Genomic DNA, 56,488 nt, shown 5'->3' with positions numbered 1-56,488 from the left:
GCGGCCTGAGCGTCGTTCGCTTTCGCAAAATCCGTCTCGCTAGCGAGACACTTCAGGCAGGATTTTGCGGTCCAAGATCAGGCTCGGTGGCGGCCGCAAGCTCGTCTCCACAGCATAATATGTTGATTTTTATGCATATTATGCACGAGGACGCATTTTACAGTTGCAAAAAATGCATTAAGGTATTTTTATTTCGCACTTGCACACAATTCGTAACCAACCCATATGGAGCGGGCCTTTCAGGCATCCTCTCCCAAACTTTCAAGGGCCGACCGGGCAACTGGTCGGCCCCTTTTTTGTCTGCGGCTCGCCGGTACGGACATCGCGCAAATTTTGTATGCAACACATACAATTTATGCTAGCCGCCAGCTCCGATCCGGACGAAATTCCGGCACACGGTTCCGGTACGCAGGGGGAGATGACAGATGGCCCAGATCATCGATGGCAAAGCCATGGCACGCGCGCTGACCGAGCGCACAGCGGACGAAGTCCGGCAGATCGTGGCGGAAACCGGTACGCCGCCCGGCCTTGCCGTGGTGCTGGTCGGTAACGATCCCGCCAGCGAGGTCTATGTCGGCCGCAAGATCGCCCAGTGCCGCAAGGCCGGGATCGTCTCGTTCGAACACCGCATGCCGGCAACGACGGCGGAAGGCGAACTCCACGCGCTGATCGACCAGCTCAACGCGGATCCGGCCGTGCATGGCATTCTCGTCCAGCTGCCGCTGCCCGCGGGCATCGATGCCGCGCGCGTGCTCGACCGGATCAGCCCGCTCAAGGATGTCGATGGCTTCCACCCCGTCAACGTCGGGCGCCTCTCGACCGGCACCGGCGGGCTGGTGCCTTGCACCCCGCTCGGCATCATGATGCTGCTCGACAGCGTGATCGACGATTACCGCGGCCTCAACGCCGTGGTGATCGGCAAGTCGAACATCGTCGGCAAGCCGGTATCGATGCTGCTGCTCGAACGCGAGGCGACCGTTACCGTCACCCACATCGAAACGCGCGACCTGCCCGACGTGGCGCGCAAGGCCGATATCATCGTCGCCGCCGCCGGCGCGCCGCAACTGGTGCGCGGCTATTGGGTCAAGCCCGGTGCGGTGGTGATCGACGTGGGCATCACCCGGGTCACCGATCATGACGGCTCCTCGAAGATCGTCGGCGATTGCGCCACGCACGAACTGGAACATGCGCGCGCGGTAACGCCGGTGCCCGGCGGCGTCGGCCCGATGACCATCGCTTGCCTGCTAGCCAACACCGTCCGCGCCGCGCGGATCGCCAGCGGATCGAGCAACGCCTGACACGAAGGAAAGCGCCCTGAAAAGGGTGGGAGAACGGATACGGTTTGCGACAAATCCCCTGTCGCAAGCCCCGGTTTTTGCGCTATGCCCGGATGGATTTTCCAAGGAGCCTTCACGGATGAAAAAGCACATCGTTCTCGCCCTCGCCGCGCTGGCCGCTTCGGGAACCGTGGTTTCCGCGATCGCCGCGACGCCAGCCGAAACGGTCGCCGCGCGCCAGGCGAACTTCAAGCAGCTGGGCCGCGCGATGAAGGCTATCGGGGAAGAGCTGAAGAAGCCCGCGCCCGACCTTGGCGTGATCCGCGCCAGCGCGCAGTCGCTGAACCAGGCGGCCGGCCACGTCGGCCACGGGTTCCCGCGCGGCTCCGGCCCGGAATCGGGCGTGAAGACCGAAGCGCTCGCCGCCATCTGGCAGCGCCCGGCCGATTTCCAGGGCGCTACGCGCAATCTCGTGACGAAGGCCGGCGATCTTCGGGCGGCGGCTACCAGCGGCGATCTTAACCGCATCCGTACCGCCTTCCCGGCGGTCGGCGGCGCGTGCAAGGGCTGCCACGACAACTTCCGCGAACGCCACTGATGGGCAAGGTCCGGCTCTGGGACGCGCCGGTTCGCCTGTTCCACTGGAGTGTCGTCGCGCTGTTCGGCGCGCTCTGGTGGACCGGTGAAAACGGCAAGATCGATCTGCACAAGACCATCGGCCTCGTCATGCTGGGGCTGGTGGTGTTTCGCGTGCTGTGGGGTTTCCTCGGCGGATCGACCGCTCGCTTCGGCAGCTTTGTGAAGGGGCCGGGCGCCGTCCTCGCCTATCTCAGGGCATCGCGCGAAGGCAAGGCGCCGACCATCGTCGGACACAATCCGCTGGGCGGCTGGAGCGTGCTGGTCCTGCTGGGCCTGCTGGCGCTGCAAGTGGGCCTGGGCCTGATCGCGCAGGATAGCGATGCGGTCGCTTCTGGCCCGCTCAACCATTTCGTTTCCTACGATACGGGCGATGCGGCAGGCGAAGCGCACGAGGTCGTGTTCAATATCCTGCTGCTGTTCGTGGCCCTTCACGTCGCCGCTGTCCTGTTCTACCTGTTCGTGAAGCGCGACAATCTGGTCCACCCGATGCTGTCCGGGCACAAGGCTTTCACGCAAGCCGTCGAACACCCCACGTTCGCTCCGGCGTGGCGTTTGATCTTCAGCGTGATACTCGCGGCCGCGTTCGCCGGCTGGGTCGCGCTGGGCGCGCCGTTCTCGCTCGAGCAGGCGAAGCAGGCGTGGCAAGCACCGCCGCCCTCGGCGGACGAATCCTACATGTAAGGCGAGAAGGGGCGGGTCGTTTCCCGCCCTTTTTTTGGCAATTGTCGCTTCGCTTGCAAAGGCAGCGCCCACCCCGCAGCGGCTAAGGCTGCCTGCGGCGACGCAAGTCTCGCTCCCCTCCCGCCTGCGGGAGGGGTTGGGGGTGGGATTTCCAGCGTCGCCGAATGTCCCTCAGCGCTATTGCTTGGCCGCATCCTCCGCATCGCCGATCCACAGTTCGTGGCTGTCGATACGGATGCGCGTGAGCATCCGCATTGCCTCGGTGCGTGCGGCGGCCTCGGCACGGAACGCGTCCTGCACCTGTCGCTCGCCGAACAGCACATCGGACAGATCGATCTCGCCCGCTGCCTGGCCACGCCGCAGCTTCACCAGCGCCGCCACCTGCGCATCCAGCGCTTCGCGCGCGCGTTGCCAGCTTTCGTACCGGAAGCGCACCTCGGCGATATCGCCGCTGGCCGTCTCCTGTACCGCCATGCGCGCGGCCAGCGCATCGGCGCGCGCCGCGTTCGCCTGCGCATCGGCCTGCTCGGCCAGCGCGGTGCGGTGTCCGCCGCCGATCGGCATGGAGAAGATCACGCCGGCGCCCTTTTCCATGCCGCCGCGTTCGGAGAACAGGCGCACGCCCACGCTGGGATCGGCCAACCGGTCCTGCCGGACGCGCTCGGCCATGGCTTCGCGCTTGTGCAGTTCCGCTTCCGCCGCCGCGATCTCGTGGCTGCGCACGAACATCCGCGCGCCGTAGCTTTCCAGGCTCTCGCCCGGCATGACCGGCCGTGGCACTTCGGGCGCCTCCACCGGCAAGGGCAACGAGGCGAAATGGGTTGCCAGCCGCACACGGGCGAGTTGCGCCCGCCCCGCCGACTGCGCGGCGGCGACTTTCGCCGTTCCCAGCGCGGCGGCGGCCTGATCGGCGTCCAGCTGCGCGGCATCGCGCAACGCCACGCGCCGCTGCACGGCCTTGAGCGTGGCTTCCAGATTGCTGACCGCCTGCCGGTCGACTTTGGCTTCCTCCGCCGCGCCCAGCCAGTCCCACCATTCCTGCGCCAGCACCAGCGCCGCCTGATGGCGCGCGTCCTCGGCCATGTTGTGCGCGGCCTCTATCCCCAGATCCCCGATCTGCCGGTCGAGCCGCCCCTTGCCGGGCAGGCGCACCGGCCGGGTCAATTGCGCGTCGAACTCGTTGTAGCGCCCTTCCCGGTCGACCGTGCGGCTCATGTAGCTGGTATAGAGATTGAACTCCTGCGTGCCCCGCCGCAATGCTCCGGCTTCGGCGCGCGCGGCATCGACCCGCGCGTCCGCCGCCTGTACGCTGGGATGCGCGTCGAGCGCGGCCCGCACGGCCTCGGTATCGGGCAGGCCCGGGTCCGCCGCCAGCGCCGGCAGGGCCGCCAGAAGCGCGGGAAGCGCCAGCAGCGCATGCTTACGCATGGGACGCCTCCCCTTCTTCCACGGCCCCGGGTCCGGGATCGACAACGCGATCTCCAGCCTCCCGTTCGGCCTGCGATTCCCCGAAGCGTTCATAGAGGATCGGCAGCAGCACCAGCGTGAGCAGCGTGGACGAGATCAGCCCGCCGATCACCACAATCGCCAGCGGCTTCTGGATTTCCGATCCCGGCCCCGTCGCGAACAGCAGCGGGACAAGGCCGAAGGCGGCGATCGTGGCGGTCATCAGCACCGGTCGCAGCCGCCGCTCCGCGCCGCGCCGCACCGCTTCGGCCAGGGGCATACCGCCTTCGCGCAACCGGCGGAAATAGCTCACCATGACGAGCCCGTTCAGCACAGCGATGCCCAGCAGCGCGATGAAGCCAACCGAGGCGGGCACGGAGAGATACTGCCCCGACATCGCCAGCGAGATCATCCCGCCGACCATCGCGAAGGGAATGTTGACGAGGATCAGCAGCGAGGCCCGCACTGAGCGCAGCGTGGCGTAAAGCACCACGAAGATCATCGCCAGCGAGATCGGCAGCACCAGCGCCAGGCGGGCCGAGGCGCGTTGCTGGTTCTCGAATTGCCCGCCCCAGACGATCCGGTATCCTGCCGGCAGCTTCACGTTGCGCGCGATGTCGGCCTTGGCCTCGTCCACGTAGCCCACAAGGTCGCGGCCGGAAACGAAGGCCTGGATCATCGCGAAGCGCGATCCGTTCTCGTGCTCCAGCTTGACCGGCCCTTCCACGCGCGAAACTTTCGCCACGTCGCTCGCGCGCACCAGCTGGCCCGACGGCGAACGGTAAAGCTGGTCGGCGAAGGACTGCACGCCCGCGTCCTGCGCGCCGCTATCGCCGCGCACCACGATCGGCACGCGCCGCACGCCTTCGGCCACCACGCCCGCGCGCACGCCTTCCACCTGCGCGCGCATCGCGTCCTGCAGGTCGTTGACCGGCATGCCGACGCGCCCGGCCGCCGCGCGGTCGATGTCGAACTGGAGGTAGTCCACCTTGTCGTTCGCCACGGTCACCGCCTCGCTCGTGCCGGGGATGGTCTGGAGGCGTTGCTGGATCTGCCCGGCCAGGCGCGAAAGCTCGGCGATGTCAGGCCCGAACAGCTTGATCGCCAGATCCCCGCGCGCGCCGGTCAGCATTTCGGAGATGCGCATCTCGATCGGCTGGGTGAACGTCGGCTGGATACCCGGCAGGTCTTCCATGACCTTGCGAATTTCCTCGACCAGCCAGTCCTTGTCGTTGACGCGCCATTCGCTGCGCGGCTTGAGCTTGAGAAAACTGTCGGTCTCGTTGAGGCCCATCGGATCGAGGCCCAGTTCGTCGGAACCGGTGCGGGCGATCACTTCGGTCACTTCCGGCACTTTCGCCCGGATGGCCCGTTGCACCTTCATGTCGTCGTCAAGGCTGTGCGGCAGCGAGATGCTCGGCACCTTGGTAAGCTGCACGATCACCGAGCCTTCATCCATCGTCGGCAGGAAAGTCTTTCCTGTCGCCGAATAGGCCACGCCCGTCAGCAGCAGCGAGACGCCCGCGATCGAGAACACCAGCCGCTTGCGCGCAAACGCGCCCTTGAGCAGCGCGGCATAGCGCGGCCCCAGCTGGCGCATCAGCCATGGTTCGTGATGGCCCAGCCGCACTTTCAGCACGTAATAGGCCAGCACCGGCACGAGCGTCAGCGACAGCACAAGCGCCGACAGCAGCGCCAGCACGATCGTGAGCGCCACGGGGGCGAACAGCTTGCCCTCCAGCCCTTCCAGCGTCAGCAGCGGCAGGAACACCAGCGCGATGATCGCCATGCCCGAAGCGACCGGAGTCGCCACTTCGGCCGAGGCCACCAGCACGTTGTAGAGCTTGCCCGATTTCGCATGTCTCTCGTCCGAAAGGCGCTCGACCACATTCTCCACCACCACCACCGCGCCGTCGATCAGCATCCCCACGGCGATGGCGAGGCCGCCCAGGCTCATCAGGTTGGCGGTGAGGCCGATCGCCCGCATGCAGATGAACGTGAGCAGCGCCGCCATCGGCAGCGCCAGCGCAACGATGACCGAGGCGCGCGCATCCCCCAGGAACAGCAGCAAAAGCACGATCACCAGCACGGTGGCTTCGAGCAACGCTTCCTCGACCGTGCCAACGGCGTGCCCGATCAGTTCGGACCGGTCATAGAATACCGAGACGGACATGCCCTTGGGCAGGCTGGGCGCAATCTCGGTCAGGCGTGCCTTGACCCCCTGCACCACTTTCGAAGCATCCGCGCCCTTCAGGCCTATGACGAGGCCTTCCACCGCTTCGCCCTTGCCGTCGCGCGTCACCGCGCCGTAACGGGTCAGGCTGCCGATCCGCACCGTGGCGAGATCGCCCACGCGCACGATGCCGGCGGGCGAGGAGCGCACGACCACGGAGGAAAGGTCGTCCAGCGTGCGGATCGCACCGGTGGAGCGCACGATCAGTGCTTCCTCGCCAGTGACCAGACGCCCCGCCCCATCGTTGCGGTTGCCGCCCTCGATCGCGGTAGTGAGGTCGGAAACGGTCAGCCCCGCCGCCGCCATCGCTGCCGGATTGGGCGAAACCTCGAACGTTTCGGCATGGCCGCCCAGCGAATTGACATCGGCCACGCCGGGCACCGTGCGCAGCGCGGGACGGATGATCCAGTCGAGTGCCCGCCGCTTTTCGGCAAGGCTTTGCGGCCCTTCCAGCGTGAACATGTACATGTCGGATAACGGGGTGGAAATCGGCGCGAGGCCGCCAGTCACCGTATTGGGCAGGTCGCCCATCGCCCCGTTCAGGCGCTCCGCCACCTGGTTCCGCGCCCAGTAGATATCGGTGCCGTCCTTGAAGTCGATCGTGATGTCCGCAATCGCGTACTTGGCGACCGAGCGCAGCACGTTCTGGTCGGGGATGCCCAGCATCTCCATCTCGATCGGCGCGATCACCCGGCTTTCCACTTCCTCGGGCGTCATGCCTGGCGCCTTCAGGATGATCTTGACCTGCGTGGAACTGATGTCCGGAAACGCATCGATCGGCAGGTTGACGAACGACCACGCCCCCGCGCCGGCCAGCACCAGCGCCAGCCCGATCATCACGAGGCGCAGCGACAGCGCTTTTTCGACCAGCCTCCGCAGCATCGCCTTACTGCCCCGCCAGCGACTTGAGTTCGGTCACGCCCGTCGTCGCCACCTGTTCCCCGACCCGGATTCCGCCGGACAGCACCGCCCGCCCGCCGGTTTCGATGGCGACGGCCACCTTGCGCCGCTCGAAGGCATTGCCCTTGCGCACGAAGACGTAATCCTGTCCGTCGATCCGGGTGACCGCGCTGACCGGCACCGCCACGCCGCTGGCGCCGGATGCGCCGCCAATCACCGCGGTGACGCCTTTGCCAGGCACCAGCCCGTCGGAGGCCGAAAGGCTGGCCTTCGCGGCAATCGAGCGCGTGACCGGATCGAGCGAGGCGCCGACCGAAAGTATCTTGCCGGTGACGGTGGCGCCGCCCTCCAGCGGCACCTGCACTGCCATGCCCGGCTGCACCTGCCCCGCCATCCGTTCGGGCAATTGCAGGTCCAGCCGCAGCGCCGAGGTGTTTTCGATCACGAAAGGCGCCGCGCCGCCGCCGACGGCTGCACCGGTTTCGACCGTCGCCGTCGCCACGCGTCCCGCAATGGGCGCGCGCAACGTGACCGTGCCATCGCGACCCGCGCCGGCCAGCGCCAGCAGGCGCCGGTTCTCGCGCACGCTTGCCTCGCTGCGCTGAAGCGCGGCGCTGGCCTCGTCGGCGCGGACGCCGGCAACGACGCCCTCGCGCGCGAGTTGCGAAAGCCGGTTGGCATTGGCCCGTGTCAGCGCCAGATCGGCTTCGGATCGCGCAAGTTCGGCGCCGAACTGCACCGGCTCCGCCGCGCGCACCACGGCCAGCGCCTGCCCCTTCGCAACCGCCTGTCCCTGGATCACCAGAACCTGCACCGCGGTTCCGGCGAAAGGCGTGGTCACCGCCACGCGCGCTTCGGGCGGCAGATTGACTTGCGCGGGCACCGAACCGATCGGCAGCGCGCCGGCGTCTTCCGCTGGCTTCACCTGGATGCCAAGGCGCTCGATCTGCGCCGCTGTCAGCGCCTGCGCGCCGGCTTTTTCCGTCGCGCTTTCCGTTGCTTCGGGAGCCGGCGCACGACTGGCACTCCACCAGAAAGCACCGCCGGCGAGAACGACGGCAGCCACGCCGCCTGCAAGAATCCGCTTATCCATATCAGGGGCAATAGCCACGAACCTGACAGGAGCTTGTCAGTTTGGGAGAATACTGACAGCTTTTTCGCGATTGCTCACCGATCGGCGGAGGAGAAGGACAACAACGATGCGGCTGCTGCTGGTCGAGGATGACGAACAACTGGCGCGCCGCCTGTCCGACCGCCTGCGCGGCGCAGGCTTTGCCGTCGATCTCGCGCGCAACCGCGCAGAAGGCGAAGACTGGCCCGACATGGACAAGATGGCGGCGGTGATCCTCGATCTGGGCCTGCCAGACGGTACCGGCATGGACCTGCTGCGCTTCTGGCGTGCGCGCCGCGTCGAATGCCCGATCCTGATCCTGACCGCGCGCGGAAGCTGGCAGGACAAGGTGGAAGGGCTGAACGCCGGCGCCGACGATTTCGTGGTCAAGCCGGTCCGTTTCGAGGAACTGCTAGCCCGGCTGAACGCGCTGTTCCGCCGCCACGCGGGCAAGCACGATCCCTGGCTGGAGGAAGCCGGCATCCGGCTCGATCCGGTCAGCCGCACCGCGCTGCGCGATGGCGAGTCGCTGGTGCTGAGCAAGCAGGAGTTCCGCCTGCTGCAACTGTTCCTGCGCCGCGCCGGGCAGGTGCTGTCGCAGGGCGATATCATCGAGCATCTCTACGATCTCGACAGCCAGCGGGAACTGAACGCGGTGGAAGTGCTGGTCTCGCGCCTGCGCCGCAAGATCGGACGCGACCGCATCACCACGCTGCGCGGGCTGGGCTACAGGTTCGAACGATGACGCATCACGCCCCCCTCCCCGGCCCGCGCGGGCTGCTGAACAGCCTGCGCGCCCGCGTGCTGCTGGCGGTCCTCGTGTGGGTCGGCCTCGGTATCGGCGGCATCTGGTTCTCGGCCACGCGTGTCTTCACCAAGCACATCGAGGAACAGTACCACGAGGAACTGGACGTCCACGTCCGCGAACTGGCCGGCTTGGTGAAGATCGGCCCCGGCGAACACATCGAACTCACCCGCCCGCTGTCCGATCCGCGCTATCTGGTGCCGCTTTCGGGCTTCTACTGGCAAGTCAGCGTGGACCGGGGCATGATCCTGCGCTCCGCCTCGATGACGCGCGGCGCGCTGGACGAGGACGTCGCCCATGGCCCGGTCATCGTCCACCGGCTCGACAACGGGCCGACCGGCCCCGCCATCACCTATGGTCTGATCCGCAAAAGCCCCAGCGGGCGAGACATCCACTTCGTGATCGCCACCGACCAGCGTCTGCTCGACGAAACCATCGCCCGGTTCACGCGCGAACTGACGCTGTGGCTGTTGGCGCTGGCCGTAGCGCTGGTGGCGACGGGCGTGTTCATCGTGGTGTTCGGCTTCCGCCCGCTCGACCGGCTGGCGCAGGCCACCTCACGCCTGCGCGCCGGCACCACCGCGCGGCTGGACGGACACTACCCGGTGGAGATCGCGCCGCTGGTGGACGACCTCAACGCCTATATCGCCCACAACACCGCAATCGTCGATCGCGCGCGGGTGCAGGCCGGCAACCTCGCCCACGCGCTGCGCACGCCGCTGGCCGTCATCACCGACGAGGCCGAGCGGCTGGCGCAGGATCGCGGCACCTCCGCCCCCGCCGCGGTACTGCTGGAACAGACCCGGCTGATGGCGCAGCAGATCGAATACCAGCTCGCCCGCGCCCGCTCCGCCGCCGGATCGGGCGCGCCGGGCGCGATCAGCCGCCTGTCCGACGTGCTGGCGCCGATCCTCTCCGCCATGCGCCGGCTGCACCCGGACAAGCGCTTCGATCTCGTCAACCACGCCGGACCGGAGGCGGCGTGGCCGGTCGATCCGGTGGACCTGTCCGAACTGCTTTCCAACCTCATCGACAACGCGGGCAAGTGGTCCGAAAGCCGGGTGCAACTGGTGATTGGCGAGGACGGCAGCGTCCGCGTGATCGACGATGGCCCCGGCCTTGCCGTCGGCGACATCGCCCGCGCTTTCGAAATTGGCAGCCGCTTCGATCCCGGCAAGCCCGGATCGGGCCTGGGCCTTGCCATCGCGCACGACATCGCGACCGCCTATGGCCTGTCGCTGACGCTGGAAAACCGGCCGTCTCCCGCGCACGGCCTTGTCGTTCAGCTCAGGGCGCGCGGCCCGACAGATCCTTGACCGCTTCCATCACCACGAACGTGGACGTGTGCGAAACGTGCGGCAGGCGGGAAATCTTCTCGCCCAGCACGGCGCGGAACCGGGCGATGTTGGCGGTGCGGACTTTCAGCAGGTAGTCGAAATTGCCGGCGATCATGTGGCATTCCTCCACTTCCGCGATCGCCTTCACCCCGCGGTTAAACTCGGCCAGCGCCTGCTCGCGCGTGTCCGACAGCTTCACTTCGGTAAAGGCGATGTGATCCAGCCCCAGCCGCGCAGGGTCGATCACCGCGCGAAAGCCGGTGATGACGCCGTCATCAACCAGCCGTTTCAGGCGGACCTGGCACGGCGTCTTCGAGAGCCCCACACGCTCCGCCAGCTCGGTCACGGGCAACCGCCCCTCGCGCCCCAACACGTCGAGAATGCGCTTGTCGAACTGGTCAAGATGCCTTTCAATATCGTTTTCTTGAGGCATATTGCCCTTTTCTATCCCCGTTTTTCTCAAACTCCCTATCTCAAACGCACCAAATAAGCCAGATTGCTTTTCCCGCTTCTGATAGGATCGTGGCATCCCATTCCAGAGGTCCGCCCCCATGCCCACGCGCCCGCCCTTTGCCGATTTCGCTCCCCCCATCCGCGAACAGGATGCGCTGCGCCAGGCGATCACCGCCGCCTACCGCCGGCCCGAGCAGGAGTGCATCACCGCGCTGCTGCCCCAAGCCACGCTGCCAGACGCGGCCCGCGCCGAAGCGTCCACGCTGGCCCGCCGCCTGGTCGAAGCGCTACGCGCCCGGCCCAAGGGCAGCGGCGTGGACCAGCTGGTGCAGGAATTCGCGCTCTCCACGCAGGAAGGCGTGGCGCTGATGTGCCTTGCCGAAGCGCTGCTGCGCATTCCCGACGACGCCACGCGCGACGCCCTGATCCGCGACAAGATCGCCGGCGGCGACTGGCGCGCCCACATCGGCGGCAACCGATCGCTGTTCGTCAACGCCGCCACGTGGGGGCTGGTGGTGACGGGCAAGCTCACCGCCAGCGTCGACGACCGCAACCTCGGCAATGCGCTGACCCGCCTCATCGCCCGCGCCGGCGAACCGATCATCCGGCGCGGCGTCGATCTGGCCATGCGGATGATGGGCGAACAGTTCGTCACCGGTCGCACCATCGAGGAAGCGCTGGAGCGCGCGCGCGAACTGGAGGCGAAAGGCTTCCGCTACAGCTACGACATGCTGGGCGAGGCCGCGATGACGGCGGACGACGCGGCGCGCTACCTTGCCGATTACGAGAACGCGATCCGCGCCATCGGCCGGGCATCGGCCGGGCGCGGCATCGTCGAAGGCCCCGGCATCTCGATCAAACTCTCCGCGCTCCACCCGCGCTACGCCCGCGCGCAGGCGGATCGCGCGATGGCCGAACTCCTGCCGCGCGTGAAGGGCCTGTGCGAACTTGCCAAGCGGTTCGACATCGGCCTCAACATCGACGCCGAGGAAGCCGACCGGCTCGAACTCTCGCTCGACCTGTTGGAAAGCCTGGCGCTCGATCCCGATCTTGCCGGCTGGAATGGCCTGGGCTTCGTCGTGCAGGGCTATGGCAAGCGCTGCCCCCAGGTGATCGACTGGATCGTCGCGCTGGCGCGCCGGTCCGGCCGGCGAATCATGGTGCGGCTGGTCAAGGGCGCCTACTGGGACGCCGAGATCAAACGGGCGCAAGTGGACGGGTTGGCCGATTTTCCGGTCTATACCCGCAAGGTCCACACCGATGTCGCCTATATCGCCTGCGCGCGCCGCCTGCTGGACGCCCCGGACGCGGTGTTCCCGCAGTTCGCCACGCACAACGCGCATACGCTGGCGACGATCTACGCCATGGCCGGGCCGGACTTCGCCTCCGGGGCTTACGAGTTCCAGTGCCTGCACGGCATGGGCGAACCGCTGTACGAGGAAGTCGTCGGCGCGGACAAGCTGGACCGCCCCTGCCGCATCTATGCCCCGGTGGGCACGCATGAGACGCTGCTGGCCTACCTTGTCCGGCGCCTGCTCGAAAACGGCGCAAACTCCTCGTTCGTCAACCGCATCGCCAACGAGGCCGTGCCGGTGGAGGAGATCATCGCCGATCCGGTGGAGCAGGTCCGCGCCATGCCGATTCCCGGCGCGCCGCACCCGAACATCGCGCTGCCCGGCGCGCTCTATCCCGGCCGGCGCAACAGCCGGGGCGTGGATCTGTCCAGCGAGGCCGTGCTGGCCGATCTAGCCGAACGTTTCGCCGCCGCCAGCCGCGAGCCGGTCCGCGCCGCACCCTCCCCGCGTCTCGCCGCGCTTCCGGCGCGGCCGGTACGCAATCCCGCCGAGTACGATGACACCGTCGGCACCGTGGCGGATGTGACCGCCGAAGCCGCGCGCGAAGCGGTCCGCATCGCCGCCGGCGCGGCCGCCACCTGGGCTTCCACGCCGATCAACGCGCGCGCGACGTGTCTGGAGCGCGGGGCCGATGCGCTGGAAGCGGCGATGCCCGATCTGCTCGCCCTGATCGTGCGCGAAGCGGGCAAGTCCGTGCCCAACGCCGTGGCCGAAGTACGCGAGGCTGTCGATTTCCTGCGCTACTACGCGGTCCGCGCGCGCAGCGACCTTGCCGGCAGCACGCCGCTGGGGCCGGTCGTGTGCATCAGCCCGTGGAACTTCCCCCTGGCGATCTTCACCGGGCAGGTCGCCGCCGCGCTCGTCGCCGGCAATCCCGTGCTGGCCAAACCCGCCGAGGAAACCCCGCTGATCGCGGCCGAAGCCGTGCGCCTGCTGCACGCCGCGGGCGTGCCGGCCGACGTGCTCCAGTTCGTGCCCGGCGATGGCGCGATCGGTGCGGCGCTGGTCGGCGCGCCGGAGACGGCGGGGGTGATGTTCACCGGCTCCACCGACGTCGGCCGCCTGATCCAGAAGCAGCTTTCCACCCGCCTTTCCGCCACTGGCCGCCCTATCCCGCTGATCGCGGAGACCGGCGGGCAGAACGCGATGATCGTCGATTCCTCGGCGCTGGCCGAACAGGTTGTGGCCGATGTCATCGCCTCGGCCTTCGACAGCGCGGGGCAGCGCTGCTCCGCGCTGCGCGTGCTGTGCCTGCAGGAAGACGTGGCCGACCGGGTGCTCACCATGCTCAAGGGCGCGCTGGCGGAACTGCGCATCGGCCGCACCGACCGGCTGGCGGCGGACATCGGCCCGGTCATCACCGCCGAGGCGCAGGCGCGGATCGAGGCGCACGTCGACGCGATGCGCGCGCGGGGGCGCAAGATCGAGCGCCTGCCGCTGCCCGACGGAACCGGGGCCGGCACGTTCGTCGCGCCGACGATCATCGAACTCGAGGCCCTGTCCGATCTGGAACAGGAAGTCTTCGGCCCGGTGCTGCACGTGATCCGTTATCGCCGGCAGGACATCGACGCGCTGGTCGATGCGATCAACGCCTGGGGCTTTGGCCTGACCTTCGGCCTCCACACCCGGCTCGACGATACGATCGCGCGCGTCACCAGCCGCATCCATGTCGGCAATATCTACGTCAACCGCAACGTGATCGGCGCGGTGGTGGGGGTGCAGCCCTTCGGCGGACACGGGCTTTCGGGCACCGGACCGAAGGCGGGCGGACCGCTCTATCTCCAGCGCCTTGTCCAGCCGCGCCCCGCGCTGCCGTTCCCGGTGGATGCGGAGGTCGTGCTGCCCGGCCCGGTGGGCGAACACAACCTCTACCGCACCGGCCCCGCCGGGCGCGTGATCCTGTTCGCGCAGGACGGCGCCGCACTGGCCGCACAGGTCGAGGCCGCGACCGCGCACGGCAACGCCGCCGTCATTGCCGATCCTGCCCTGCTGCCGTCCCTGCCCGCCACGCTGGCCGACCGGGTGCTGGCACCGGCGGACTGGCGGCAGGCAGGGCCGTTCGCCCGCGCGCTGGTCCACGGAGACGGCGCCTTCATCGCAGCCGTGCAAAAGGCGCTTGCCACGCTGCCCGGCCCGATCGTCACCGCCGAAGCGCCGTGCGCCGCCGGCGGCTATGCACCGGCGATGCTGGTGGGCGAACAGTCCGTGTCGATCAACACCACCGCGGCCGGAGGAAACGCCAGTTTGATGACCCTGGCCTAATGGCGCTGGCCTGACCGGAATCCACGCTTGGCGTATGGCCCGGCGCGTGCGACGAAGCCATCCGGCTTCACGGCACCAGAGGAACAAGACAAGATGCGGCACTCCATCGGCCGGGCGTATTTCGGTTCTGCGGCAGCACTGGCCCTGTTCGGCGCATGGTCACCGCACGCCCGCGCCGCCGATGCGCCGCGCAACGTGGTGATCCAGCGCGACGACTGGGGCATCGCCCACATCAGCGGCCAGACCGACGCCGACGCGGTCTATGGCATGATCTATGCGCAGGCCGAGGACGACTTCAACCGGATCGAGGTCAACTACCTCACCAACCTGGGCCGGCTGGCCGAGGCCGAGGGCGAAGGCGCGCTGTGGTCGGACCTGCGCCAGCGCCTGTTCATCGACCCCGAGGTGCTGAAGGCCGATTACGCCGCCAGTTCGCCGTGGCTGAAGGCGCTGATGGACGCCTGGGCCGCCGGCCTCAACGCCTTCCTGGCCGATCACCCGGAGGTGAAGCCGCGCGTGCTGACCCGGTTCGAACCGTGGATGGCGCTCAGTTTCACCGAAGGCAGCATCGGCGGCGATATCGAAAGCGTGCCGCTGAGCCAGTTGCAGGCGTTCTACGAAAAGCGCGCCATCGCCATGACCGCGCTGGAACGCGGCACACAGTTCCGCGAGCCGCAAGGTTCCAACGGCATGGTGATCGCGCCGTCGCACACGCAGGACGGGCACGCGCTGCTGCTGATCAATCCGCACACCAGCTTCTTCTTCCGCTCCGAACAGCAGGTGACGAGCGGCGAAGGGCTGAACGTCTATGGCGCGTCCACCTGGGGGCAGTTCTTCATCTACCAGGGGTTCAACCCGCACGCCGGCTGGATGCATACCTCCAGCGGGATCGACAACGTGGACGAGTTCGCCGAAACGATCGCGCCTTCGCCCGATGGCGACCTTTACTACCGCTATGGCGGCGCCTTGCGCAAAGTGACGGTGAAGCCGGTCACGCTCGCCTACCGCAAACCCGATGGCGCCATGGCCACGCGCACCTTCACCACTTATGCCACGCACCATGGCCCGATCGTGCGCGAGGCGGACGGCAAGTGGATCGCCTTCGCGCTGATGAACAAGCCCGTGCCCGCGCTGGAACAGAGCTTCCTGCGCACCAAGGCGCGCGATCTGGCGGGCTTCCTGCAAGTGGCCGAACGCAAGGCCAATTCCTCCAACAACACGCTGTTCGCCGACGACAAGGGCGAGATCGCCTACCTCCACCCGCAATTCGTGCCGGTGCGCGACGACCGCTTCGATTACCGCAAGCCGGTCGACGGCAGCGATCCGGCGACCGACTGGAAGGGGCTGCACGCGCTGTCCGATCTGCCGCAAGTGGTGAACCCGAAGAACGGCTGGGCGTTCAACGTCAACAACTGGCCGTGGACCGCTGCCGGGACGGACAGCCCGAAGGCGAAGGCCTATCCCCGCTACATGGATCAGGTGGGCGAGAACCCGCGCGGCGCCCATGCCGAAAAGGTGCTGTCGGCCCGCTCCGATTTCACGCCCGATCGCCTGATCGCCGCCGCCTACGATCCGTGGCTGCCCGCCTTCACGCGCCTGCTGCCGGGCCTGATCGCCGCGCACGACAAGGCCCCCGATCCGGCGCGCGCGGAACCGGTGGCGCTGCTGCGCGGCTGGGACCAGCGCTGGGCGCTCGATTCCACGGCGACCAGCCTTGCCGTGTTCTGGGGCGAAGCGCTCTGGGCCAAGGGCGCGGACGAGGCCAAGCGTTCGGGCATCACGGTGTGGGACTGGATGGCCGATCACGCCACCGATGCGCAGCGCCTTGCCGCGCTGGACGAAGCGACCGCCCGGCTCAAGGCCGATTTCGGCGACTGGCGCGTGCCCTGGGGCCAAATCAACCGCTACCAGCGCAACGACGGCGCGATCCGCCAGACGTTCGATGACGCGAAGCCCAGCACGCCCGTGCCTTTCACGTCGGCGCAATGGGGCTCGCTCGCCGCGTTCGGCGCGCAGCGCTATCCCGGCACGAAGCGCTATTACGGCACGCGCGGCAACAGCTTCGTCGCGGTGGTGGAATTCGGGCCGCGCGTGAAGGCCAGGGCGGTCAGCACCGGGGGCGAAAGCGGCCACCCCACCTCCCCTCACTTTGCCGATCAGGTAAGCCGCTACGTTTCGGGCAACCTGCGGCCGGTGTACTTCTATCCGGAAGACCTGGCCGGCCACGTTACGTCAAAGGAGGAACTGGTGCGGCGTTAAACTGTCCGCACCAGACCCAGCCAGCGCGCGGCGGGCGCGATCCGCAGCAGCACCAGCCGCTCGATCACCAGCATGGCCGCCATCGACAGCGCCAGCAGCGGCAGGAAGGCGGCCAGCACCAGCGCGATCGCGGCCATGCCTCGCTTGCGCGCAGGCACCGCCGGCAGCGGCGGGGCGCCCAGCACGCCACCGGGCTTGCGCCGCCACCACAGTACGAAGCCGCCGACCGCAAGCGTCACCAGCATCAGCGCGGTCATCACCCCGATCAACTGGTTCACCCAGCCGAACAGCGCGCCTTCGTGCCAGGAAATGCCATAGCCCACGACGCGATCGATCGGGTGCTTGTCGGCAAAGGTCTCGTGCGAGCGCTGCGCGCCGGTGCGCGCATCGAACGTGAAGGTTTCACCCAGCAAACGGTTCTGCGTGTCCGCCTTCACGATCCACGCCGATGAGGGCTTGGCGCCGAACGCCCCCGGCGCGCCCGGTGGCATCACGATCACCGGCCAGGCCATGTGACGCGATCTGGCTTCCGCCACGATCTCGGTCAGCGAAACCGGCGTCGGCCCGCCGGCATGATCGTGCGTCATGCCCGGCATGGCATGCATGGCCCCGGCCCCCGCCATCATCGCGGCATGATCGTGCCCGGCGTGATCGTCGGCATCGGCGGCGCGCCCACCGATCGTCCAGTCCTGCTTGCCCTTGACCCAGCCCATCTCCGTGCGCACCGCCTTGAACGCGCTGCCCCAGACCGAGGCCCACGGCAGCCCGGTTACCAGCAGCACGAGCGCCAGTCCCGAGACCCAGAACCCCGTCACCGCATGAAGATCGCGCCAGAAGGCTTGCGGCCCGCGTGTCAGGCGCGGGTAGATCACGCCCGCCGCCCCCCGTCCACGCGGCCACCACAGGTAAAGCCCGGTCAGGATCATCACGATGCCCCAGCTCGCCGCCAGCTCGACGATCCAGCTTCCGCGCTTGCCCAGCAGCAGCTGCCCGTGCACCGCGCGATCGATCGCGATGATCCGCTTGTCCGGGTCAAGGCTGCCCAGCACCTTGCCTTGCGGGGAAACGAACACGTCGCGCATCCCTTTCCCTCCCGGCAGGGCGATATGGACCAGCGCGGCATCGCCTTCGCGTTCGGGCAGGCGATAGGAATGAAGCCGCGCGCCCGGGAAGGCGGACAGCGCGGCTTCACCCTGCGCGTCGGGCGAAACGGTTTCCGCAACAGGCAGGGAGCGGAAAGCCCGTTCTTCCCACCGCTCGATCTGCGGCTTGAACAGATAGAGCGATCCCGACAGCGCAAGCACCAGGACCATCGGCACCACGAACAGGCCGGCATAGAAATGCCAGCGCCAGATCGTGCGGTAGAGGGCGAAACTCTGATTCATGGGAGAAATCCGTGGAGGTTGGCGGTCCGGATCAGCTTCGTTCGACCAGCCGCTTGAGCTTGGCCAGCGATTCCGCTTCGGGTTCCTGGAAGTTGATCGTGTCGGCAAACCGGCCTGCGGCATCCATCAGGTAGATCGCGGCGGTATGGTCGATCATGTAATCGCCACCCGGCTGCGGCACCTTCTGGACATAGACGCCATAGGCCTTCTCGATCGCGGCCAGTTGCGCGTCGGTTCCGGTCAGGCCGTGGATCGGCGTGCCGAACATCGCGGCATAGCGGCCCACGTCCGCTGGCGTGTCATGCCCGGGATCGACCGAAACGAACACGATCTCGAACCGGCCGCCGTCCGCGCCCAGTTGCTTGCGCAACCGGGCCATCCGCGCCAAGCTGGTCGGGCAGACATCCGGGCAGCGGGTGAACCCGAAAAAGATGGCAAAGGGTTTGCCCGCCAGCTTGGTGCTGGGAAAGGGCGATCCGTCAGGCGCGATCAGCGTGAACGGGCCGCCGATGTCCGCCCCCTGTCCGCCAACATCCTGTCCTCCCGCGTTCTCCGGCTGTCCTCCCTTGCCGCCGCCGAACGCCACCAGCGCCAGACCCAGCAGGCCGATTGACACCAGCAGGACCACCAGCCAGCGCAGGCTTCGGTCGCCGGCTGGCGGAGCGGCATCGTCAGGATCAGGAACGGTCATGCGCTGTTTTCCGGCTGCAATCGGACGAAACGCAGACAGCGCCCGCGTCGTCCAGCGCCGATGCCATGCCCGGCAGCAGCAGCCCCGGCACAGCGGCCAGCCCACGCGCCGCGAAGCACAGGGCCACGGCGGCCCATGTCCGGCGGCGAATGCGGCGCAGGTGCGCGGCGCGCGCGGGCGAGAGCGTGAAAAGGCCGCTCACGGCCGGCTCTCCGTTGCCGCGTCCAGCGCCGCCGCGATGACAGGCGCCACCGCGCGCCGTTCGTCGAGGCTCAGGCAGCGGCCGATCTCGATCACATCGGCCGCGGTCCGCACCAGCAGGCGCAGGGCCGACGGCGTTGGCGCTTCGACCCGGAACGAAAGCCACGGGCCTTCGCATTCCGTCACCCGGCCATGGCTGTCGGCATGCCGCAGGCGTCCGGGGCCGACTTCCAGCGTTTCCGCCGGCGCCGCCTGCTTCTGGTGCCGCTCCAGCGCGAATGTCAGCGCGGCGACGGCGGCCAGCGAGAAGGCGGGGACCAGCCAATACCCATGGACAACGGGCACGATCGACAGGATCAGCAACAGGAACGCCAGCGCGGCAAAGGCGGAGCGCGCCTCATGGGAGAGCGCCGAGCGATTTTCGCGCATGCGGACGACGATCGCGCCGTTATCGCACACGCCAGACCGTCCACGCGGACGGTCGAGTATTTCATACATCAGGGGTACTCCGGCATGCCGGGTGCGCATCATCCGCGCTGCCCGGCCGATCCGACAGGACGATTCAGGCTGTCAGGCGCAGGCCGGAGGGCCGCAGGGCGGCGGCAAGACGTGGCGCGCACGCGCAAGGCGCGGCAACGCCGCAGGGGCGAACCCCAGCGCGAGCACGAACAGGATCGCCAGCGCGATCTGGATAGGGTCTGCCCCGCCGAGCGCCGCGAAGGCATGTCCGGCGAACGGGCAGACATCGTGCGATGACGAATTGCCATCCTTCTGGCCGGAAGCCGGCAGGGAAACCTGACGAGCGAGATGATCGCCCGAAGCATCGGCACAGACGAGGAGAGTCAGGATTTTCTGCCCCTGCGCCGGCCCCACCATGTAGCCAGCGGGCAACAGCGCCTTCATCAGCAGCGCGAACGCTACGACGATCGCCGCCAGGCGGCGATGTCCGATCAAGAAGGCGCGCAGTTCCCCCATCACTCGCTCGCTTACCGCGCCCCGCCCGTCCTGTCACGCCCCAAGCCGACGGGCAGGAGCCAGGACAAATTGTCCCACCCAAAGGAAAAGGCGCCGGGAGCATGCCTCCCGACGCCTTCCACCTTTCCGCTTTCCTCCCCGATCAGAAGCGGAAACCGGCCGCCACGCCATAACGGCGCGGTTCAAGCGTGAAGATGTTGGTGAAGTTCCCCGAGGACTGGTCCGTCACGTACAGACCCGTGATCGGGTTCGAGTTGCCCAGATTCTGGACGAAGCCGCGAATGAACCAGCGGCGATCGGGACCATCGATCTGCACCTGCGCGTTGATCTGGGTGTAGCTCGGGATCCGGTTGACGGCACCGTTGAAGATATTGCCGGTCGAGGTGCCCGTCAGCACGATATCGAAACGCGGCGTAATCGAAAGACGGCCGGCCGGAATCTCGTACTGCACGCCCGCCGCAACCTTGTAGTCCGGCGCACCGGGCAGCTTGTTGCCCTTGATGTTGACCGGAATACCCGAGGTATAGACGGTGATGCCCTTCGGATCGAACGCGGCACCGTTGGTTGCAGCAACCGCCTGCAACGCCGCGCAGATGCTGTAGGCACCGGTCGAGGCGATGCCGCTGCCCGCGCCGAACGAGGTCGTTGGCCGCAAGCCGGCACCCGCTGCAACGCCGGGAATGCTGCCCGCGTTGATAAGGGTGTTGACCGTGTTGACGAAGGCGTTGACCCCGGCGGTATTCCCGGCGGTGTTGGCCCCGACGGCGCAGTTCGTCGCGTTGGTGATGTCCTTGATGATGACCGCATCGGAACGGCCGCCGCCAAAGTCACGCGGGTTGGCAAGGTATTTGTCTTCCGAAACCTTCGTATTGAGATAGCTGGCGGAGATGTTCACCGACAGCCCCGGCGTCGGCCGCAGGATCGCTTCGGCTTCCAGGCCCCAGATATTCGCGCTCACGTTATCGTTGACCGACGTGCGGGCGACGATGCGCGAAAGCTGGAGATCCTTGTACTTGTAGTAGAAGCCGGTGAGGTTCAGCGTCAGCTTGCCGAACTGGTTCTTCGATCCGATTTCGAAGGCGTTGACGAATTCCGGAGAAAACGTTTCCGGCACCGCGAAGATCGGCGACAGCGGCGGATTGATGCCGCCCGACTTGTAGCCGCGCGAATAGGACAGATAGATCAGGTTGTCCGGCGTGATCTGGAAGTCCAGAACCGCGCGCCCGGTCAGTTCGTTGAACTTGGCATTGCGAACCTGGAAGGGCTGGTTGCCCGGCAGATTGGCGTCCGCGTCATACGACCCGAAATAGGGCGACGTGTAAGCGTTGGTCGAACCGTTCGGCACGAGCCAGTTGAACACCGTCGTGCGGGCGATGATGTCCTTCTGATCGTGGTTGTAGCGCAGGCCGAGCGTCAGTTTGATGCGGTCATCGAACTTGTAGTACGCTTCGCCGAAGATGCCGTAGCTCGAAACCTTCAGGTAGTCCGAATTGTTCCGGTAGAACGGCGTCGCCAGATAGGCGGGTGGCAGAGCCGAACCCAGCGCCGTGAACGCACCGCCCACGCCGGCGAAATAGTCCAGCCCGAACGAGTTCACGTAATAGCTGTTTTCGGACATCGTCAGCTTGCTGTAGATGCCGCCCAGCAGGAAGTTGAACTTGCCGTCCCACTTCGAGCTGAGGATCGCTTCCGCCGACCAGCTCTTGTTGTACTGGACCGAACGGTCGAAGTCCTGCGGCGACATGGCGCAGGACTTGTGCCCGCCGTAAACGCCCGTCCCCGTCTCTTCCGGCAGCGAGGTGCAGATCACGCCGGTCGGGCCGTTCGGCATCAGCGCGTCGGCCACCGGCTTGAGATAGGTGGCAAGGCCCGCGCCCAACGCGCCGGAGGCAGCCGCCGCCAACGTGTTCAGCGTCGGCTGGATCAGCGCGCGGCTCTGGATCGAGTTCGTGTAGTCCTGGCTCGAATCGACCCGGACGCTTTCGAAGTTCCCGGTCAGCTTCAGGCTGAGGCCCTTGCCGAGATCCTGATCCAGAGAGCCCACGACGATCCATTCGTCGGTGAAGTAGTTCGGATCGGTATCCGTGTTGATCACGCGCGGATCGGCCGGATTGACCACGCCCGAATAGCTATCGGGGCCATAGAGATCGCCCAGCGCGAAGGCGGTGGGCAGGCCGCGGATCGCGAAGAACTGCTTGGACGTCAGGACCGAAGCCAGCGTGCTGTTGCCGTTGGTGACGCCATAGCCCTGCGTGGCGTTGAGGCAGCCGATGATGCCGGTCGGATCGCGCTGGCACAGCTGCTTCTGGATGCGCATGCGATGGTCTTTTTCGCGGAAATACTGCGCCATCAGGTCGATCGTCGTCCCGGACGTCGGTTCCCAGCGCACCGATGCGCGCAGGCCATACATATTGCGGTCGTCGTAATGCTTGCCGTTGGCGAGATTCAGCGTGTAGCCGTCGCGGTTGAGGTAGAACCCGGCAAGGCGGACGCCGAGCGTATCCGTCAGGGGCGCATTCAGCATCCCCTTCACCTTGATCGAGTTGTAGTTGCCGTATTCCGCTTCGCCCGACGCGCCGAACTTGCTGAGATCGGGCTTGGCTGTGATCAGATCGACCACGCCCGAGGTGGCGTTGCGACCGAACAGCGTGCCTTGCGGGCCGCGCAGAACCTGGATCTGCGCAAGATCGTAGAATTCGCCTTCGAAGAGACGGGTCTGGAAAAGCGGCGAGTCATTGAGGTGGATGGCGGTGGCCTGGTCGCACGTCACGCCCACGCAAAGGTCGCCGATGCCGCGGATCGTAAAGCTGGACGACGTGAAGTTCGTCTTGGTGAAGGTGATGTTGGGCAGCGACAATTGCAGATCGCTGGTGTTCTTGATCTGCTGCTTGTCCAGCGCCTCTGGCGTAAACGCGCTCACCGCGATCGGAACGTCCTGCAGGCGTTCCGACTGACGCTGCGCTGTGACGATGATTTCTTCGGTATCTGCCGATCCACCAGCAGACTGTGCGAAGGCGGGAGTTGCAACTGCCGACGCGCATACGCCAACAAGCAGGGAAAGCTTGCCCCTCATAGCTCAGACCTCTCTCTCCAGCGGTGCCCCTCGTTGATGTGGGCTACCCCGGAACACAGGACATAACGAGCGGGATTCCTTGTCAATGGCCAATTCGCATTCGCGCCTTGCCGTAGCGGCAACCCATTCAGCGCGTGATTTTAATGACACAGTTAACTGAAATTTTCGCGATATTACGATGTCACATTCCCCGCTTGCACTACACACTACAATGTGAAATACCCGAATCATGTCTACTGACCTCATCGAACGCATCCGCCGACTCATCGTCGATGGCGGCATGTCCCGCTCCGGCCTCGCGCGTGCCGCTGGCCTCCACGCCAACACCCTGCGCGACGTGACTCAGCCGAACTGGAACCCCACGGCAGACACGCTTGCGAAGCTTGAGCGCGTCCTCAGCGAGAGCGACGATGCGCCTGCGCTCGTTCCCATCGAGGAGATCATCGAGGAAGCGCGCAATGGCCGGATGTTCATCCTGGTCGATGACGAGGATCGCGAGAACGAGGGCGATCTGGTCATCCCCGCGCAGATGGCTACGCCGGATGCCATCAATTTCATGGCCACGCACGGACGCGGCCTGATCTGCCTCACGCTCACCCGCGCGCGCTGTGAACAGCTCGGCCTGGAACTGATGAGCCGCAACAACGGCACGCGCCATGAAACCGCCTTCACCGTCTCGATCGAAGCGCGCGAAGGCGTGACCACCGGCATTTCCGCCGGCGACCGCGCCCGCACCGTCGCGGTGGCCATCGATGCCGGCAAGACCCGCGACGACATCGTCACCCCCGGTCACGTTTTCCCTCTGATCGCGCGCGACGGCGGCGTGCTGGTGCGCGCCGGCCATACCGAAGCGGCGGTCGACATCTCGCGCCTTGCCGGTCTCAATCCCTCGGGCGTGATCTGCGAGATCATGCGCGATGATGGCACCATGGCGCGCATGGACGATCTCGTGCCTTTCGCCCGCCGCCACGGCCTCAAGATCGGCACGATCCGCGACCTGATCGAATACCGCCGCCGGCACGATCACCTTGTCACCAAGGTGGCCGAAGTGCCTTTCACGTCGGACTATGGCGGTGACTGGCGCCTGCTCACCTATCGCAACAAGGTCGATGGCACCGAAAGCCTCGTGCTCCAGAAGGGGCAAGTCATCCCCGGCGAACCGACGCTGACGCGCGTCCACACCTTCTCCGCCTTCCACGACCTGCTGGGCCAGCCCGGCCCGCGCAAGCGCACGCTCCAGCGCGCGATGGTGGAAATGGGCAAGGCCGGCGGCGGCGTGATCGTGCTGCTGTTCAAGCCGCCCGAAGCCGATCCGGCGCGCGGTGGCGGCGGCGGACCGGACATGGACCTGCGCAGCTACGGCATCGGGGCGCAGATCCTGGCCGATCTTGGCGTACACGACATGACGCTGCTATCGAACGCCCACCGCAACGTCGTGGCCATCGAAGGCTATGGCCTCAATATCGTCGGCGAACGGCCGATCCCCGAGGAGTAATCGGCCATGGCCAAGTTTCTGATTGTCGAAGCCCGTTTCTACGACCACCTCAACGACATGCTGATCGCGGGCGCCAAGGCGGCGCTCAAGGCGGCCGGCCACAAGGCGGAAGTCATTACCGTTCCCGGCGCGCTGGAAATCCCCGGCGCGATCGCGCTGGCCGACCAGAGCGGGGACTATGACGGCTTCGTCGCCATCGGCGTGGTGATCCGGGGCGAAACCTACCACTTCGAGATCGTCGCCGGCGAAAGCGCGCGCGGCATCATGGCGCTGACCATGGACGGCATCGCCATCGGCAACGGCATCCTTACCGTCGAGAACGAAGCGCAGGCGATCGTTCGCGCCGATCCCGCGCAGAAGGACAAGGGTGGCGAGGCCGCCAAGGCCGCGCTTGCCCTGCTCGCGCTGAAGGAGCGCTTCGCATGAGCGGCAAACACCCCTCGCTGTCCGGCATCCCGCTGGTCCTGGGCGGAAACGTCTTCGGCTGGACGATCGATCGGGACCGCAGCTTCGAAGTGCTGGACGCCTTCTACGAAAACGGCGGCCGGATGATCGATACGGCCGAAGGCTATTCAGTCTGGGTTCCCGGCCACAAGGGCGGGGAAAGCGAGACCGTCATCGGCGAATGGCTGGAATCGCGCGGCGTGCGCAAGCACATGCGCATCGCCACCAAAACCAACATGGCCGGCGAGGCCGGCGGGCTTGCCCCGGCGCGCCTGCTCGAACGCTGCCAGGCCTCGCTCGAACGCCTGCGTACCGACTATATCGATCTCTATTACGCGCACCGCGACGAGGAGCAGACCCCGCAGGCCGAAGTGGCCGAAGGGTTCAAGGCGCTGTTCGACCGGAAGCTGATCCGCGAAGCGGGTGCTTCCAACTTCTCGCTCGACCGGCTGGCTTCGGCGCAGAAGGCGGCGGAAGCGGCCGGCGCGCCGGCCTATGGCGTGCTGCAGAACCAGTACAACCTGCTCGAACGCGATGCCTATCCGCCCGAACTGCAGGCGTTCTGCGTCCAGAATGATGTGGCGATGCTGCCGTTCTTCGGACTCGCCAGTGGCTTCCTGACAGGCAAGTACCGCAAGGACGCCGATTTCGCGCGCTATCCGCGTGGCGAAGGCCTGCGCAAGTATGCCGAGCCGGGCAAGCGGCTGCTGCCGGTGATGGACCGCATCGCCACCGAGACCGAAGCCACGCTGGGCCAGGTCGCGCTGGCCTGGCTGCTGAGCCAGCCTGGCATCGCCGCGCCGATCGCCAGCGCCACCACCGCCGATCAGGTCGACGATCTGGTCGAGGCGATGGAACTGGAACTGAGCGCGGCGCAGGTTGCCGCGCTGACCAAGGCGCTCGACTGAGAAGCCGTGCCCGGGGCCTCACAAGGCCCCGGATCGGTCTTCAGGCCACGTCCATGCCTTGCAGCCCCATCGGGGCATATGGACCAAGCACAAGCTGTTCGAACACGCCCACGCCTTCCTCGCCGGCGCTGGTCGTCACTCTGGACACGATCTGGACGTGGAAGTTGTCCGGCCGGGCGGGATCGCAGGCATCAAGGTCGATGTCCTCGCGCTCGACCTCCAGTGGCCCGTGATACAACCCGTGGCCCCACTTGGGCGAAGTGTAGCCGATCCCGCGCATCTGGAACCTTACCAGCGGCTCGAACGACACCGTCAGCGGCCCGTCCGGCGTGGCGATGTCCAGCTTGCCCGAAGCCGGCCAGCGAGAGCCCGCCGCCAGCGGGGATACCAGGGTTGCCGAAGGCGTTTCGTAGTGATCGTGCGCGCCAGCACCATCCGGCGCGATCACCGCCCGCGTGTTCCACGGCGCGCCGTGCATATCCGCGTTGATATGGTAGAACAGGCTGCGATCGGGCAGGTTGATCGGCGTCCATTGCCAGAAGAACGACGGAACCACGCCGTGCCCGAACGGCTGCGTATCACTGCTGCCCACCGGGCGGACGCCCCAGCTGCGGTCGCGCGTGCCGGCCGTCTGCGGATGCAGCGCCTCGCGCACGCCGTCCACTTCCACCCAGCCCTCGTAGTGCCCGTTCTGCGTCAGCCGCGTGTAATCCATGAACGCGCGCGGCCCGATGCGGAACGTGAAGCGCGGCTCCTCGATGGGAAAGGCACGGCCGGTGAAGGCCAGTTCGGCGGCGATCCCCTCACCGTTGACGCGCACCACCAGCTTGCGCAGTGGCTCGACCACCTCGATCGAGATCGGCCCGACCGTCAGGTCGAACCGCTCCATATTCAGTTCACGTGACGCGTGAAGACAGTGCTGGATGCCGTTGCGGATATAGGAAAAATGGGCATCCGCCACGTTCAAGTGCGGATAGATGCCAAAGGCCACCGCAAAGAAGCCTGAACCGTCCGGCGCATAACCGTTGAAGAAATAGCGATCGTAGAAATTCCGGTCCGTGCCCGCATAGGCGACGGGCTCGGGCGTCTGGTGCAGCGGAAAGTCATCGCCCTTAGTCAGCATGTTCCGGTCTCCAGGAAGTGGCGCAGTGCGCCGATGCTGTCGTGGTCGAGCGCCAGTTCGCAGGCGCCGGTTGCCATCGACAGGAAATTCTCGTCGCCGCGCGGGGTCCGCACCACGAACGCGGCGCTGAACACCGCCGTGGACACGCCGTGGAGCGCGCCCAGACGATAGCGCGTCCAGATCGCCTCGCGCGCGGTGGGCACGCCACGCCGGCTCATCTCGGCGCAATAGAGGTCGAGCAGTTCGTCCTCGTGCGGGCGGCGCAAGGCGCTGCCGATGCCGCACCCCATGAAATAGCCCACGTCGGTCAGTCCGCAGCCGATCCCGGTCGTCTGCCAGTCCACGATCGCAATCGGTTCGGCGCGGTTGCCCACGCCGAACAGCATGTTGTCGAGCCGGAAATCGCCGTGGACGAGCCCCGGATCGGGCAGCACGCGGCCGAACCAGCCGCCGATCAGGGCATTGAGTTCATCGCACACCCGCATCAGTTCGGGTGCCAGTTGCCCATCGTAGCGTTCCCGGAACACGGCATGGGCCTGCGGATAGAGCGCGGCCATCTGCCCGGTCAGCGCCGGTTGGGGCTGGAAGCAGGGCTGGCCCAGAATGGCGGCGTGGTTGCGGCTGGGGGCGTGGATCGCCGCCGCTTGGCGAATGGCGGCGCATGCGTCGTCGATACTGCAGCCGAGCAACTGGTTGCCGCCACGCTCGGGCGCCAGATCCTCGAACAGAAGGACAAATTCCTGCCCGTTCTCATCCACTTCCGCCGCGAACGTGCGAGGCACTCTTGCATCCAGCAGCGCCGCCACCTCGCGGTAGAATGTCACTTCCTTGGTATAGAGCTGCAACGTTGCAGCCGTGCCGCGGCTGGTTTCGTCAGCGGAGGCAAACTTGCCCGCCACCGTGGCCGGCCCCGCGCCTTCCCGGTCATAGGTCAAGGTGAAGCGCGCGGTATCGCCGACCTGGCCGGTGCCGATCGGCACCCACGCCATGCCGGTGACGCGCGCATCGCCCAGCGCGCCGCTTTCCCGCAGGCGCGCCTCCAGCCATCCCGCATCGACTTCGGCGGGCTTCCTCGGAAAATCGACCATGCTCTTCTCTCCCACCGGCAAGCTGGCAGAGAGAAGAGCGGTTGTGAAGCGGAATTTAAGCGATCGATTAACAAGCATTGGCCGGCCGGTAAAAGCAAACGGCCGGAGCGCGCCTGCGCCCCGGCCGTTTGCCTGAACCGTCAGCCGGTTCGCCCCGGAAGGACCGGATCAGGCGGACAGACGGCCGAACGCGCCCTTGCCCGCGTACTTCGCCGAAGCGCCCAGTTCTTCCTCGATGCGGATGAGCTGGTTGTACTTGGCCAGCCGGTCCGACCGGGCCAGCGACCCCGTCTTGATCTGGCCGCAGTTGGTGGCAACCGCCAGGTCCGCGATCGTGGCGTCCTCGGTTTCACCCGAACGGTGCGACATCACGGCGGTGTAGCCATTGCGCTGCGCGATCGAGACGGCCTCCAGCGTTTCGGTCAGCGTTCCGATCTGGTTGACCTTGACCAGCAGCGAATTGGCCAGCCCCTTGCCGATGCCCATTTCAAGGCGCTTCGGGTTGGTCACGAAAAGGTCGTCGCCAACCAGCTGGACGCGCTTGCCGACTTTCGCGGTGAGCGCGGCCCAGCCTTCGAAATCGTCTTCGCTCATGCCATCCTCGATCGAGCGGATCGGATAGGCATCGCAAAGTGCCGCGAGATAATCCGAGAAGGCTTCGGGCGAGAGCGAGAGGCCTTCGCCGCTGATCTCGTACTTGCCGTTGCGGAAGAACTCGGTGGAAGCGCAGTCGAGCGCCAGCGCCATGTCCTCGCCGGGCTTGAACCCCGCCTTTTCGATCGAGGCCATCACGAAATCGAGCGCGTCGCGGGTGCTGGCCAGGTTAGGCGCGAAACCGCCTTCGTCGCCCACCGCCGTCGCCAGGCCCTTTTCGTGCAGACCCTTCTTCAGCGTGTGGAACACTTCCGCGCCCCAGCGCACGGCTTCGGCCAGCGTCGGCGCGCCAACCGGCATGATCATGAATTCCTGGAAATCGATCGGATTGTCGGCATGTTCACCGCCGTTGATGATGTTCATCATCGGCACGGGCAGGACATGCGCCGAAACGCCGCCGACGTAGGAATAGAGCGGCAGGCCGCGCGCATCGGCAGCGGCCTTGGCCACGGCCAGGCTGGTGCCCAGGATGGCGTTGGCGCCGATCCGCGCCTTGTTCTCGGTGCCATCGAGCGCGATCATCGCCAGGTCGATGTCGCGCTGGTCTTCGGCGTCAAGCCCGATCAGCGCTTCGGAAATCTCGCTGTTGACGGCGGTCACCGCCTTGGTCACGCCCTTGCCGAGATAGCGCCCCTTGTCGCCATCGCGCAGCTCGACCGCTTCGTGCGCGCCGGTCGAAGCGCCCGAGGGAACCGCCGCGCGGCCGAAGCTGCCGTCTTCAAGCAGCACATCGACCTCTACGGTGGGATTACCGCGGCTGTCGAGAATCTCGCGGGCGTGGATGTCAATGATCGCGGTCATGGCAGACTCCCTGAAAATGGGCGAAAAGATGCTGGACATCGCCTTTGGCGCCGGCTCCTATCGGCTGGAACCGGCGGGCGCAACCCGCGTTGGTGCATTGCAGCGGGACACCCCGTCGTGAATTCGCAGGCGCTTTGCCCAATGGTCCAGGATGCGCTAGTCGTTGTCACCGGGCCGGCCGGGCCTCACAGTTCGAAGGAAGACAGGAAAATGGCCAAATCCACCGCCAAGGGCACCACCGCCGCCGCCGACGTCGCGGAAACCGTGACCGAAGCCGTTGAAGAAGCGGCCGCCGCTGCGGAAACCGGCAAGTCACGCTTCAGCAAGGCGGTTGAAGACGCCAAGGCCAGCGCTGAGAAGCTGAAGGGCGAGGCGATCGAGCGCGGAGCCGCCTACAAGGCGACCGTGACCGAAAAGGCCGGCGACTGGAGCGAGGACGCGAAGCTCTATGCCGGGCAAGCCAAGGAAAAGGCGATCTCGCTCGCCACCGATGGCAAGAGCAAGGCAAGCGACGCCTTGACGGTGCTGGGCAAGACCATTTCCGATACCGCCGGCACGATCGACGAAAAACTGGGCGTGCAATATGGCGATTATGCCCGTTCCGCCGCGCGCAGCATCCAGGAAACGGCGGCTAAGCTCGAATCGAAGGACGTTTCCGAACTCGGCAACGATGTGAAGGAATTCGTCCGCAAAAGCCCTGCCACCGCGATCGGCATCGCTGCCGTCGCCGGCTTCCTGCTGGCGCGGCTGGTGCGCGGGTCTGGCGACGGGGACGCGTAAGGGCAGAGACGCGCACCGCCTGAACGACGTATGTCGCCCCCATCCCCGCCCGAATCCGGCACCGAGGTTCCGGCTGGCGAGGCTGATGCCTCGCTGACCGGAACCCTGCGCGCCCTGATTGATGATGGCCAGACGCTGTTCGAGGCGGAACTGGCCTATGCCCGCGCGCGCGCCACCTATGGCTGGGGCCGCGCGAAAGGCATTGTCGCGCTGTTGCTGCTGGCACTGGCCTTCGCCTTCTTCACGTTGGTGGCGCTGGTGGTCGGGCTGCTGCTGGCGCTTACCCCGCTTCTGACGCCGTGGGGGGCGCTCGCGGTTGTTGGGCTGGGGCTCGGCGGACTTGCCGCGGCGTGCTTCGCCACGGCCGTGGGGCGTTTCCGCAAGGCGCGCGCGGCCTTGCTGGGCAAGGGCACGGAAACATGAGCGAGCGCCGGGATTCCGCCATTCTCGAAGAGGCGCGCCAGTTGCGCGAGGACGCCTGGCAATTGGTGCGAGAGGACATTTCCGCCCTGCGCGAGGGGCTGGCGGAGAAACCGATCGGCCGCCGCATCCGGGAACATGCCGCCGGCGAAATCGTTGAAACCATCGACATGGCCCGCGATATCGCCAGCGAAAACAAGGCCGTGCTGGGCCTGACGGTCGCGGCCGTTGCGGGGTGGCTGTTGCGCGCGCCCCTGTCCCGGATCGCCGGGCGCTGGCTGGCCATTGCCCAAGGAGAATGATGTGAGCGACGAAACCAAGACCGGTGAACACGATCCCAACGCGGCCGTTCGCGAAAAAGTGGAAGCGGCCAAGGCGCGGGTGGCCGCTTCCGGCCCGGCGAAGACCGTGAAGACGCTCGTCGACGAACATCCTGTTGCCATGCTGGCGGGCGGCATTCTCCTTGGTGCGCTGGTCGCCCGCGCTTGGCCCAAGCGCCGTTCGGCGGCGCGGGAAGTCGTGGATTCGCGCCTGGGCAAGCGCGCCGTGGCGCTCGCCGCGCTGGGCGCCGAAATCGCGTCGGCCTATGCCTCGCGCGCGGCCGACGCGGGGCGCGACGGCGTGGCCAAGCTGGAAGACATCGGCGGCACCGTGGGCGGCAAGATCGCCGAAGGTGGCGAGGAAGCCCGCAAGCGCGCGGTCGACCTGACCGAGGTCGCGGTATCGTCCGCGCGCGAGGCGGGGGAAACCGCGCTGCGCCGCCTTATCGAAATTGCGACCAGATTGCGCAAATAACCCAACAAGGGCGCGAATAAGCCATTTGTCGCACTTGCCATTCGCGCATCATTTTGTCAGTGGCACGCACGTTTCCTCCCCAATGGAAAAGGCTGCCATGCAGAAGCTGCACCTCGTTATGGGCGGGCGAGTCAAGGACCCCCAGGGCCTCGAATTCGTCGACCTCAACAAGATCGACGTCGTGGGGGTGTTCCCCGACTATCACAGCGCCGAAGAAGCCTGGCGCGCTGCCGCGCAACGCACCGTGGATGATGCGGAAATGCGCTATGTGATCGTTCACTTGCACCGGCTACTCGAACCGGAACTGCCCAAGGCCTGACTTCAGGCAAACAAAAAAGCCCCGGAGCGATCCGGGGCTTTTTGTATGGTCCGCCCGTCATCCCAGCGAAAGCTCGGATCTCAGGCCGTTGTAAAGGAAATTCCGGGCGGTTCCGCTCAGCCTTACGAGATCCCAGCTTCCGCTGGGATGACGGGTTCAAACAGGCTGTTACACTTCGAAGCTCAGATGAATTCGATCTTTTCGACGACGTAGAACTTGTCGCCCGACGGCACCGTCACCTCGACCTCGTCCTCTACCTTGCGGCCGATCAGCGCGCGGCCCAGCGGCGAATTGTAGCTGATGCGGCCCACCTTGGCGTCCGCTTCGGCCTGTCCCACGATCTGATAACGCACGGGCTTGTCGGCATCGTCGAGCAGCGTCACTGTAGCGCCGAACACGATGCGATCGCCCGAAAGGCTGGTCGGATCAATGATCTGCGCGCGGCTGATCTTGTCTTCCAGATCGGCGATGGAGGCTTCGACCTGGCCCTGCCGCTCCTTGGCGGCATGATATTCGGCGTTTTCGGAAAGATCGCCGTGGGCGCGCGCTTCCTCGATCGCGTCAACGATCTTCGGCCGCTCCTCGCGCAGCGCTTTCAGCTCGGCAGTCAGCTTTTCATAGCCTTCGGCCAGCATCGGCAGCTTTTCCACACTTGCCATCCGTCTTCTCTTTCCTTTCGCTCCCCGCCCGCCGCGGCGCGAACGCTACGGCAACCAGGGATAACCGTCCCCAACCGGAAGCCGTATCAATCGACCGTCCGGGCTTTCACCGCCGCGATGCTGGGGAACACGTGGAAGCTCAGCTATAATAATCCTGCAACGGACGAACCGCAAGGTCGGCGCTTTGCAGCGCCTCGATTGCCGCGGCGGCGGCGACCGATGCGGCAGCCGTGGTGAAATAGGGCACCTTGCCCGACAGCGCCGATCCGCGGATCGATTGCGAGTCCTTGTGGCTCTGCCAACCCTCGGTCGTGTTGAAAATCAACGCGATGTCGCCATCGATGATCCGGTCCACGATGTGCGGGCGGCCTTCGGCAACCTTGTTGATCCGTTCGACCGAGACCCCGGCGTCGGCAAGGTAACGCGCCGTGCCCCCGGTGGCGACGATGTGGAAGCCCAGCCCCGACAGCTTCTTCACCGCCGGCAGCACGATAGCCTTGTCGCTATCCTTGACCGAGACGAACAGCGTACCGCTGCGCGGCAGGCTGACGCCCGCGCCCAATTGGGCCTTGGCGAAAGCGACCGGGAAATTCGCATCGATTCCCATCACTTCGCCCGTGGACTTCATCTCGGGCGACAGCACCGGATCGACGCCTGGGAAGCGCGCGAAGGGGAACACCGCTTCCTTCACCGCCATGTGATCGACCTCGCGCCGGATCGCCGGCAAGTCGGCCAGCGTCTCGCCCGCCATGATCCGCGCCGCGAACTTGGCGATGGGCTGGCCGATCGCCTTGGCCACGAACGGTACCGTGCGGCTGGCGCGCGGATTCACCTCGATCAGGTAAACCTCGCCGTCCTTCACCGCGAACTGGATGTTCATCAGCCCGCGCACGCCCAGCGCCTTGGCCAACAGCACTGCCTGGCGCTCCATTTCCTGCACCACGTCATCGGGCAGGCTGTAGGGTGGCAGCGTACAGGCGCTGTCGCCCGAATGGATGCCGGCTTCCTCGATGTGCTGCATCACCCCGGCCACGGTCACCTCGTCGCCATCGGCCAGCGCATCGACGTCGCATTCGATTGCATCGCGCAGATACTGGTCGATCAGCACCGGGCTGTCGCCCGAAACCTGAACGGCGGTGGCGATGTAGTCATCAAGCTGCGCCTGGCTGTCCACGATCTCCATCGCGCGCCCACCCAGCACGTAGGACGGACGCATCAGCACCGGATAACCGATGCGCGCCGCCACCGCGACCGCCTCGTCGCGGCTGCGGGCCAGGCCGTTGGCGGGCTGCTTGAGGCCCAGCTTCTCGACCAGCGCGGCAAAGCGTTCGCGGTCTTCGGCAAGGTCGATCGCGTCGGGCGACGTGCCGAGGATGGGGATCCCGGCGTCTTCCAGCGCCTGCGCCAGCTTCAGCGGCGTCTGCCCGCCAAACTGCACGATCACGCCGACAAGCTCGCCGTTCGCCTTTTCGACTTCGAGAATTTCCAGCACGTCCTCGGCCGTCAGCGGCTCGAAATAGAGGCGGTCAGAGGTATCGTAGTCGGTGGAGACGGTTTCCGGGTTGCAGTTGACCATGATGGTCTCGAACCCGGCATCTTCCAGCGCGAAGCAGGCGTGGCAGCAGCAATAGTCGAACTCGATGCCCTGCCCGATGCGGTTCGGGCCGCCGCCAAGGATCACGATCTTCCGCCGGTCCGAAGGCGCGGCCTCGTTCTCCGGTTCGCCGAACAACCCGCCTTCGTAGGTCGAATACATGTAGGGCGTCACCGCCTCGAATTCGGCCGCGCAGCTATCGATGCGCTTGAATACCGGACGCACGCCCAGCCGGTGGCGCAGCTTGCGCACCTCGTCCTCGCTGGTCGCCCCCGCCATGGCGCGCAGCGCATCGTGCAGCAGGCCCGAACGCTTGGCCTGGGTTTCCGCCATGCCGCCCGCGACATGGACCGACCGCACCGCCAGGGTGGCGAGGCGCTTGTCCGAAAAGCCCATGGCCTTCAGCCGCCGCAGCCCCGCCGCGTCGACCGGCAGGCCATTTTCCAGGATCGCCTTTTCCTCGGCGATGATTTCCTCGATGTGGCGCAGGAACCACGGCTCGTACTTGGTGACGGCGTGGATATCCTCCACTGAGAAGCCTTCGCGGAAGGCCTGGCCGACCGCGAGCAGGCGTTCGGGCGTGGCGCGCGAAAGGACCGCGTTGATCTCGTCGCGGTCCGCGCCCTCCAGCGCGACCACGCGGTTGAAGCCGTCCAGCCCGGTTTCCAGCCCGCGCAGCGCCTTTTGCAGCGATTCCTTGAAGTTGCGGCCAATCGCCATCACTTCGCCCACGGACTTCATCGCGGTGCCAAGCAGCGGTTCGGCGCCCTTGAACTTCTCGAACGCGAAGCGAGGTATCTTGGTGACGACGTAGTCGATCGTCGGTTCGAACGAGGCCGGCGTCGCGCCGGTGATGTCGTTGACGATCTCGTCCAGCGTATAGCCCACCGCCAGCTTGGCCGCGACCTTGGCGATGGGGAAGCCGGTGGCCTTGGACGCCAGCGCCGAGGACCGTGACACGCGCGGGTTCATCTCGATCACGATCAGGCGGCCGTCCTTCGGGTTGACCGCGAACTGCACGTTCGAACCACCTGTTTCCACGCCGATTTCGCGGAGCACCGCGATCGATGCGTTGCGCATGATCTGGTATTCCTTGTCAGTCAGCGTCAGCGCCGGGGCGACGGTGATCGAATCCCCGGTGTGGACGCCCATCGGATCGACGTTCTCGATCGAGCAGATGATGATGGCGTTGTCGTTCCGGTCGCGGACGACTTCCATCTCGTACTCTTTCCAGCCGAGCAGCGATTCCTCGATCAGCACCTCGGTGGTCGGGCTGGCCTCAAGGCCTCCGCGCACGATCTTGACGAACTCTTCCCGGTTGTAGGCAATACCGCCGCCGGTGCCGCCCAGCGTGAAGCTGGGGCGGATGATCGAGGGCAGCCCGGTCGTCTCCAGCACCGCCAGCGCCTCGTCCACCGTGTGCGCCACGCCGGAACGCGCGGATTCGAGGCCGATCTTGTCCATCGCATCGCGGAACTTCTGGCGATCCTCGGCCTTGTCGATCGCTTCGGCGTTGGCGCCGATCATGGTCACGCCGAACTTTTCGAGCGTGCCGTCCTGCGCCAACGCGAGCGCCGTGTTCAGCGCGGTCTGCCCGCCCATCGTCGGCAGGATCGCGTCGGGGCGCTCCTTCTCGATGATCTTGGCGACGATCGCCGGCGTGATCGGCTCGACATAAGTCGCGTCCGCCATCTCGGGATCGGTCATGATCGTGGCCGGGTTCGAATTGACCAGGACGATGCGGTAGCCCTCTTCCTTGAGCGCCTTCACCGCCTGCGTGCCCGAATAATCGAACTCGCAAGCCTGGCCGATGATGATCGGCCCGGCGCCGATGATCAGGATCGAGGAGATGTCAGTGCGTTTGGGCATTAGAAGTGCTGTTCCGCAAGTTTTTTGAGCTGTTCATACGCCGCCTCAGAAAGACGGAGACTCTGAGATACCTTCCCAGGAATTGCTCGGTTCTTTGATCCATAGGTGTCGATTTGAATGAACTTCTCGCCATCCGTGTCGACAAACGAAATTGTTGCTTCAACCTCGGAGTGAGCGTTCGAGCGTTCCAACTCTTTTTTGATGAACTCGCGAACTATCGCCATTTCCCCCTCCTGGTTTAAAGCATCCCCACGAACTTCTCGAACAGATAGAAACTGTCCTGAGGCCCCGGCGAGGCTTCCGGGTGGTATTGCACGCCGAACGCCTTCTTGCCCGCAATCGCGATGCCGCAGTTCGATCCGTCGAACAGCGAAACGTGGGTTTCGATCACGTTCGCCGGCAGGCTGGCGTTGTCCACCGCGAAGCCGTGGTTCATGCTGGTGATCTCCACCACGCCCTGTTCCAGCCGCTTGACCGGATGGTTGGCGCCGCGGTGGCCCTGGTGCATCTTCACCGTCTTCGCGCCGGCGGCCAGCCCCAGCATCTGGTGGCCAAGGCAGATGCCGAAGATCGGCACGTCGCGCTCCAGCAGCGCCTGGATCACGGGCACGGCATAGGCGCCGGTCGCCGCCGGATCGCCGGGGCCGTTCGAGAGGAACACGCCATCGGGGTTGAGCGACAGGATCGTTTCCAGCGAGGTTTCCGCCGGCACCACCGTCACCCCCGCCCCGGCCTTCACCAGATTGCGGAAGATGTTGTCCTTCGCGCCGAAGTCCATGGCGACGACGTGCGGGCGCTTGTCGTGCGGGGACCGGCCATAGCCCTGCCCAAGCCGCCAGACCGAACCCTGCCATTCCTCCTGCCCGTCGCGCGTGACGATGCGGGCAAGGTCCATGCCTTCAAGGCCCGGCCAGTTGCGCGCCTTTTCCAGCAGCGCGTCGATATCGAACTGCCCCTTGGGATCGTGCGCGATCACCGCGTTGGGCGCGCCGGACAGGCGGATGCGGCGGGTCAGCGCGCGGGTGTCGACCCCGGCCAGGCCGATCTTGCCGTGCTTTTCCATCCACGCGGGGAACGTGCCCTGCGCGCGGAAGCTGGCGGGTGCCGTCACGTCCTCGCGCACCACGCAGCCCACCGCGCCGGGCACGTCATGGCTTTCCATGTCCTCGGCATTGGTGCCGACATTGCCGATGTGCGGGAACGTGAAGGTGACGATCTGCGCCGCATAGGACGGATCGGTCATCACTTCCTGATAGCCGGTCATCGCGGTGTTGAAGCACACCTCTCCCACGGCCGAGCCGACCGCGCCAAAGCCTCGTCCCCACGCGACCGATCCATCCGCAAGCACGAGGACTCCCGTCGCACCTTCTGGTTGAGGCGCGTGCGAAAGTGCGGGGTCGGCCATGATGCGGGGCGCTCCGTTGGTAAGGGTTCTGACGATGTCGCTAAGGCTCGCCCGCTAGACCTGCCACGACGCACCGTCAACCTAGCGGATTGAGAAAGTTTATCCTACATGCGTTTCTTCCGCCGGCTTGCGGCGACCATCCACAGGAAACGTACAGACATCATGATCCGCGACTCGATCAAGGCCGCGCAGGTTTCTGCCATGAAGGCGGGCGACAAGGCCCGCCTGGCCGCCGTCCGCCTCATCCTTGCCAAGCTGAAGGACAAGGACATCGAACTGCGCACCGCCGCCACCGTTCCCGACGACGACGTGATCGTGGTCGACGTGCTGCAGAAGATGGCCAAGCAGCGCCGCGAATCGATCACGCTCTACGAACAGGGTGGCCGGCAGGAACTGGCCGAAGTGGAGAAAGCCGAACTCGTGGTGATCGAGGAATTCCTCCCCGCGCAGTTGAGCGACGATGACGCCAAGGCCGCGATCGCCGCGATCATCGCCGAAACCGGCGCGGCCGGCATGAAGGACATGGGCAAGGTGGTGGCCGCGCTCAAGGCGAAGCACGGCAGCCAGCTCGACATGGGCAAGGCCAGCGGGCTGGTGAAGGCGGCGCTGGCGGGGTGACACAAAACTGCCCTCCCGCTCCCTCCCGCAGGCGGGAGGGCAGTTTGTGGACTCGCCCCCGTCGCGGCGGGGGCGTTGCATGAGCCTGTCCCCGCAATGGCTGGACGAACTGCGCTCCCGCATTTCGCTTTCGGGCGTGATCGGGCGGACGGTGCGCGTGCAGAAGGCGGGGCGGGAGTTCAAGGCGTGCTGTCCGTTCCATAACGAAAAGACGCCCAGCTTCACGATCAACGACGAAAAGGGCTTCTACCACTGCTTCGGCTGCGGCGCGCACGGGGACGTGATCCGCTGGATGACCGACCACCAGGGCCTGCCCTTCATGGATGCGGTGAAGGAACTGGCGGTCGAGGCCGGCATGGAAGTGCCCGCGCCCGATCCGCGCATGGCGCAGCGCGCGGAGCAGCAGAAATCGCTGCACGACGTGATGGCGGCGGCGCAGGATTTCTTCGCGCGCAGCCTGCACGAGGAGCGCGGCGCGGACGCGCGGCGCTATCTGGCCTCGCGCGGATTCCCCGAACGGATCGTGCGCGATTTCGGCTTCGGCTTCGCGCCCGACAGCCGCACCGCGCTGAAGGAGGCGCTTTCCGCCTTCCCCGATGCCATGCTGATCGAGGCGGGCCTGCGCATCGTGGTGGAAGGCCGCGATCCCTATGACCGGTTCCGGGGCCGGCTGATGCTGCCGATCCTCGATCCGCGCGGGCGGGTGATCGCGTTTGGCGGGCGCATCCTCAGCGCCGAAAAAACAGATGCGCCCAAGTACCTGAATTCGCCCGACACGCCGCTGTTCGACAAGGGACGCACGGTTTACAACCTGCACCGCGCCGCGCCGGCCGCGCGCAATGCCGGGCGGATCGTCGTCGTCGAAGGCTACATGGACGTGGTGGCGCTGGCGGCGGCGGGGATCGCCGAGGCGGTCGCGCCGCTGGGCACCGCGCTGACGGAACACCAGATAGAACGGCTGTGGCGCGTGGTCGAATGTCCGACGCTGTGCTTCGATGGCGATGCAGCGGGGCAACGCGCGGCAATGCGCGCGATCACCCGCGCCCTGCCCCTGCTCCGCCCCGGCCACAGCCTGCGCATCGTCACCCTGCCCGGCGGCATGGACCCGGACGATGTGGTGAAGCGCGACGGGCCGCAAGCGATGGAAGCTTTGCTGAGCGAGGCGCGCAGCCTGATCGACGTGCTGTGGGCCGCCGAGCGCGATGCCCTGCCGCTGGCGACACCGGAGGACAAGGCCGGGCTCAAGGCGCGGCTGATGGCGCATTGCGACACCATCCAGCACCCGGACATCAAGGCGCTCTACCGCCGCGATCTCAACGAGCGGTTCGGCGAACTCGCCTTCGCCCGCAAGGAACGCGCGCCGTTCCAGCCGCGCCAGAGCGGCGGAGCCGCGCCGCGCGGCAAAGGGCAGCCGTGGAAACCCGCGCCGCCGCCCTTGCCCGCCGAACAGGCGAACCGCCTGCAACAGCGGGTGGGCACGCGCGACCGGCTGATCGCGGCGGTGATCGCGGGGCTGGTCGAACAGCCGGACCTGATCGCGCCCCATGCCGAAAGCCTCGCCCGGCTGCATCCGGCGGAAGCGGACATGGCGGCCACGCTCGATGCCTTGCTGGTGCTGGCCGATTCGGCCGGCCCATCGGGCGCCGCTCTTGAAAGCGAACATATCCGGACCATATTGCAGGAGCGGCGTCTGCGCACGCCGACCGCAACGGATTTTGGTGAGATTCGATTCGGCTTTCTCGCGAAGCGGGAAGGCAGCGCCGGGGAATTGGCCGACGCGATTGCGCTTCTGGTGGAGCTTCCGGAGGTGGAATCGGCGCTGGAAGAGGCCAATCGGCGCTATCAGGCCGAACTTACCCCCGAAACCGAAGCGGAAAAAGAACGTTTGCGCGAACGAAGGCTGGCCTTGTTTGCCCGGTTGGGGCAAATGGGTCGCGTTCGTGCTTCGTTATAATTGTAAGACGCAACGGCAGCTCGAACAAAGTGGTATCGGGGTTCAATGGCATCCAACGACAAGACCGATAGCGGCGATGCGCCGCTGATCGACCTGAATGACGCTTCCATCAAGAAGCTCATCGCGCGCGCCAAGCGCCGTGGCATCATCACTTACGACGAGCTGAACGAGGCGCTGCCTCAGGACCAGATGTCTTCCGAGCAGATCGAGGACATCATGGCCGCGATTTCTGAAATGGGCGTCAATATCGTCGAAAGCGACGAGGACGCGGTCGATCCGGAAGACAACCAGCAGGAAGACGTGGAAGACGTCGATCCGGTCGAGGACCGGCCCGACATCATCAAGCGCAAGGAAACCGTCGAGCGTACCGACGATCCGGTGCGCATGTACCTGCGCGAAATGGGCGCGGTGGAACTGCTCAGCCGCGAAGGCGAAATCGCCATCGCCAAGCGCATCGAAGCCGGCCGCGACACCATGATCATGGGCCTGTGCGAAAGCCCGATCACCTTCCACGCGATCATCCAGTGGTCCGAAGCGCTGAACGCGGGCGAAATGCAGCTGCGCGAGATTCTCGATCTCGACGCGATGCTGTCCAAGGAACCGCAGCCCGAAAACCTCTCCGAGGACGGCGAGGAAGCCGACGGCGAAATCAGCGAAGCCACGGCCGGCCCCTCGTTCAAGGACGAGGACGAAGTCGAGGAAGAAGAACCGGCCGACGGCGACGAGGACGACGAACTGCGCGAACGCCGCGCGCGTCCGGTGGAGGAAGAGGAAGAGGACAACACCCTCAGCCTCGCCCAGATGGAAGCGCAGCTGAAGCCGGCCGCGCTTGAGCGCTTCGCCGAGATCACCGACCTGTTCCGCCGCTTCGAGAAGATCCAGGCCGAACGGCTCGACGTGCTGGCGATCGGCAACGATTTTCCGGCGGCGAAGGAATCGCAGTACCAGAAGCTGCGCGAGGATCTGACCGCGCAGGTCGAAAGCGTGCAGTTCCACGCCAGCAAGATCGAATACCTGGTCGACAACCTCTATGCGTTCAACCGCCGCCTGACGGCACTGGGCGGGCAAATGCTGCGCCTGGCCGAACGCCACAAGGTTTCGCGCAAGGATTTCCTCGATAACTACGTCGGCCGCGAACTCGACGACGGCTGGCTGCAATCGCTGGCCGGCCGCGACAAGAAGTGGGCCGCGTTTGCCGCCAACGAAGGTTCGGCGGTGGAGCGCATCCGCGCCGAGATCGCCGACATCGCGGCCGCCACCGGCATGTCGCTGGGCGAATTCCGCCGTATCGTGAACATGGTCCAGAAGGGCGAACGCGAAGCGCGCATCGCCAAGAAGGAAATGGTGGAGGCCAACCTCCGCCTCGTGATCTCGATCGCCAAGAAGTACACCAACCGCGGGCTGCAGTTCCTGGACCTGATCCAGGAAGGGAACATCGGCCTGATGAAGGCGGTAGACAAGTTCGAATACCGGCGCGGCTACAAGTTCTCGACTTACGCGACCTGGTGGATCCGGCAGGCGATCACGCGCTCGATCGCGGATCAGGCGCGCACCATCCGTATCCCGGTCCACATGATCGAGACGATCAACAAGCTGGTGCGCACCAGCCGCCAGTTCCTGCACGAGCAGGGCCGCGAGCCCACGCCCGAGGAAATGGCCGAACGCCTCTCCATGCCGCTGGAGAAGGTGCGCAAGGTGATGAAGATCGCCAAGGAGCCGATCTCCCTCGAAACGCCGATCGGCGACGAGGAAGACAGCCACCTGGGCGATTTCATCGAGGACAAGAACGCGATCATCCCGGTGGACGCCGCAATCCAGTCCAACCTCAAGGAAACCGTTACCCGCGTGCTGGCCAGTCTGACCCCGCGCGAGGAGCGCGTGCTGCGCATGCGCTTCGGCATCGGCATGAACACCGATCACACGCTGGAGGAAGTGGGCCAGCAGTTCTCGGTGACGCGCGAACGCATCCGCCAGATCGAGGCAAAGGCGCTGAGGAAGCTGAAGCACCCGAGCCGTTCGAGGAAGATGCGCTCGTTCCTGGATCAGTAACGGCCGGCATCCCGGCAAAGCCGAAAAGGGCGTCCCGATCCGTCGGGGCGCCCTTTCGCATTTTGGGGGATGGGGCTCTCGGGGGTTGTTGCCCCCATGCGACACCCCGGCCCGATTCGTTTCAGGCGATACCGGCCCCGCCGAAACGAGGTTGAAATATGACGGGTTTAACCGCAGCAGCCGTCGGCAAGGGACCGTCATCCCACCTCATGAGGGAATCAATCAATGCGTATCGCATCTTTAGCCTCCGCGCTTCTCGCGGGAACCGCCCTGCTGCCCGTGGCTCCCGCCATGGCACAGGCCCAGGCGGCTGACGCCGAAGCGGCGGAATCGTCCGACACGATCGTCGTCACGGCACAACGCCGCCAGGAAAACATCCTGAGCGTGCCGGTCTCCGTTGCCGTCATGAAGCCCGAAACATTGCACGACATCCAGGCCGGCGGTGCCGACACCCTGCTTTCGCTGGCGGGCCGCGTCCCCAGCCTCAACGTTGAATCGACCACGGGCCGCATCTTTCCGCGGTTCTACATCCGTGGCCTTGGCAACATCGACTTCTATCTGGGCGCGTCGCAGCCGGTGTCGATCATCCAGGACGACGTGGTGGCCGAGCATGTCGTGCTCAAGTCCACGCCGGCCTTCGACATCGATCAGGTGGAAGTGCTGCGCGGTCCGCAAGGATCGCTGTTCGGCCGCAACACCACCGCCGGCATCGTCAAGTTCGATACGGTGCAGCCGTCCGCTACCTGGCGCGGCCAGGGGTCCGCAAGCTGGGGCAGCCGCAACAGCGTCAACATCGATGCCGGCGTCGGTGGCCCGCTCAACAGCAGCGGCACGCTGAGCTTCCGCCTGTCCGGCCTTTACCAGCATCGCGACAACTGGATCAGCAACACCTACACCGGCCCCAGCGACGATGGCACCGTCCCCGGCAAGAATGTGATGGGCGGCTTCAACGAGCGCGACGTGCGCCTGCAGATCGAGGCAAAGCCTTCGGACGCGCTGACCCTGCGCCTGTCCGGTCACTATCGCGACTACGATGGCACCGCGTCGATCTTCTATCGCGGCTCCATCAAGCAGGGCGTGCGCGCCGTGCCGGATACGCTGGACCTGACGAAGGTTTCCTATGACGAAGCGCAGAACAACCCGCAGGCCTACAAGACCAAGGGCGCATCGCTGAAGGCGATCTACGATTTCGGCGGCATCACGCTGACGTCGATCACCGCCTATGAAAACGCCCATGGCTATAGCCGTGGCGACACCGACGGCGGCGCCGCGGCCGATTTCGGCGGCACCGCCCCGAACTATTGCGCGGCCGGTTGCGGCCAGTCGCGCGGGGTGCTGCGCGGGCTGGACCAGTGGTCGCAGGAACTGCGCCTCGCCAGCCCGGATAGCGGCCGGTTCAAGTGGCAGATCGGGGGCATCTACTTCGATTCGCGCGACATGACCGAGTTCGATCAGCGCGCGTACTTCCTGACCAGCAATGCGCTGGGCACCACGCCCAACCCGAACAACTGGGTTCTTCTGCACAACGTCAACACCAGCTGGGGCCTGTTCGGCCAGGCTAGCTACGACCTGACCGAGAAGCTGCGCGTGACCGGCGGCGTGCGCGTGACGAACGACACCAAGACCACCGAACTGCTGAAGACCGCCGATACCGTGGCTGGCGTGGTGACGTTCCCGGCAACCGCGGCGCGCAAGGTGCGCCTTTCCGACACGCAGCCCAGCTTCGACCTGAGCCTGCTTTATCGCGCCACGCCGGATCTCAGCCTGTTCGCCCGCGTCGCGCGCGGCTTCCGTGGTCCGACCATTCAGGGCCGTTCTGCCGTGTTCAACTCGCCCTTCTCCACGGCGCAATCGGAAAAGAACACGTCCTGGGAAGCGGGCGTGAAAAGCGCTTGGCTCGATAACGCCCTGACGTTCAATCTGACCGGCTTCTACTACACGGTCTCGGACATCCAGTTGAACGGCAACGACAGCAACGGCAACGGCGTGCTGTTCAATGCCGACAAGGCTGTCGGCTATGGCATGGAAGCGGAACTGGGGCTGCGGCCGGCCCGCAACCTGAAGTTCAACATCGGCTTCAGCCTGCTGCACACCGAGATCAAGGACAAGTCGGTCTATGCGCAGGCGGGCGCGGCCGGCGGCGTGCTTTCGGAAACGGTACTCAACCCGACCGTTCGCGTGGGCAACAACTACTTCGCCCAGATCAACGGCAACCCGCTGCCCAACGCGCCTGACTTCAACCTCAACGTAAGCGGCCGCTACGACCTGCCGCTGAACGAGAAGCTCCGCGCGTTCGTGGGCGCGGACTTCAACCTGCAGGGCTATACGATGTACGTGCCCTACAAGACGGTGGAGTACACCTCGAACGGCAACTTCGAACTCGGCCTCAAGGCGGGTCTGGCTTTCGAGCGCTATGAGTTGGCCTTCTTCGCCCGCAACCTCACCGACAAGCGCAACCTTGTCGGCGTTATCGACACCTCGAACTACCGTGCCGGCATCTACAACGATCCGCGCGTGTTCGGCGTGACGTTGAGCGGGTCGTTCAACTGATCCGCTCCTGATACGATGCAATGCAAGGCGGGGCGCCCCTAGGGCGCCCCGCAAATACGGACAATAGGGCATTGCACGGCGTTTGATCTGGCATCGTTGGCGCAATGCGCCTAAGGGGGCGCAGAATCCCCTCCAAGGACAGCCGGAAACGCAAAATCCCATGCGCATAGCCATTGCTTCCGATCACGCCGCGTTCGACCTCAAGGCGGAACTGCGCGAATATCTGATCGGTCTGGGCCACGAAGTCGCCGATCTTGGCCCGGAAACGGCCGATCGCGTCGATTACCCCGACTATGGCTACAAGCTGGCCTCGGTGGTCGCCGATGGCACCGCCGCATTCGGCGTGGCGCTGTGCGGTTCGGGCATCGGCATCTCGATCGCGGTGAACCGCAATCCCGCCTGCCGCTGCGCGCTGGTTTCCGAACCGCTGTCCGCCGCGCTGGCACGCGAACACAACGATGCCAACTGCATCGCCATGGGCGCGCGCCTGACCGGCGTCGACATGGCCAAGGCCTGCCTCGATGCGTTCCTGTCCACCGAATTCGGCGGCGGCCGCCATGCCGGCCGCGTCGACAAGCTTTCCCATCCCCAGGTCTGAAGAGGAGACGACCAGATGACCAATGCCGCCACCGCGACTTCGGAAATCCGCTCCTCGGGTTTCTTCACCGAACACCTTGAGAGCGCCGATGCCGAAGTCTACGCCGCGATCCGGGGCGAACTGAAGCGCCAGCAGACCAAGATCGAACTGATCGCCAGCGAGAACATCACCTCGCTTGCGGTGCTCGAAGCCACGGGTTCGGTGTTCACCAACAAGTACGCCGAAGGCTATCCGGGCAAGCGCTATTATGGCGGCTGCGAATATGCCGACGTGGTCGAAACACTGGCCATCGAACGCGCGAAGAAGTTGTTCGGCTGCCAGTTCGCCAACGTGCAGCCGAATTCGGGCAGCCAGATGAACCAGGCCGTGTTCCTCGCCCTGCTGGAACCGGGTGACAGCTTCATGGGACTGGACCTCAATTCGGGCGGCCACCTGACCCACGGATCGCCCGTCAACATGAGCGGCAAGTGGTTCAAGCCGATCCCCTATGGCGTGCGCGAGGACGATCACCTGATCGACATGGACGAGGTTGCCCGCCTTGCCCGCGAACACAAGCCGAAGCTGATCATCGCGGGCGGCACCGCCTATTCGCGCGTGTGGGATTTCCCGCGCTTCCGCGAGATCGCCGATGAAGTGGGCGCGTGGCTGCTGGTCGACATGTCGCACTTCTCCGGCCTTGTTGCCGGCGGCGCGCATCCCTCGCCCTTCCCGCACGCGCACGTCGTCACCACCACCACGCACAAGTCGCTGCGCGGCCCGCGTTCGGGCGTGGTGCTCACCAATGACGAGGACATCGCCAAGAAGATCAACATGGCGGTGTTCCCTGGCATGCAGGGCGGCCCGCTCGTCCATGTGATCGCGGCCAAGGCGGTTGCCTTCGGCGAGGCGCTGCGCCCCGAATTCCGGGCCTATGCCTCCCAGATCGTGGCGAACGCGCGCGCGCTTGCCTCGTCGTTGCAGGAACAGGGCCTCGCCATCGTTTCGGGCGGCACCGACAACCACCTTATGCTCGTCGATCTGACAGCGAAGGACGTGACCGGCAAGGCGGCGGAAAAGGGCCTCGATCGCGCCTGGCTGACCTGCAACAAGAACGGCATCCCGTTTGACAAGCGCTCGCCCTTCGTCACCTCGGGCATCCGCCTTGGCACGCCCGCCGGCACCACGCGCGGCTTCGGCGTGGCCGAATTCCGCACAATCGGGCAGCTCATTGCCGAAGTGGTCGATGGCATGGCGCGCAACGGCGATGAAGGCGACGGGCAGATCGAACAGCGCGTGCGCGATCGCGTGGCCGAGTTGTGCGATCGCTTCCCGATCTATCCGGAGTTGTAAGGCCATGAGCAACCGCGACGAAGATCTCGTCGGCCGAGCCCGGGGCGAGATCACCGCCATGGCGAAACAGGGGATGGGCCATCCTTCGACCAAGCCTGTGCTGATCGGCGCCGGGATCGGCGCCGTCGCGGGCGCGCTGCTGCCGGTGATCACCCTGCCCGCCGGCCTCGCCATCGGCGCGGGCATTGCGTTCTGGCAACGGATCAAGCGCTGACCGATGCGTTGCCCGTTCTGCGCGCATGACAACAGCCAGGTGAAGGACAGCCGGCCGAGCGAGGACAACACCTCGATCCGCCGGCGGCGCCAGTGCGAAAGCTGCGGCGCCCGCTTCACCACGTTCGAGCGCGTGCAGTTGCGCGAGATCATGGTGGTAAAATCGGGCGATCGGCGCGAACCGTTCGACCGCGCCAAGATCGAGCAGTCCGTTTCCCTCGCCTGCCGCAAGCGGGGCGTGCCGCAGGAACGGCTCGATCGACTGGTTTCGAGCATCCAGCGCCAGATCGAGACGATGGGCGACACCGAAGTGCCCTCCAAGGCGATCGGGGAAATGGTGATGGACGGGCTGCGCCAGATCGACAGCGTCTCCTACATCCGCTTCGCCAGCGTCTATCGCGACTTCACCGAGGCCCGCGATTTCGAGGAATTCGCCAGCACCGTGCGCGAAGTGGGCGCGCATTGACGCAGCCCGCCGCCCTTCCCCCGGTCATCGTTCTGGTCCGTCCGCAGCTTGGCGAGAATATCGGCAAGGCAGCGCGCGCCATGCTCAATTTCGGGCTGACCGAGATGCGGCTGGTCTCGCCGCGCGATGGCTGGCCCAATCCGTCGGCCGGCCCGGCGGCCTCGGGCGCGGATATCGTGCTGGAACAGGCGCGGGTGTTCGAGACGCTGGCCGACGCCGTGGCCGACTGTGCCCACGTCTATGCCACCACGGTGCGCAAGCGCGGCGTGACCAAGCCCGTGGTGACGCCGGAGCAAGCCGCCCGCGCGATCACGACCGCGCCGGGCCGCAGTGCCATCGTGTTCGGGCCGGAGCGCTCCGGGCTGGAAACCGACGACGTAGCGCTGGCCCGCGCGATCCTGACCGTACCGATCAACCCGGAGTTCGGCTCGCTCAATCTGGCCCAGGCTGTGATCCTGTGCGCCTACGAATGGTCCAGGCATGTCCAGGCGAGCGATGCGGCGCTGATCCAGCCGACGGTCGAGGAACTGCTCCCACCCGCCCCGCAGGACGAATTCGAGGGCATGTTCGCGCAACTGACCGAGATGCTGGAGCCGCGCGGCTATTTCGAGCCGCCGAGCCGGGCGGCGGCCACGCGGCGCACGCTGCGCACCATGCTGACCAAGCCCGGCTGGAACCATCTCGAGATCCGCACCCTGCGCGGCGTGCTTTCAGCGCTGCGGCGCACGCCGGAGCCAAAGGACTGAGCGGTATCGGACCCGGATCTATTCGTTGCCGGCGCGCAACCGTTCGCGCGCCTGGCGCTCGAACGCGACCGAAGCGTCAAACAGCCGATCCCAGAAATCGCCGACCAGCCCCACCGGCACGCCCTGCTCGAACGCGCGGCGGCGAATCGCCGAAAGGACCGCCCTGCGCCGTTCTTCGTCATCCAGATTGAAACGCCCGTCGTTGAGTTTCGCCGCGGCGCGCACCAGGGCAAAGCGCCGGGACAGAAGGTCGATGAGTTGGCGATCGACAAGATCAATGCCGCTGAACACGTCGTCCAGCGTCACAAAGTCCTCAGGATTGGGCGGCCCCTCGCTCATCTATTCCAATTGAACCCAAAATTCCGGTTCTGTCTATGGCACCTGCCCTTGACAAACCACTAAAGCCCTGTTCTTAGCGCCCGTTCACATGGACTCCGCTGAAGCTCGCTTCCGGCGGTCCAGTCCGATTGGCCCCGCACCCCGGTGAAGCGGTGGCCGCGTTCCGTAACTGACGGAATGGTGCGTACCGGGTCTGAAGCACGGGTGATGGTCATCCGCGCAAGCAAGTTGGAGGCACCTGCGCCATGTCGAAGCGCAAGGCATCGAAGTACAAAATTGATCGCCGTCTTGGCGAGAACATCTGGGGCCGTCCCAAGAGCTCGGTCAACCGCCGCAGCTATGGCCCCGGACAGCACGGCCAGCGCCGCAAGAGCAAGGTGTCGGACTTCGGCATCCAGCTCCGCGCCAAGCAGAAGCTCAAGGGCTACTACGGCGACGTGACCGAGAAGCAGTTCAAGCGCACCTACCAGGAAGCCGCCAAGATGAAGGGCGATACCGGTCAGAACCTGATCGGCCTGCTCGAACAGCGCCTCGACATGGTCGTGTATCGCGCCAAGTTCGCGCCGACGATCTTCTCGGCCCGCCAGGTCGTTTCGCACGGCCACATCTACGTCAACGGCGTGAAGTGCAACATCGCCTCGCGCCGCGTGCGCCCCGGTGACGTCGTCAGCCTTGGCAAGAAGGCCAAGGAAATGGCGCTGATCGCCGAAGCGCAGGCGCTGCCCGAACGCGAAGTGCCCGACTACGTCGCTGCCGAAGGCGACAAGGTGACCTTCACCCGCGTTCCGACGCTTGATGAAGTGCCCTATCCGGTGAAGATGGAACCGAACCTGGTCGTCGAGTTCTACTCGCGCTGATCGGTCCGGCTTCGGCACGAAAAAGCACGAAAGGCGGGGCTCAACCCCGCCTTTTTTGTTTCTAAATCATATCGTTACATTTCATCAGCGCTATTCGTCGCCCCGCAAGATCGGCCGGTCGCAAGATCGCGCCGGATTGATCTCGATCACGGAACTGAAACGCGCTTCGGCCATTGGCCGGGCATGCCGATGTTTCGTTTCGTCACCCCGCACCGATGCGGAAAATGGTACCCCGACCTGCTGACCGCGCAGCAACAGGCCTGCGCGATCGGTGCCGGATTTTTCGAGGATCGCAGCGGCGAATTCTACCAGTACCCCGGCACCCGTCTCGAAACGCGTCCGTTCGACACGCCGGATGAAACGGCCGACATCGCGGCGTGACGAGGCCGGGCGACTAGCGGTTAAGCATCTTGCGGATGAAGGCGTCGCTCATGGACAATATTTTCGTGCGCGCCGCGGCATCGTCCAGCTGGTGATCAAGATCCGGAAACTCGATATATTCGACAGTCTTCCCGGCATCTCGAAGCTTATCGGCCATTAGTCGGGAATGGCCGACATTGACGTTGATATCCCACGATCCGTGAAACAGCAGAACAGGGGCGGAAATGGTTGCGGCATTCTGCGCTGGGGAACCAGAAGCCACATGCTCGCCATGGCCAATGAACCTGTCCACGATCTTGTAGTCCGTATAATCGACGTGATCCCGCCGCAGCCGCTCAAGATCCGTCACCGGCGCTATGGCGACAATCGCCTTGTACAGCCCCGGTTCGGCAACGCCGGACTGAAGCGCCGCGTATCCTCCATAAGACCATCCCACAATCGCCAGTTTACCCGGCGCCGCCACCCCCTGGCTGACCAGCCACTTGCCCGCATCGTCTATGTCACCGATCGCGGTGCGCCAGGACTGGAATCCGTTTTTCTGGTACCAGTCTGCACCATAGCCGCTGGACCCCCTGTAATTGGGTTGCAGCACTGCAAATCCGCGCACGGCGAAAAACTGCACCAGCCAGTCAAATCCCCATTCGTCTCGCGAACTGGGGCCGCCATGCGGCATGACGATGGCCGGAAGATTTCTGCCGTCACTGCCCGGAGGTATCGTCAAGTACCCCGGGATCATCGTTCCGTCCGATGCCGGAAAAGTGACTGGCTTCATTTCCGCCAGCTTCATGCCTTCAAGCTGGCCGCGAGCCGGAAGCAATGACTCCAGCTTGTGCGTACCCTTGTCGAACAAATAGTACTGCCCCGGATCAACATCGCTGCCGGCAAACAGAAGCAGCTTGCTTTCGTCTTCGCTGGCACTCACGAAATCGACCTGCGGCTTGCCTGGCAGCGCTTTGCCCAAAGCCGCCGCCAGCGTTTTCAGGGCCGGATCGAAATACTCAGCCCGCCGCTTGTCCGTTGCGTAACCCACCCCCACAACGCGCCGTTGACGACCGATCACAATCAGTTCGTCCACATCCACGTCATCGCGACCGAGCACTAGCTCCTTCTTGCCGCTTCCATCGAGCTTGATGCGATACAGCGCCTGACGTCCGGAAGGGCCGGCGTCAAAACCATAGACCACATCCTGAACCGGATCGACAGTCAGGGGATTGAACCCCTTGCCCAGACCCGCATCCCCCTGATCGACCCGCCCCAAAGGATACCATGTCCTATCGCCGGCCTTGCGGTAGGAATAATCGATAGTCCCGGAGGAGTAAGGGCCAGAAGCACTGACCTCAGTCCCCAAGATGCGCACATGCCCGATCCCGTCGGTAATATATTCGACGGAGCCAGACTTTGGCACTTCGACAATCCGCCGCACCAGCGAATTCACGTCCACGGATTCTACGCCAAGGCCCTCAACCGCTGGGCAATACGAGTGCCTATATCGGTTTCCGGCACGAACTGGCGCGTCATCATCACCCAGCCCGGTTTGTCTCCGGTCCAATCGATGATCGATCCGCCATTCCAGGTTATACCAAGAGCACGGCTGCTTGTCCGCTCGGTCACCACCTTCAAATTGCTGCCGTCACTATCGACTGCGATGGTGCGGGAGTATCGTGCAAGCGCGTCTGTGAGCTTCGTGGTGATGGAAACGTAACAGACCAGCCTGCTTGCAGTTGGCCACAAGCACCTGCTGAACTGCTCGCTTGCTTGACTGCTGCGCAAAATCGGCTTCGGCGCACCGCCTGCTATAAGATCTATGACCATGACCAACTGGCCCGAAGGGCCGGGCGTAATGATCGCCGCATGGGCGCCATCGGGCGCGAGCGACATCGACATGACACCTTCGCGGGCCCCGAACCTTGCCGCCAGTTCTTCCAGGGACTGCGCATGAGGGGCGGACAGAGGCACTAAAGCGGCAAACACAGCCTGCGCCCATCCCGCCAGTCGACTATTCATGCCCCTCTCCCCATGTTGACGGGATCAGGATGGCAAACACCCACTGAAACTTCAAATGGTTCAGGCTCTTACTGCGAAATTGGATGTTTAATTTCGAAGATAGTTCCGCCGGAAGTCCGCTGCGAACGTGGCAAAAGTCCCTTCCGCGATAGCCGCCCGCATCCCCGCCATCAACTGCTGGTAGAACGAGAGGTTGTGCTCCGTCACCAGCATCGCGCCCAGCATTTCGCCGGATTTGTGCAGGTGATGGAGATAGGCGCGGCTGTACTTCGCGCAGACGGGGCAGGGGCAGCGTTCGTCCAGCGGGCCGGTGTCTTCGGCGAAGCGGGCGTTGCGCAGGTTGAGCGGGCCGTTCCAGGTGAACGCCTGGCCGTTGCGGCCCGAGCGCGTCGGCAGCACGCAATCGAACATGTCCACGCCGCGTTCGACGGCGCCGACGAGGTCATCGGGCTTGCCCACCCCCATCAGGTAGCGCGGGCGATCCTGCGGCAACTGGTCGGGCGCGAAATCGAGCGTGGCGAACATCGCCTCCTGCCCCTCGCCCACGGCCAGCCCGCCGATGGCGTAGCCATCGAAGCCGATGTCGCGCAAGGCGTCGGCGCTTTCCCGGCGCAGGCCTTCGTCGAGCGCGCCCTGCTGGATGCCGAACAGCGCGGCATTTTCGGCATGTTCGCCGCCGCTGTCGAAGCCTTCTCGGCTACGCCTGGCCCAGCGCATCGACATCGCCATAGAACGCGCGATCACCTCGCGCGGTTGATCGGCGCGCGGGCATTCGTCGAACGCCATGACGATATCGGACCCCAGCAGGCGCTGGATCTCCATCGAGCGTTCGGGCGAGAGCATGTGCCGCGATCCGTCGAGATGGCTGGCGAACGTGACGCCTTCCTCGGTGATCTTGCGCAAGTCCGACAGGCTCATGACCTGATAGCCGCCGCTGTCGGTCAGGATCGGGCGGTCCCAGCCCATGAATTTGTGCAGCCCCCCCAGCCGCGCCACGCGCTCCGCGCCGGGGCGCAGCATGAGGTGATAGGTATTGCCCAGGATGATGTCCGCACCCGTGGCGCGCACGTCTTCCACCTTCATCGCCTTGACGGTTGCCGCGGTGCCCACGGGCATGAAGGCCGGCGTGCGGATTTCGCCCCGTTTCATGGTGATGACGCCGGTGCGCGCCTTGCCGCTGGTGGCGTGGATCAAGAACGAAAAACGGGTCATGACGAAGCGGTCGGCCTGAAATGCGGGCGATGCCCGGCGCAAGACGTGGAAAGAGGATTGCGGCCCTTACGGCGAAACGCCATGGCGCGCAAATGATCGAACCGTGGCTCTATCCCGCGCTGACCGCCGTTGCCGTGCTGACGGGCTTCGTCGATGCCATCGCCGGTGGCGGGGGGCTGATCATGATGCCGGCGCTGATCTACACCGGCCTGCCGCCGCACGTGGTGCTGGGCACCAACAAGGTGCAATCCGCCTGCGGCACCGCGATGGCGACGCTGCGCTATCGCCGCGCCGGGCTGTTCGCGATACGCCCCAACCTTCCCGCGGTGGTGGCGATCTTCGCGGGCGCGCTGGCCGGAGCGCTGGTGATCCAGCGGTTCGATGCCGATGTACTGCGACTGGTGGTGCCGTTGCTGCTGATGGGGATCGCGCTCTACACCGTGTTTTCGCCGCGCATGGACGATCACGACAGCACGGCGCGGCTTTCCGAGCGCGGCTATCTGCCGGCGGCAGGCGGGGTGGGCTTTTACGACGGCTTTTTCGGCCCCGGCGCGGGCCAGTTCTACACGACCACGCTGGTTGGCCTGCGCGGGCTTGGCCTGACGCGGGCGACGGGGCTGACCAAGCTGTTCAACCTGACCAGCAACGTCGCCAGCATCGTGGTCTTCGCGTCCGGCGGGCAAGTGCTATGGCTGCTGGGCCTGTGCATGGGCGCGGGCGCGATGACCGGGGCATGGCTGGGCTCGCACTGGGCGACGCGGCTGGGCGCGCGGCTGATCCGGCCGCTGCTGGTCACGGTGAGCCTGGCGCTGACGGCACGGCTGGTGTGGGGCTGGTTCGCGCGATAGGCGCGCCGGCTATTCGGACGGCGCCTCGCCGCCCTGCCCGGCGCCGTCGGCGAAATCCCGCCACAGCATCACCAGCACCGCCATCGTCGCCGGCCCCACGAACAGGCCGAGAATGCCGAACTTGGCCGCGCCGCCCAGAATGCCGATCAGCACCCACAGGAACGGCAGGCGGGTGGCTCCGCCGATGATCGCGGGGCGGACGAGGTGGTCCGCCACCGCCAGCACGATCAGCCCGCTGACCACGATGATGCCCGCGTTGACCGGCGATCCCATCGCGATCTGCAAGGCCGCGGCCACGGCGAACATCGCCGCCGCGCCGAACGGAATCGTGGCCGCCACTGCCGTCAGAATACCGAGCATGATCGGATGTGGCGTTCCCAGCAGCGAATAGACGATCGTCATTACCGCGCCTTCGCCGATCCCCACAAGGACCAGCCCGTCGATCGTCGCCCTTACCGAATTGATCGCCTGCCGCCCGATCCGCTCCCCGGCCGGGCCGAACACGCGATCGCTGGCGCGAAGACCCTGCCCGACGATCGCGTCCCGGTCACGCAACAGGAAGAACAGGGTCATCAGCGTGAAGGCGAACACCACCGCGCGGTGCATGAGGTTGCTGCCGATCAGCCGGCCATGCATGACCACATCGACATCCAGCATCCGGCTGAGCACGAAGCCCGGCGCGTGGGGATCGGCGAGATGGGCCTGCCACCATGCCCGGACAAACGGCGCGGTGCCGTCCAGCCAGGCGGGCGGCGCGATGCCGTTGGTCCTCGCCCATTCGAAGCCCTGCCCGATCTGCCGCGCCTCTGCCAGCGCCTGCCCGATCGCGAACAGCAGCGGCACCAGCACCACCAGCGCCACCGCCAGCGTGATCGCCGCCGGCAGCAGCACGCGCGCGATCCGGCCATTCCAGCGCCCGCGCAAACGCAGATAGAGCGGATCGATCGCCACCGCGATGATCACCGCCCAGGCCAGCGCCGGCAGGAATTCGCGCACGATCCACAACGCCAGCGCCACCAGCAGCGCCACCAGCACCAGCCGCGCGCGCCTTGCCTCGATCCCCCGGCGGTTCATGCCTGCTCCTCCATCACCGCGCCGACATGGCGGTATCCGCGCCGCGCCGCCAGATGTTCCTGCCGGTGGCGTTCGCGATAGCTTTCGCGCTGCGCCTCGGTCCGTTCGCCGTGGCACGCGGCGCAGCTGACGCCCTCCTCGAACAGCGGCGAAGCCCGGTCCGCCGCGCCAATCGGGCGGCGGCACGCGCGGCACAGTTCGTAGGAGCCCTGAACCAGGCCGTGGCCCACCGTCACCCGTTCATCGAACACGAAGCATTCGCCGCGCCACAGGCTTTCCGCCTCGGACACGGTTTCCAGATAGTTCAGGATGCCGCCCTTGAGGTGATAGACCTCGTCCACACCTTCCGCCTTGAGGAAAGCGGTCGATTTTTCGCAGCGGATGCCGCCGGTGCAGAACATCGCCACTTTCGGGGGCTTGCCCTGGCCCAGCAGGCGCGCGCGTTCGGCGCGGAACCACGCGGGAAATTCGCGGAACGATTGCGTGCGTGGATCGATCGCCCGTTCGAACGTGCCAACGGCAACCTCGTAATCGTTGCGGGTATCGATCACGATCGTATCCGGGTCGGAAATCAGCGCGTTCCAGTCTTCGGGCGACACATAATGGCCGACGCTCGCCAGCGGATCGATGTCCGGCTCCCCCATCGTCACGATCTCGCGCTTGAGGCGGACCTTCATCCGGTAGAACGGCATGTCCGAGGCTTCGGAGAATTTCACGTCCAGCGCCGCACACCCCGGCAGCCCGCGTATGTGCGTCAGCACGGCATCGATTGCCTGCTCCGTTCCCGCGATCGTGCCGTTGATCCCCTCGCGCGCGACCAGCAGCGTGCCCTTCACGTCCAGACCGCAGCACAGCCGGGCAAGCGGCGCGCGGATCGCCTCCGGATCAGGGAACGGTGCGAACTGGTAGAGCGCGGCGACACGCCAGGGCGATGATGCGTTGGTCACAGGAATGATCCGTCCGTCCGCCGGTTCGGCGGGTTTCCAGCGGCGCATATAGCCTGCGCGGCATGGCCGGAACAGAAAACTTGGCCGGCCCCACTCACCACCTCTTGACCGCGCCGCTTCGCTCCGGTCCGGTACCGCAAAGCCATCGCCCGGATGGCACAAGGAGAGGACATGAGCACCATACCCGACAGGACCCCGGTGATCGTGGGCGTGGGTCAGGTCGTCGATCGGATCGAGGCGGACGATTATCGCGCGCTGTCCGCCGCCGATCTTGCCGCCGCCGCCGCCGAAGCCGCGCTGGCGGACAGCAGCGCGGCGGCGCTGGTGCGTCCGCAATTGCGTGTGGTGGGCGCGGTGCGAACGTTCGAGGATTCGGGCGCAGCGCCCTCCCCGTTCGGAAAGCCCGACAAGTTCCCGCTTGCCGTCGCCCGCCGTCTTGGCGTCACGCCAGACCATGCGATCCTTGGCAAGGTGGGCGGCGACACGCCGGTGTCGATGGTGATGGAACTGGGCGATCGCATTCTTGCCGGAGAAACCGACGCCGCCATCGCCTTCGGCGCGGAAGCGATTTCCACCACGCGCCACCTCGGCGGATCGGGCGAAACGCGCGACTGGGCAGAACACGACGAAGGCGAGATCGACGACCGGGGTCCGGGCTACGAAGGGATGCTCTCGGCCCTCGCCGCGCGCCACGGCGCGCGCGGGGCGCCGATCGCCTATGCGCTGCTCGAAAACGCGCGGCGCGCGCGGCTGGGCCTGTCGCGGGAGGACTATGCGCTGGAAATGGGGCGGCTGTTCGCGCCTTTCACGCAGGTCGCCGCCGCCAACCCGTGGAGTTGCTCCGCATCCGCAGCGATGACGGCCGA

General features: G+C 65.9%; 53 protein-coding genes (2 of these 53 only partly in view). 30 read left to right on the top strand and 23 right to left on the bottom strand.

Annotated elements, in window-relative coordinates; all coding sequences use genetic code 11:
- From EH199_RS08570 to EH199_RS08555, 4 genes are all read left to right on the top strand, one after another.
- Positions 1-9: the 3' end of an NAD(P)/FAD-dependent oxidoreductase gene (locus EH199_RS08570; protein WP_124808839.1), read on the top strand. The gene continues 1,629 nt to the left of window position 1, outside the view; the window shows 9 of its 1,638 coding nt (coding positions 1,630-1,638); its start codon lies beyond the left edge, outside the window; the stop codon is at positions 7-9.
- A 416-nt stretch (positions 10-425) separates the two neighbouring features.
- On the top strand, positions 426-1,298 hold the full coding sequence (gene folD, locus EH199_RS08565; RefSeq protein ID WP_124808838.1) for a bifunctional methylenetetrahydrofolate dehydrogenase/methenyltetrahydrofolate cyclohydrolase FolD: 873 nt from the start codon (positions 426-428) through the stop codon (positions 1,296-1,298).
- Positions 1,299-1,416: 118 nt separating this feature from the next.
- Positions 1,417-1,875 carry a cytochrome c gene (locus EH199_RS08560; protein WP_124808837.1) on the top strand — a complete coding sequence of 153 codons (459 nt, stop codon included), beginning with the start codon at positions 1,417-1,419 and terminating at the stop codon, positions 1,873-1,875.
- Positions 1,875-2,597: a cytochrome b/b6 domain-containing protein gene (locus EH199_RS08555; protein WP_124808836.1), complete on the top strand. Its 723-nt coding sequence runs from the start codon at positions 1,875-1,877 to the stop codon at positions 2,595-2,597. Before EH199_RS08560 ends, EH199_RS08555 begins: the two co-directional genes overlap by 1 nt.
- A 177-nt stretch (positions 2,598-2,774) precedes the next feature.
- On the opposite strand, the gene EH199_RS08550 is transcribed toward EH199_RS08555, so the two are convergent.
- From EH199_RS08550 to EH199_RS08540, 3 genes are read right to left on the bottom strand one after another with little or no spacing between them, the layout of a single operon-like run.
- On the bottom strand, positions 2,775-4,025 hold the full coding sequence (locus tag EH199_RS08550; RefSeq protein ID WP_124808835.1) for a TolC family protein: 1,251 nt from the start codon (positions 4,023-4,025) through the stop codon (positions 2,775-2,777).
- Positions 4,018-7,158, bottom strand: coding sequence for an efflux RND transporter permease subunit (locus EH199_RS08545; protein WP_124808834.1), 3,141 nt, complete (start codon positions 7,156-7,158; stop codon positions 4,018-4,020). Before EH199_RS08545 ends, EH199_RS08550 begins: the two co-directional genes overlap by 8 nt.
- Positions 7,159-7,162: 4 nt before the next feature.
- The gene (locus tag EH199_RS08540; RefSeq protein WP_190287189.1) at positions 7,163-8,242 is read right to left on the bottom strand and encodes an efflux RND transporter periplasmic adaptor subunit; all 1,080 of its coding nucleotides are present in this window, start codon (positions 8,240-8,242) and stop codon (positions 7,163-7,165) included.
- Positions 8,243-8,375: 133 nt separating this feature from the next.
- Here EH199_RS08540 and EH199_RS08535 point away from each other — a divergent pair, with 133 nt between their 5' ends.
- Complete coding sequence (locus EH199_RS08535; protein WP_124808832.1) at positions 8,376-9,032, top strand: response regulator transcription factor; 657 nt, start codon at positions 8,376-8,378, stop codon at positions 9,030-9,032.
- The gene (locus EH199_RS08530; protein ID WP_124808831.1) at positions 9,029-10,408 is read left to right on the top strand and encodes a HAMP domain-containing sensor histidine kinase; all 1,380 of its coding nucleotides are present in this window, start codon (positions 9,029-9,031) and stop codon (positions 10,406-10,408) included. The genes EH199_RS08535 and EH199_RS08530 overlap by 4 nt, the downstream gene beginning before the upstream one ends.
- Here EH199_RS08530 and EH199_RS08525 read toward each other — a convergent pair.
- A complete protein-coding gene (locus EH199_RS08525) occupies positions 10,380-10,862 on the bottom strand; it encodes an Lrp/AsnC family transcriptional regulator (protein WP_124808830.1) in 483 nt (160 codons plus the stop codon). The two genes, EH199_RS08530 and EH199_RS08525, sit on opposite strands and share 29 nt — an antisense overlap.
- 118 nt (positions 10,863-10,980) lie before the next feature.
- Between EH199_RS08525 and putA the strand changes: the two genes are divergently transcribed.
- A complete protein-coding gene (gene putA / locus EH199_RS08520) occupies positions 10,981-14,499 on the top strand; it encodes a bifunctional proline dehydrogenase/L-glutamate gamma-semialdehyde dehydrogenase PutA (protein WP_124808829.1) in 3,519 nt (1,172 codons plus the stop codon).
- A gap of 93 nt (positions 14,500-14,592) precedes the next feature.
- Positions 14,593-16,758, top strand: coding sequence for a penicillin acylase family protein (locus EH199_RS08515; RefSeq protein ID WP_124808828.1), 2,166 nt, complete (start codon positions 14,593-14,595; stop codon positions 16,756-16,758).
- Here the strand turns inward: EH199_RS08515 and EH199_RS08510 are convergent.
- From EH199_RS08510 to EH199_RS08485, 6 genes are all read right to left on the bottom strand, one after another.
- Positions 16,755-18,143: a PepSY domain-containing protein gene (locus tag EH199_RS08510; RefSeq protein WP_124808827.1), complete on the bottom strand. Its 1,389-nt coding sequence runs from the start codon at positions 18,141-18,143 to the stop codon at positions 16,755-16,757. The two genes, EH199_RS08515 and EH199_RS08510, sit on opposite strands and share 4 nt — an antisense overlap.
- A gap of 31 nt (positions 18,144-18,174) precedes the next feature.
- Complete coding sequence (locus EH199_RS08505) at positions 18,175-18,834, bottom strand: SCO family protein (RefSeq protein WP_124808826.1); 660 nt, start codon at positions 18,832-18,834, stop codon at positions 18,175-18,177.
- Positions 18,821-19,036, bottom strand: coding sequence for a hypothetical protein (locus EH199_RS08500; RefSeq protein WP_124808825.1), 216 nt, complete (start codon positions 19,034-19,036; stop codon positions 18,821-18,823). Before EH199_RS08500 ends, EH199_RS08505 begins: the two co-directional genes overlap by 14 nt.
- Entirely contained in the window at positions 19,033-19,533 is a 501-nt protein-coding gene (locus EH199_RS08495) for a DUF2244 domain-containing protein (RefSeq protein WP_190287188.1), read from the bottom strand. The genes EH199_RS08500 and EH199_RS08495 overlap by 4 nt, the downstream gene beginning before the upstream one ends.
- Before the next feature lie 72 nt (positions 19,534-19,605).
- Positions 19,606-20,010, bottom strand: a complete 405-nt coding sequence (locus tag EH199_RS08490; protein WP_124808823.1) for a hypothetical protein — start codon at positions 20,008-20,010, stop codon at positions 19,606-19,608.
- A 142-nt stretch (positions 20,011-20,152) separates the two neighbouring features.
- Positions 20,153-23,083 carry a TonB-dependent receptor gene (locus EH199_RS08485; RefSeq protein ID WP_124808822.1) on the bottom strand — a complete coding sequence of 977 codons (2,931 nt, stop codon included), beginning with the start codon at positions 23,081-23,083 and terminating at the stop codon, positions 20,153-20,155.
- Positions 23,084-23,312: 229 nt separating this feature from the next.
- Here EH199_RS08485 and ribB point away from each other — a divergent pair, with 229 nt between their 5' ends.
- The 3 genes from ribB to EH199_RS08470 are packed head-to-tail and all read left to right on the top strand — an operon-like array spanning position 23,313 to position 25,930.
- Entirely contained in the window at positions 23,313-24,578 is a 1,266-nt protein-coding gene (gene ribB, locus EH199_RS08480; protein ID WP_124808821.1) for a 3,4-dihydroxy-2-butanone-4-phosphate synthase, read from the top strand.
- 6 nt (positions 24,579-24,584) lie between these two features.
- On the top strand, positions 24,585-25,004 hold the full coding sequence (gene ribH / locus EH199_RS08475) for a 6,7-dimethyl-8-ribityllumazine synthase (protein ID WP_124808820.1): 420 nt from the start codon (positions 24,585-24,587) through the stop codon (positions 25,002-25,004).
- Positions 25,001-25,930, top strand: a complete 930-nt coding sequence (locus tag EH199_RS08470; protein ID WP_124808819.1) for an aldo/keto reductase — start codon at positions 25,001-25,003, stop codon at positions 25,928-25,930. Before ribH ends, EH199_RS08470 begins: the two co-directional genes overlap by 4 nt.
- A gap of 40 nt (positions 25,931-25,970) precedes the next feature.
- On the opposite strand, the gene EH199_RS08465 is transcribed toward EH199_RS08470, so the two are convergent.
- The 3 genes from EH199_RS08465 to eno all read right to left on the bottom strand — a co-directional run bounded on the left by EH199_RS08465 (position 25,971) and on the right by eno (position 29,596).
- A complete protein-coding gene (locus tag EH199_RS08465) occupies positions 25,971-27,053 on the bottom strand; it encodes a hypothetical protein (RefSeq protein WP_124808818.1) in 1,083 nt (360 codons plus the stop codon).
- Positions 27,047-28,141 carry a phosphotransferase gene (locus tag EH199_RS08460; protein WP_124808817.1) on the bottom strand — a complete coding sequence of 365 codons (1,095 nt, stop codon included), beginning with the start codon at positions 28,139-28,141 and terminating at the stop codon, positions 27,047-27,049. Before EH199_RS08460 ends, EH199_RS08465 begins: the two co-directional genes overlap by 7 nt.
- Positions 28,142-28,309: 168 nt before the next feature.
- A complete protein-coding gene (gene eno, locus EH199_RS08455) occupies positions 28,310-29,596 on the bottom strand; it encodes a phosphopyruvate hydratase (RefSeq protein ID WP_124808816.1) in 1,287 nt (428 codons plus the stop codon).
- Between eno and EH199_RS24965 the strand changes: the two genes are divergently transcribed.
- The 6 genes from EH199_RS24965 to EH199_RS08430 all read left to right on the top strand — a co-directional run bounded on the left by EH199_RS24965 (position 29,583) and on the right by EH199_RS08430 (position 31,910).
- Entirely contained in the window at positions 29,583-29,717 is a 135-nt protein-coding gene (locus tag EH199_RS24965) for a hypothetical protein (RefSeq protein WP_255420449.1), read from the top strand. The genes eno and EH199_RS24965 overlap by 14 nt on opposite strands.
- Positions 29,718-29,806: 89 nt before the next feature.
- Positions 29,807-30,376, top strand: coding sequence for a hypothetical protein (locus tag EH199_RS08450; protein WP_223806550.1), 570 nt, complete (start codon positions 29,807-29,809; stop codon positions 30,374-30,376).
- Between the two features lie 30 nt (positions 30,377-30,406).
- Complete coding sequence (locus tag EH199_RS08445; RefSeq protein WP_124808814.1) at positions 30,407-30,799, top strand: phage holin family protein; 393 nt, start codon at positions 30,407-30,409, stop codon at positions 30,797-30,799.
- The gene (locus EH199_RS08440) at positions 30,796-31,098 is read left to right on the top strand and encodes a hypothetical protein (RefSeq protein WP_124808813.1); all 303 of its coding nucleotides are present in this window, start codon (positions 30,796-30,798) and stop codon (positions 31,096-31,098) included. Before EH199_RS08445 ends, EH199_RS08440 begins: the two co-directional genes overlap by 4 nt.
- Before the next feature lies 1 nt (position 31,099).
- Entirely contained in the window at positions 31,100-31,591 is a 492-nt protein-coding gene (locus EH199_RS08435; protein WP_124808812.1) for a hypothetical protein, read from the top strand.
- 97 nt (positions 31,592-31,688) lie between these two features.
- Positions 31,689-31,910 carry a DUF4170 domain-containing protein gene (locus EH199_RS08430; RefSeq protein WP_124808811.1) on the top strand — a complete coding sequence of 74 codons (222 nt, stop codon included), beginning with the start codon at positions 31,689-31,691 and terminating at the stop codon, positions 31,908-31,910.
- 182 nt (positions 31,911-32,092) lie between these two features.
- On the opposite strand, the gene greA is transcribed toward EH199_RS08430, so the two are convergent.
- The 4 genes from greA to carA form a co-directional block, all read right to left on the bottom strand.
- Positions 32,093-32,569, bottom strand: coding sequence for a transcription elongation factor GreA (greA, locus tag EH199_RS08425; protein WP_124808810.1), 477 nt, complete (start codon positions 32,567-32,569; stop codon positions 32,093-32,095).
- A 139-nt stretch (positions 32,570-32,708) separates the two neighbouring features.
- The gene (gene carB / locus EH199_RS08420) at positions 32,709-36,032 is read right to left on the bottom strand and encodes a carbamoyl-phosphate synthase large subunit (RefSeq protein ID WP_124808809.1); all 3,324 of its coding nucleotides are present in this window, start codon (positions 36,030-36,032) and stop codon (positions 32,709-32,711) included.
- Positions 36,032-36,256 carry a methionyl-tRNA formyltransferase gene (locus EH199_RS08415; RefSeq protein ID WP_124808808.1) on the bottom strand — a complete coding sequence of 75 codons (225 nt, stop codon included), beginning with the start codon at positions 36,254-36,256 and terminating at the stop codon, positions 36,032-36,034. Before EH199_RS08415 ends, carB begins: the two co-directional genes overlap by 1 nt.
- A 14-nt stretch (positions 36,257-36,270) precedes the next feature.
- Complete coding sequence (carA, locus tag EH199_RS08410) at positions 36,271-37,437, bottom strand: glutamine-hydrolyzing carbamoyl-phosphate synthase small subunit (RefSeq protein WP_124808807.1); 1,167 nt, start codon at positions 37,435-37,437, stop codon at positions 36,271-36,273.
- A 162-nt stretch (positions 37,438-37,599) separates the two neighbouring features.
- Here carA and EH199_RS08405 point away from each other — a divergent pair, with 162 nt between their 5' ends.
- The 9 genes from EH199_RS08405 (at position 37,600) to EH199_RS08365 (ending at position 47,960) form a co-directional block, all read left to right on the top strand.
- Positions 37,600-38,055, top strand: coding sequence for a GatB/YqeY domain-containing protein (locus tag EH199_RS08405; protein WP_124808806.1), 456 nt, complete (start codon positions 37,600-37,602; stop codon positions 38,053-38,055).
- Positions 38,056-38,134: 79 nt separating this feature from the next.
- Positions 38,135-40,009 (top strand): DNA primase, encoded by a 1,875-nt coding sequence (gene dnaG / locus EH199_RS08400; RefSeq protein ID WP_124808805.1) that lies wholly within the window; start codon positions 38,135-38,137, stop codon positions 40,007-40,009.
- Between the two features lie 45 nt (positions 40,010-40,054).
- The gene (gene rpoD / locus EH199_RS08395) at positions 40,055-42,058 is read left to right on the top strand and encodes an RNA polymerase sigma factor RpoD (RefSeq protein WP_124808804.1); all 2,004 of its coding nucleotides are present in this window, start codon (positions 40,055-40,057) and stop codon (positions 42,056-42,058) included.
- 225 nt (positions 42,059-42,283) lie between these two features.
- A complete protein-coding gene (locus EH199_RS08390; RefSeq protein ID WP_124808803.1) occupies positions 42,284-44,608 on the top strand; it encodes a TonB-dependent receptor in 2,325 nt (774 codons plus the stop codon).
- A 160-nt stretch (positions 44,609-44,768) separates the two neighbouring features.
- Positions 44,769-45,206 carry a ribose 5-phosphate isomerase B gene (gene rpiB, locus EH199_RS08385; RefSeq protein WP_124808802.1) on the top strand — a complete coding sequence of 146 codons (438 nt, stop codon included), beginning with the start codon at positions 44,769-44,771 and terminating at the stop codon, positions 45,204-45,206.
- A 15-nt stretch (positions 45,207-45,221) separates the two neighbouring features.
- Complete coding sequence (gene glyA, locus EH199_RS08380) at positions 45,222-46,535, top strand: serine hydroxymethyltransferase (protein ID WP_124808801.1); 1,314 nt, start codon at positions 45,222-45,224, stop codon at positions 46,533-46,535.
- A gap of 4 nt (positions 46,536-46,539) precedes the next feature.
- Complete coding sequence (locus EH199_RS08375; protein WP_124808800.1) at positions 46,540-46,749, top strand: hypothetical protein; 210 nt, start codon at positions 46,540-46,542, stop codon at positions 46,747-46,749.
- A gap of 3 nt (positions 46,750-46,752) precedes the next feature.
- Positions 46,753-47,214 (top strand): transcriptional regulator NrdR, encoded by a 462-nt coding sequence (gene nrdR, locus EH199_RS08370; protein WP_124808799.1) that lies wholly within the window; start codon positions 46,753-46,755, stop codon positions 47,212-47,214.
- Complete coding sequence (locus tag EH199_RS08365) at positions 47,211-47,960, top strand: RNA methyltransferase (RefSeq protein WP_124808798.1); 750 nt, start codon at positions 47,211-47,213, stop codon at positions 47,958-47,960. Before nrdR ends, EH199_RS08365 begins: the two co-directional genes overlap by 4 nt.
- A gap of 18 nt (positions 47,961-47,978) precedes the next feature.
- Here the strand turns inward: EH199_RS08365 and EH199_RS08360 are convergent, their stop codons facing one another.
- Positions 47,979-48,299 carry a chorismate mutase gene (locus EH199_RS08360; RefSeq protein WP_124808797.1) on the bottom strand — a complete coding sequence of 107 codons (321 nt, stop codon included), beginning with the start codon at positions 48,297-48,299 and terminating at the stop codon, positions 47,979-47,981.
- A gap of 245 nt (positions 48,300-48,544) precedes the next feature.
- Here EH199_RS08360 and rpsD point away from each other — a divergent pair, with 245 nt between their 5' ends.
- Together rpsD and EH199_RS08350 are read left to right on the top strand one after the other, a co-directional pair.
- Positions 48,545-49,156 (top strand): 30S ribosomal protein S4, encoded by a 612-nt coding sequence (rpsD, locus tag EH199_RS08355; protein ID WP_124808796.1) that lies wholly within the window; start codon positions 48,545-48,547, stop codon positions 49,154-49,156.
- Between the two features lie 189 nt (positions 49,157-49,345).
- Entirely contained in the window at positions 49,346-49,537 is a 192-nt protein-coding gene (locus tag EH199_RS08350) for a hypothetical protein (RefSeq protein WP_223806549.1), read from the top strand.
- Positions 49,538-49,550: 13 nt separating this feature from the next.
- On the opposite strand, the gene EH199_RS08345 is transcribed toward EH199_RS08350, so the two are convergent.
- The 3 genes from EH199_RS08345 to tgt form a co-directional block, all read right to left on the bottom strand.
- Positions 49,551-50,972, bottom strand: a complete 1,422-nt coding sequence (locus tag EH199_RS08345) for a S9 family peptidase (RefSeq protein WP_223806548.1) — start codon at positions 50,970-50,972, stop codon at positions 49,551-49,553.
- An 11-nt stretch (positions 50,973-50,983) separates the two neighbouring features.
- Positions 50,984-51,541 carry a hypothetical protein gene (locus EH199_RS24640; RefSeq protein WP_223806547.1) on the bottom strand — a complete coding sequence of 186 codons (558 nt, stop codon included), beginning with the start codon at positions 51,539-51,541 and terminating at the stop codon, positions 50,984-50,986.
- Positions 51,542-51,628: 87 nt separating this feature from the next.
- Positions 51,629-52,753, bottom strand: coding sequence for a tRNA guanosine(34) transglycosylase Tgt (gene tgt, locus EH199_RS08340; protein WP_124808794.1), 1,125 nt, complete (start codon positions 52,751-52,753; stop codon positions 51,629-51,631).
- A 92-nt stretch (positions 52,754-52,845) separates the two neighbouring features.
- Between tgt and EH199_RS08335 the strand changes: the two genes are divergently transcribed.
- Positions 52,846-53,601: a TSUP family transporter gene (locus EH199_RS08335; protein WP_124808793.1), complete on the top strand. Its 756-nt coding sequence runs from the start codon at positions 52,846-52,848 to the stop codon at positions 53,599-53,601.
- Between the two features lie 9 nt (positions 53,602-53,610).
- Here EH199_RS08335 and EH199_RS08330 read toward each other — a convergent pair whose 3' ends face one another.
- Positions 53,611-54,675, bottom strand: a complete 1,065-nt coding sequence (locus tag EH199_RS08330; protein ID WP_124808792.1) for an AI-2E family transporter — start codon at positions 54,673-54,675, stop codon at positions 53,611-53,613.
- Positions 54,672-55,622 carry a rhodanese-related sulfurtransferase gene (locus EH199_RS08325; RefSeq protein WP_223806546.1) on the bottom strand — a complete coding sequence of 317 codons (951 nt, stop codon included), beginning with the start codon at positions 55,620-55,622 and terminating at the stop codon, positions 54,672-54,674. Before EH199_RS08325 ends, EH199_RS08330 begins: the two co-directional genes overlap by 4 nt.
- 171 nt (positions 55,623-55,793) lie before the next feature.
- Here EH199_RS08325 and EH199_RS08320 point away from each other — a divergent pair, with 171 nt between their 5' ends.
- Positions 55,794-56,488: the beginning of an acetyl-CoA acetyltransferase gene (locus EH199_RS08320; RefSeq protein WP_124808790.1), read on the top strand. The gene runs 844 nt beyond the window's last position; only the first 695 of its 1,539 coding nucleotides appear in the window; it begins with the start codon at positions 55,794-55,796; its stop codon lies off the right edge, out of view.

This window comes from Novosphingobium sp. LASN5T, assembly GCF_003856955.1.
GTDB lineage: Bacteria > Pseudomonadota > Alphaproteobacteria > Sphingomonadales > Sphingomonadaceae > Novosphingobium.
The sequence above is the reverse complement of the archived record's forward strand: the minus strand, read 5'-3'. Positions and strand labels throughout refer to the sequence as shown.

What these genes read in the sequence shown, in the direction of transcription:
- folD (WP_124808838.1), top strand. Translation starts at nt 426, where the DNA reads ATGGCCCAGATCATCGATGGCAAAGCCATGGCACGCGCGCTGACCGAG.
- EH199_RS08560 (WP_124808837.1), top strand. Translation starts at nt 1,417, where the DNA reads ATGAAAAAGCACATCGTTCTCGCCCTCGCCGCGCTGGCCGCTTCGGGA.
- EH199_RS08555 (WP_124808836.1), top strand. Translation starts at nt 1,875, where the DNA reads ATGGGCAAGGTCCGGCTCTGGGACGCGCCGGTTCGCCTGTTCCACTGG.
- EH199_RS08550 (WP_124808835.1), bottom strand. Translation starts at nt 4,025, where the DNA reads ATGCGTAAGCATGCGCTGCTGGCGCTTCCCGCGCTTCTGGCGGCCCTG.
- EH199_RS08545 (WP_124808834.1), bottom strand. Translation starts at nt 7,158, where the DNA reads ATGCTGCGGAGGCTGGTCGAAAAAGCGCTGTCGCTGCGCCTCGTGATG.
- EH199_RS08535 (WP_124808832.1), top strand. Translation starts at nt 8,376, where the DNA reads ATGCGGCTGCTGCTGGTCGAGGATGACGAACAACTGGCGCGCCGCCTG.
- EH199_RS08530 (WP_124808831.1), top strand. Translation starts at nt 9,029, where the DNA reads ATGACGCATCACGCCCCCCTCCCCGGCCCGCGCGGGCTGCTGAACAGC.
- EH199_RS08525 (WP_124808830.1), bottom strand. Translation starts at nt 10,862, where the DNA reads ATGCCTCAAGAAAACGATATTGAAAGGCATCTTGACCAGTTCGACAAG.
- putA (WP_124808829.1), top strand. Translation starts at nt 10,981, where the DNA reads ATGCCCACGCGCCCGCCCTTTGCCGATTTCGCTCCCCCCATCCGCGAA.
- EH199_RS08515 (WP_124808828.1), top strand. Translation starts at nt 14,593, where the DNA reads ATGCGGCACTCCATCGGCCGGGCGTATTTCGGTTCTGCGGCAGCACTG.
- EH199_RS08510 (WP_124808827.1), bottom strand. Translation starts at nt 18,143, where the DNA reads ATGAATCAGAGTTTCGCCCTCTACCGCACGATCTGGCGCTGGCATTTC.
- EH199_RS08505 (WP_124808826.1), bottom strand. Translation starts at nt 18,834, where the DNA reads ATGACCGTTCCTGATCCTGACGATGCCGCTCCGCCAGCCGGCGACCGA.
- EH199_RS08495 (WP_190287188.1), bottom strand. Translation starts at nt 19,533, where the DNA reads ATGTATGAAATACTCGACCGTCCGCGTGGACGGTCTGGCGTGTGCGAT.
- EH199_RS08490 (WP_124808823.1), bottom strand. Translation starts at nt 20,010, where the DNA reads ATGGGGGAACTGCGCGCCTTCTTGATCGGACATCGCCGCCTGGCGGCG.
- EH199_RS08485 (WP_124808822.1), bottom strand. Translation starts at nt 23,083, where the DNA reads ATGAGGGGCAAGCTTTCCCTGCTTGTTGGCGTATGCGCGTCGGCAGTT.
- ribB (WP_124808821.1), top strand. Translation starts at nt 23,313, where the DNA reads ATGTCTACTGACCTCATCGAACGCATCCGCCGACTCATCGTCGATGGC.
- ribH (WP_124808820.1), top strand. Translation starts at nt 24,585, where the DNA reads ATGGCCAAGTTTCTGATTGTCGAAGCCCGTTTCTACGACCACCTCAAC.
- EH199_RS08470 (WP_124808819.1), top strand. Translation starts at nt 25,001, where the DNA reads ATGAGCGGCAAACACCCCTCGCTGTCCGGCATCCCGCTGGTCCTGGGC.
- EH199_RS08465 (WP_124808818.1), bottom strand. Translation starts at nt 27,053, where the DNA reads ATGCTGACTAAGGGCGATGACTTTCCGCTGCACCAGACGCCCGAGCCC.
- EH199_RS08460 (WP_124808817.1), bottom strand. Translation starts at nt 28,141, where the DNA reads ATGGTCGATTTTCCGAGGAAGCCCGCCGAAGTCGATGCGGGATGGCTG.
- EH199_RS24965 (WP_255420449.1), top strand. Translation starts at nt 29,583, where the DNA reads ATGATCGCGGTCATGGCAGACTCCCTGAAAATGGGCGAAAAGATGCTG.
- eno (WP_124808816.1), bottom strand. Translation starts at nt 29,596, where the DNA reads ATGACCGCGATCATTGACATCCACGCCCGCGAGATTCTCGACAGCCGC.
- EH199_RS08450 (WP_223806550.1), top strand. Translation starts at nt 29,807, where the DNA reads ATGGCCAAATCCACCGCCAAGGGCACCACCGCCGCCGCCGACGTCGCG.
- EH199_RS08445 (WP_124808814.1), top strand. Translation starts at nt 30,407, where the DNA reads ATGTCGCCCCCATCCCCGCCCGAATCCGGCACCGAGGTTCCGGCTGGC.
- EH199_RS08440 (WP_124808813.1), top strand. Translation starts at nt 30,796, where the DNA reads ATGAGCGAGCGCCGGGATTCCGCCATTCTCGAAGAGGCGCGCCAGTTG.
- EH199_RS08430 (WP_124808811.1), top strand. Translation starts at nt 31,689, where the DNA reads ATGCAGAAGCTGCACCTCGTTATGGGCGGGCGAGTCAAGGACCCCCAG.
- greA (WP_124808810.1), bottom strand. Translation starts at nt 32,569, where the DNA reads ATGGCAAGTGTGGAAAAGCTGCCGATGCTGGCCGAAGGCTATGAAAAG.
- carB (WP_124808809.1), bottom strand. Translation starts at nt 36,032, where the DNA reads ATGCCCAAACGCACTGACATCTCCTCGATCCTGATCATCGGCGCCGGG.
- EH199_RS08415 (WP_124808808.1), bottom strand. Translation starts at nt 36,256, where the DNA reads ATGGCGATAGTTCGCGAGTTCATCAAAAAAGAGTTGGAACGCTCGAAC.
- carA (WP_124808807.1), bottom strand. Translation starts at nt 37,437, where the DNA reads ATGGCCGACCCCGCACTTTCGCACGCGCCTCAACCAGAAGGTGCGACG.
- EH199_RS08405 (WP_124808806.1), top strand. Translation starts at nt 37,600, where the DNA reads ATGATCCGCGACTCGATCAAGGCCGCGCAGGTTTCTGCCATGAAGGCG.
- dnaG (WP_124808805.1), top strand. Translation starts at nt 38,135, where the DNA reads ATGAGCCTGTCCCCGCAATGGCTGGACGAACTGCGCTCCCGCATTTCG.
- rpoD (WP_124808804.1), top strand. Translation starts at nt 40,055, where the DNA reads ATGGCATCCAACGACAAGACCGATAGCGGCGATGCGCCGCTGATCGAC.
- EH199_RS08390 (WP_124808803.1), top strand. Translation starts at nt 42,284, where the DNA reads ATGCGTATCGCATCTTTAGCCTCCGCGCTTCTCGCGGGAACCGCCCTG.
- rpiB (WP_124808802.1), top strand. Translation starts at nt 44,769, where the DNA reads ATGCGCATAGCCATTGCTTCCGATCACGCCGCGTTCGACCTCAAGGCG.
- glyA (WP_124808801.1), top strand. Translation starts at nt 45,222, where the DNA reads ATGACCAATGCCGCCACCGCGACTTCGGAAATCCGCTCCTCGGGTTTC.
- EH199_RS08375 (WP_124808800.1), top strand. Translation starts at nt 46,540, where the DNA reads ATGAGCAACCGCGACGAAGATCTCGTCGGCCGAGCCCGGGGCGAGATC.
- nrdR (WP_124808799.1), top strand. Translation starts at nt 46,753, where the DNA reads ATGCGTTGCCCGTTCTGCGCGCATGACAACAGCCAGGTGAAGGACAGC.
- EH199_RS08360 (WP_124808797.1), bottom strand. Translation starts at nt 48,299, where the DNA reads ATGAGCGAGGGGCCGCCCAATCCTGAGGACTTTGTGACGCTGGACGAC.
- rpsD (WP_124808796.1), top strand. Translation starts at nt 48,545, where the DNA reads ATGTCGAAGCGCAAGGCATCGAAGTACAAAATTGATCGCCGTCTTGGC.
- EH199_RS08350 (WP_223806549.1), top strand. Translation starts at nt 49,346, where the DNA reads ATGTTTCGTTTCGTCACCCCGCACCGATGCGGAAAATGGTACCCCGAC.
- EH199_RS24640 (WP_223806547.1), bottom strand. Translation starts at nt 51,541, where the DNA reads ATGAATAGTCGACTGGCGGGATGGGCGCAGGCTGTGTTTGCCGCTTTA.
- tgt (WP_124808794.1), bottom strand. Translation starts at nt 52,753, where the DNA reads ATGACCCGTTTTTCGTTCTTGATCCACGCCACCAGCGGCAAGGCGCGC.
- EH199_RS08335 (WP_124808793.1), top strand. Translation starts at nt 52,846, where the DNA reads ATGATCGAACCGTGGCTCTATCCCGCGCTGACCGCCGTTGCCGTGCTG.
- EH199_RS08330 (WP_124808792.1), bottom strand. Translation starts at nt 54,675, where the DNA reads ATGAACCGCCGGGGGATCGAGGCAAGGCGCGCGCGGCTGGTGCTGGTG.